This window comes from Marispirochaeta aestuarii (genome assembly GCF_002087085.1).
Taxonomy (GTDB): Bacteria; Spirochaetota; Spirochaetia; order JC444; family Marispirochaetaceae; genus Marispirochaeta; species Marispirochaeta aestuarii.
Map to the genome: position 1 here is coordinate 57,672 of NZ_MWQY01000013.1, position 57,671 is coordinate 115,342.

A 57,671-nucleotide genomic window follows, 5' to 3' on the forward strand; every position below is an offset into this window, starting at 1 on the left:
AGACTGTCCAGGGCTTTACGGTAGGCCCTGGTCACGACGGCGGTGTAATAGATCGACTTCATTCTTCCCTCGATCTTGAAGGAATTGATCCCGGAATCTTTCAGCTCTTTCAGGTGGTCGATCATGCAGAGGTCTTTGGAGGAGAGGATCGTGGTAAATCCTTCACCGGTCTCCACCGGGTAGTACTCCCCGGGTCGCTTCGACTCCTCCAGGACCCGGTAGTCCCAGCGGCAGGAGTGGGAGCAGTTTCCTTCGTTGGCACTTCTGCCCGCCATGTAGGCGCTTAAAAAACAGCGTCCCGAGTAGGCGAGACACATGGCACCGTGAACAAAGGCCTCCAGTTCAATCTCCGGAACGGCCCGGCGGATCTCTTCAATGTCGGCGAGGGAGGTTTCCCGTCCTAGGATTATGCGACGGAAGCCCAGATCCCGGTAGACCTTGACGGCCTCTCCGTTTATACAGTTCGCCTGGGTGGACAGATGCAGAGGGGTGTCGGGAAACCGCCGCTGCAGAAGCCGGGCTGCCCCCAGGTCGGAGACGATAAAGGCATCCAGGGGGTACTCTCCCAGATAGTCCAGGTTTTCCTCCAGGGAGCGGATGTCCGAGGGGTGAAAATAGATATTCAAAGCGGCGTAAAGCTTTCGATCTCCCTTGATTCTGCGGATTATTTCGAACTCTTCGTCGTGGAAATTCTCCGCCCTGGCCCGGAGGGAGAAGGCCTTGATTCCGATATAGGCCGCATCGGCTCCATAGCTGTAGGCATAGCTCAGTTTTTCCAGGTTCCCCGCGGGGGCAAGCAGTTCGCTCTTCACGGCAGACGCCGTTCCTGGAAGAAGCTTCGGTGGGCATCGAGGAAATAGAGGAAATTATGCTGAATCCCTTCAAAAAAGAGCTCAGTCATGCGTGCAGCCGGCCGCCCGATATAGCGGTAATGCCAGCTTTCCCAGGCGTATCCGGTCAAATCCTCGTAGCCTTCAGGGTATGAGAGGGAGAAGCCGAAGCGCCAGGCATTCTTTTTCAGCCAGCGGCCTTCGGGGGTTTCCGCAAAAGCGTCGGTAATGGAGCCGAAGTCAACGGTAGTCCCCAGCTGATGCTGACTGGTTCCCGGCCGGGCGGAGATCCTGTCAGCGGCTTCCTGTCCCATCTGGTTCACGTGCCGCTGGTAAACCTGTTTCTGGTAATCATAGGAGCGGTAGCTTGAGGAGTAGACAAGCTTGAGCCCTTCGTTTCGGGCGGCCTGGTCCATGGCCAGGAGATCCGGCATTATTCGTTCCCGGAGGCTCAGGTCCTTTCTGTTCAGTGTAAGGGGGAACTCCGTCAGGGCGACGAGGTCCTCCGGTGTGTAATCCTCCGGAAGGGTATGCTTCTTGTCGGCAATAAGGAAGAGATCCTCCGGTTCCTTCAGGATCTCCCGCATCAAAAGCAGAAACTCCGCGGGGCGGACCATGATTGCCTCAGCGGTCCCCGGATTCGCGTTATCTGCGGCAAAGCGGGCAAGGTCGTCCCGGGACAGGGAGAAGTCCGGAATAAGCGGAAACGGATTCTCCCCGGCCTTTGCGGCTTTGTCCTCCGCCGGCTCTATTGTCTCCTCTCCGATTCCGGGAGAGCATGAGACCAGCACAAGCAGCAGAGCAAGGTTTATAAGGAGCCTCATGGGGTTCCTTTCTTTTTTCCCGACTTTGTGCCTGCTTTGGTCTCCCCGTCGGTGCCGACTCCGGGAAGCAGCAGATCCAGGACCTCTTCCATCCGTTCCACCGGATAGAAGCTAAGGCCCTTGCGGACCTTTTCCGGAATCTCGTCCAGATCCCTCTCGTTGGGTTTGGGGATAATTATCTTCTTAAGCCTGTTCCGCCTGGCGGCTATTACCTTCTCCTTGAGTCCGCCGATGGGAAGCACGTTTCCCACGAGGGAGAGTTCCCCGGTCATGGCGAAGTCGGCTTTGAGCTTCTTCCCGGTTGCCAGGGACATCAGCGCTGCGGTCATGGTAATCCCGGCAGAGGGGCCGTCCTTGGGGGTCGCCCCGGCGGGAATATGCAGATGTATCTGGTTTTTCTCAAAGAAGGACTTGTCCACTTTGTAGCGGCCGGCTATGTGCCGGGAGTAGGTATAGGCAATCCCCGCCGACTCCTGCATTACACTTCCCATCTGACCGGTAATCCGGAAGCCCTCTTTTCCGGGATTCGACACCGCCTCGATAACCAGGATGTCTCCGCCGAAGTTGGTCCAGGCAAGACCCACAGCGGTTCCCGGTACGGCGGCCTGCTTTTTAACGTCTTCCCGGAATATGGGCTTGCTGAGGTACTCCTCCAGGTCCGCTGCGTCAATCTTGACCGGAGGTTCCAGCTCCTTCAGTACCAGCCTGGTCGCGATTTTACGGTGTATCTTGTCCACCGCCTTCTCGTAGTTGCGCATTCCGGCTTCCCGGGCGTAATTGACCGCAATCCCCGAGAGGGCCGCTTTGGTAAAACGGACCTGGCTCTTTTTGAGTCCGTGCCGGGAGAGGGATTTGGGGATTATGTACTTGCTGGCGATGGCGATCTTCTCCTGCTCGATATAGCCCGAGAGACGGATAACCTCCATCCTGTCCAGAAGGGGCCGGGGAATCGTATCCAGGGTATTGGCGGTTACGATAAAGAGCACCGTGGAAATGTCGAAGGGCAGGTCCAGGTAGTTGTCCCGGAAGGAGACATTCTGCTCCGGGTCCAGCACCTCCAGCAGGGCGGAGGAGGGATCTCCCTGGTAGCTGGCTCCCATTTTGTCGATCTCGTCGATCATAAATACGGGGTTCCGGGATTTTACGATCTTGAGGCCCTGAATGATCTTGCCCGGCATGGCACCGACGTAGGTGCGGCGGTGGCCCTTTATCTCCGCCTCGTCCCGCATTCCCCCCACGGAGAAGCGGAAGAACTGCTTGTTCAGCGCCCTGGCAATGGACTTGCCCACGGAGGTCTTGCCCACCCCCGGGGCACCCACCAGGCAGATAATCGAGCCCTTGGTGTCTTTTTTCAGTTTGCGTACCGCCAGAAACTCGATGATCCTTTCCTTGACCTCGTCCAGACCGTAGTGGTCGGCGTCGAGGATTTTCCTGGCCTTTTCCAGTTCAAAATCCTCCGGCTTCGGCTCCTCCCAGGGAAGGGATACAACGGTATCCAGGTAGTTGCGGGTAACGATAAATTCCGAGGCGTTCGGGTCCATAAGAGAGAACTTTTCGAGTTCCCGTTCCACTGTCTCCCGTACTTCCTCCGGCAGAGGAAGGGTATCGATGAGTTCCCTGAAACGCTGGTATTCCCCGCTTTTGGCATCCACGGGCATGCCGAGCTCTTTCTTTATTGCCTTGAGCTCCTCCTTGAGAAAGTACTCCCGCTGGCTTTTTTCGATTTTCTCGTTGATCTGCTGCTGAATCTTCTTCTGAATACTCAGGAGTTCCTGTTCCTTCTTGATGAAGATCAGCACCTGTTCCATCCGTTGCTGAACGTCCAGGGTTTCCAGGATACGCTGCTGGTCCTCACGCTTGATATTCAGGATGGAGGTAATGAAGTCTGCGATCTTGCCGGGATGGTCTATGTTGATCATGTTGAGGCGCACCTCTTCGGAGAAGATGGGATTGTTCTCCGAAAGCTGCTTCATCTCCGTCAGGAGTGCCCGGGAGAGGGCCTTCACCTCGTCGGACTGGTCATTGATGTCGTCCAGATAGTCAACCGCCGCCGATATCGGCTGCTCCTGGGTAATGAATTTCTTTATTTTAAAGCGTTTGAGGGTGGAAATAAATATGTTCATACCACCGTCGGGAAGATTGATACGCTTTACTATCTTGGCCACCGTTCCCACGGAATGCAGTTCGCTTCCCACGGGGCTTTCCGTTTCCGGATCCTTGAGCAGAGCCAGGCCGATGAGCCCGTTGGACTCCATGGATTTATTGACAACCTCCATGTCCTCCTGGCCGGAAATCATCAGGGGAGTAAATATTCCGGGAAATATGGGGCGTCCGTTCAATGGGATTATGAACAGCTTGTTGGGAAGAATCTGGTCCGCCGGTATTATGTTTTTTTCTGCCATGAGAACCTCGTCTGGTGTTTGTTGTTCGCGGGTCTATAAGGTACAAAGATTTATTGAAATCATCAATAGAAAGATGTATTATGACCGGAAATGAGCCGCGCCAGTGTAACAGAAGCCCTGATCCTGCGGGCATCCCGGGTTGGAGAGTATCACAAGCAGCTTCTGTTGCTGACCCCCGACACGGGGCTGGTAAAGGCCCTGGCTTTCGGTGCCTTCAAGGGAAAAAGCCGCCTGGTCAGTGCAAGCGATCCCTACTCCCATGCCAGGATCCACCTGTACCGGAATCCGGTACGGGATCTTCTCAAGATTACCGATATCGAGGTGATCCATACCTACGAAGGTCTGAGAAACGACCTGGAACGCAGCTACGCCGCAGCTCTACTGGCGGAACTCGTCGCAGCCAGCTACGGAGGCGGAGGTCCGGATTACCGCTACCCCTTCGGTCTGCTGCGCCGCTGTCTGATGGTTCTGGAGACCGGGGACGCCAGGGCGGGCCGCCGGACGGTGTTCCAGTTTCTGCTTCGCTTTCTGCTGCACGCCGGCTTTCTGGGATCCCCCGGGGAGTGCGGTCGCTGCGGAGTCGATTTTTCCCCCTCACAGGAGGTTTTCTTCTACAGCCGGGACGGAGAACTCATGTGCGGATCCTGCGCTGTGGAAGGGTCCCTCCCGGTCTCTCCGGGGGTACGGCGTCATATGGAAGGGGCTTCAAAGTTCCCCCTGTCCAGGGCCCTGGAGATCGGGACAGACACATCTCTGGAGCAGGGGCTGGTCCGCCTGCTGCGGGATCTTCTTCAGATTACCCTGAATCTGCAGTTGAAGTCCTTTGAGATCTATTTCGGGTTACCCGTCGTATGATAAAACTGAGGCTGTTTACCGCCCTGGTGCCGGAATCGGAGCTGATTAAGGGTATCATTGCCCTTCAGAAGACCTGCCGGCGAAGCGGCATGGAGAATCTGCGGTATATAGAGACAGAAAACCTGCATGTAACGGTGAATTTCCTGGGGGATACCAGTCCACAGGATCTCAGTGTTCTGCATGAAATCCTGACGGGGGGAGTTTCCGTGCTGAAATCCCCGGCGTTCCGGCCCCATACCCTGGGACTTTTTCCTTCCCCCCGGCGGGCGAGGAGTATCAACCTGCTGCTGGAAGACCCTGAGGGCAGCATGGATGCCATGTTCCGGCATCTCGACGGGACCTTAAGAGGCGCAGGTTTTCCGGGGGAGAGGCGGAGCTTCCGTCCTCACATCAGTTTCGGCCGTTTCCGGAGCCGCCGGGGTGAGCTGATGGAGGAGGATTCGCTGCCCTCTTTGACCGCGGGTATCAGGAGAATTTTCCGGTGCAGTGAGCTTGTTCTGTTCCGTTCGGAACTGGGACCGGGCGGGGCGCGCTACTATCCCGAAGGACGGTACCGCTTCGGGAACCAGACAAATTTGGGAGATTGATAAGGCATGGTTTGGCAGAAATATCCTATAGAGAGCGATACGGTCAGGAAGATTTCCGAGGAGTTCGGAATCGATCTTCTTCTGGCATCCATTCTGGTACGGCGGAACCTGCATCGCAGGGAGGATATAAAGTTTATCCTCGAGGACGACCTCCTCTTTACCCATAACGCCTTTCTTTTTGTCGAAATGGAGGACGCGGTGGACCGGATCCACCAGGCTCTGGAGGAAGGGGAGAAGATCCTTATCTTCGGAGACCGCGACGTGGACGGAATCACCTCCACAGTTCTTCTTACCCAGACAATCCGGGATCTCGGAGGAGATGTGCGCTGGCAGGTTCCCATGGGAGACGATCCCTACGGTCTCAACATGGAGTCGGTGGAAAGGTTCGCCGCCGATGACGGCAGCCTGATCATTACGGTGGACTGCGGCATCTCCAACAAGCAGGAGATAGAGCGTGCCCTGGAACTTGGAATCGAGACCCTGGTGGTCGATCATCACAATCCTCCCGAGGAACTCCCCCCGGCGGTTGCCATTATCAATCCCAAGGTGGAGGACTGCGGTTATCCCTTCCGTGACCTGGCCGGCTGCGGAGTCGCATCCAAGCTGGTCTGGGCACTTCTTTTTTCCCGCTCCCCTTTTTACAACCAGAGTGTCTGTCTTCTGAACGTAAGGCCCGGAAACGACAGCTACTTTATCGAGGCGGTCAAGCTGGTCAACCTGGTGGAGACGGACCGGGTTGTCGAGACCCTGAATCCGGGGATGGTGGGCCTCGCGGATACCCGGCTCTACCGTTTTCTCGAGGGCGAGGAGATCCTGGTTTACGATGCTGGCCCCCAGGAGAAGATGCTCCGGAAGATCTTCGGTCCTGATACGCTCATAGCCCTGATCGATCTTAAGCCGGAGATCGAACAGGTCTTTCCCGCCCTGCGGGGCAGGGGATCGAGTCTGCTGGCCCTGCGGGAGAAAAGCCGGATCGGCAAATACGAGAATTCCCGGCTGGAAGAGATCGACGTTCTCGCGAATCTTTTCCGCAGTTTTGTTCACCGGAAGGTACCCGCCCTGAACGAGGATTTTCCCCGCTGCCTGGACCTTGTGGCCCTGGGGACACTGGCGGATCTTATGCCCCTGGTGGACGAAAACCGCATCCTGGTGCGCCAGGGGCTCAAGGTCCTGAATTCCACGGGCAGAAAAGGCCTGCGGGAACTCCTCTTCCAGAAAAACCTGCTGGGAAAACGGATCGGGACCACCGACATCGCCTGGCAGCTGAGTCCCTCGATTAACGCAACCGGGCGTCTGGGCAGGCCGGATACGGCGGTGAATCTGCTTCTGAGTGACGACGATGCGCAGCTCAAGGAGCTTGCCGAAGAGGTGGACGCCCTGAACCGGGAACGGAAGAAGCTGGGAGAAACGGTATGGTCCAGGATTCTGCCGAAGACCAGAAAGAACCTGGACGAGATGAGCGGCAATATGGTGTTTATCTCCGATTCATCCATCCACCGCGGTATTACCGGAATCATCGCCTCCCGGTTGTCCAACACCATGAAGGTCCCGGCGGTTGTTGTGGCCCACTTTGACGGCAAAGCCGTGGGATCGGTACGTTGCGACCCTCCCTTTAATGTGCGCAGCTTTCTCTCCAACTTTGAAGACCTCTTCTTTGATTACGGCGGGCACGACTGCGCCGGAGGCTTTTCCATGCCGGAGGAGCATTTTGAGAACTTTACCCACCGGGTACGCACCTTTGCCAAGGGAATCGAACCGGTGGAGACCGTGGAAGAGCGCCTTTCCATCGATGCGGAGCTGCCGCCGGCTTATATGAAGCCGGAACTCATCACAGTCCAGGAGAGCTTCGAACCCTACGGCGAGGCAAACCCTCCCCTGGTCTTTCTCGCCCGGGGCATGAAGATTCTGCAGGCCGACCTGATGGGGAAAAAAGAGGTGGTTCACCTGAAACTTCTTCTGGAAGGGGGTGTCCACAAGTGGCCGGCGGTCTACTGGAACGCCGCACCCCGTCTGGGCCGGGATTTTCAGATCGGGGATACCGTGGATGTGGCCTTCCGGCTGGGGAGGAACTATTTCAACAACACCGAGACCCTGCAGCTGACGGTTCTGGATCTTCACAGGCCGGAGGATGTACACCTCGTGGAAGAGAGACCTGCTGAATGAAGCGTCTCCCCGTGTCCGTTGCGCTGCTGCTGGTTCCGCTTCTTCTGCTCTCCGCCTGGGATGTGGATCTCTCCCTGGCGGCCCCCGGAGGGATTGTCAGCGTCGTCTCCCATGAGGGGGATGAGCTTGCCGGAGGAGCTGAACTCCGATACCAGGGACGGACTCTGAGTGCTTCGGAAGCCATAAGCACGGAGGAAAGTTACATCATCCTGCTTCCCATTCCCTGCGATCTTTCGGGATCCCTGATCGAGCTGTATGTAAGGGATGCCGGAGATGCTCTGACGAGTCTGGAGATTCCGATAGCGGTCAGGGAGTTTATCCATGAGGAGATTCCCCTGAGTATCGCCATGTCAGAGCTGCGGCAGAGTGATGATCCCAGAAAAATCGAGGAGTCCCGCCGGATGTGGGAGCTCCTCGGCCGTTTTGATCCGGCAGCTTCTCTTGCAGAGGAGGTACTCATCCTTCCCGTGGGGGAGGCCAGGAAGAGCAGCAGCTACGGTGACCGGAGACTTTTTATCTATACCGACGGAGAAAAAAGCAGGTCCCTGCATTACGGTATCGATTACGCTGTTCCGGTGGGTACCAGCGTTGCAGCAGCGGCGGGGGGGAGGGTTGTACTGGCTGCGGAGCGGATGCTCACCGGATTCTCCATCGTCCTGGAACACGGACCGGGAATCTTCTCAATTTATTATCATCTCGATGCGCTTGCTGTTGAGGAGGGTGAGTTTGTGGAACAGGGGGATATCCTGGGTACCAGCGGTATGACGGGGCTTGCTACGGGCCCGCATCTGCACTGGGAACTGAGAATAAACCGGATCCCCGTGGATCCTCTGCTCTTTACCGCCCGCCCCTTTGTTTCCTCCGGGACGGCATCATCCCTGAACGTGGATACTGATCCGTGAGCTTGACACTCCAAAGCTAATACTATTTAATAAAACGGACGTATGTATTCTTACTGCGAAAGGGGGTGATTTTCTATCGCTAACATTCGAATAGACGAAGGCGAACCCTTGGAAAAGGCAATCAAACGTTTCAAGCGGATGGTTGAAAAAGAGGGCATTATCCGGGAATGGAAGAAACGGGAATATTATGAAAAGCCTTCCACCATTAAAAACCGCAAGAAAAAGGCCATGGAGCGCAAACAGATGAAGAAGCTCCGCAAGATTCAGGCCTCAAAGAACTACTAAACCTAAAGAAAACGCGTAACAGCGTTAACAGGAGGCCTCCCTTTGTGGGGCCTCTTTCTTTTCCCGCCGGGAGTTCCGCTGCAGTTTCGATTGTTTGCGGGATACCTGAAGGCGATTTTCTTGACTCGGGAGGAATTAGATGATAGATCTGTCGACAAACTACTTGGGTATTAATCTGCGAAATCCGATCATCGTTGCGAGTTCAGGTATGACCTCCTCGGCGGAGAAAATCGCCGAATGCGAGAAGGCCGGTGCCGGTGCGGTGGTTATCAAGAGCCTTTTTGAGGAACAGATTAACCTGGAAACCGCTGAAATGATGAAGAGTATGGACTATACGGCCCATACCGATGCCTTTGATTATTTTACCGGCACAAGTAAACACCAGCATATAGACGAATACGTCGAACTCATTGAATCTGCAAAGTCACGGGTTTCCATTCCTGTAATCGGGAGCGTAAACTGTGTCAGCCCGGGAAGCTGGATTGAGTACGCCGGACGCCTCGAGAAGGCGGGAATTGACGCCCTGGAGGTCAACGTCTTTATCATGCCCGCCGACGCGGAACAGGACAGCAGCAGCATTGAAGACCGCTACATAGCCATCCTCCGGGAGATCAAGCGGCATGTCTCTGTCCCTGTGTCCCTCAAGATCGGTCCCCATTTTTCCGGCCTGGCCAATGTAATCAAGCGGTTTGAAAACAACGGTGCCAACGGGGTGGTCCTCTTTAACCGCTTCTACCGTCCCGATGTCGACATAGAGAACATGAAGATCATTCCCGCCAAGGTATACAGCGTCCAGCAGGAGATCTCCCTCTCTCTGCAGTGGATCGCCCTTCTTTCCGGGGAACTCGACATACACTTCGCCGCCGCAACGGGAATCCATGACGGAAAAGGGGTTATCAAACAGCTCCTGGCGGGTGCCCGGGCTACCCAGCTCTGTTCCACCCTGTACCGGAACGGCATAAGCCACATTCAGCGAATCCTCGTGGAGGTCGAAGAGTGGATGAACCGTCACAATTTCAGGACGATTGACGAGTTCCGGGGAAAACTGAGCCGTGAAAACGTCAGGAATCCGGAAATATTCGAACGATCCCAGTACATCAAGGCCCTTGTAGGTATCAGCTGAGGGGAAGGGTATGGAAGAGGAGGAAATCCTCGATCTCGTGGACGAAAATGACCGGGTAATAGGCCAGGCCCGGCGCAGTCTTTGTCACGGGAACCCGGACTATCTGCATCGGGCGGTCCATCTGATTGTCATGAACCCGGAAAGGGAAATCTATCTCCAGCGCAGGAATCCGGATAAACAGGTCCAGCCGGATAAATGGGATACCTCCGTCGGCGGACACATTCCTTCCGGAGAAGATTATGTGGATGCCGTGTTCCGTGAAGCCGACGAGGAGCTCGGTTTACGGGATTTTGTTCCCTGTTTTATGTATCGCTACATAATGCATAATGATTTTGAGTCGGAATACGTGGGGACCTTCGTATGTGTATGCGACAGTGCATTGCGGCCCAATCCCGACGAAATTTGTGACGGACGGTTCTGGAAGGAGTCTGAGATCAGGAAATCTCTGGGCACCAGGCTATTCACTCCCAACTTTGAAGATGAATATCACCGTTTTATTCTGTGGCGCCGGAATAATCCCCGGCGTTACCGGGCCCTTTTTTCCCCGGACAGGACACACTGCAAGGAGATAGTGTAATGGAGCAGGCAGATGAGTTTAAGGATATCAGGCCCTATCGGGACGACGAAATAAGGGAGGTCCTGTTACGAATAGCCAGGCACCCCTGGATTGCCGAACTGGTACGGCGCTACCGCTTTCCCTATATCAGTAAAAGGGTGTTTCCCCTTGTCCGTCCGCTGGTCAGCTGGGGGCTCTCTTCAAAGGTGAAGCAGGTCAGATCTGTGGACCAGTTCCAGCGTGAGTTTATCGTCAAGCTGGTTCTGGACACTATCCGCAGAAAATCCACCGACGGCATCAGTGCTGACGGTCTCGATGCTCTCAACCGGGACACCTCCTATCTGTTTATCAGCAACCACCGGGACATAACCCTTGATCCCGCCTATATAAACTACTTCCTGGCCCTCCATGATCTGAATATAACCGAGATAGCTTTCGGTGATAATCTGATGATTAACGATCTGGTAGCGGACCTGATCCGAGTCAACCGATCCTTTATCGTACACCGCGGATTGTCTCCCCGGGAGCAGCTGGCTTCATCCATCAGGCTTTCCCGCTATATCGACTCCCGTATACAGGAGGGGCAGTCAATCTGGATAGCCCAGCGGGAGGGCAGGGCCAAAGACGGGGATGACCGTACGAATCCGGCGGTCATCAAGATGCTCTACCTGGCTCACCGGAAGAGTGATGTTGACTATACGGAAATGGTCCGGCGTTATTGCATAGTACCGGTGGCGGTCTCCTACGAATTCGATCCCTGCGACCGGATGAAAGCCTGGGAGATCTACCGCAAGGAGAACAAAGGCACCCACTCCAAGGGAAAATTTGAAGACCTGGCCAGCATGTACGCCGGAATACAGGGCTACAAGGGGCGTATCCATTATCAGTACTGCGAACCTCTGACCGGTGAGTATTCTTCGGAAAAAGAGGTGGCCGAAGCCATCGACAGGGCAATACACAGAGGCTACCGGCTCTGGCCGAATAATTATATCGGGTATGACCTTCTCCACGGCGGATCAAAGTATCTGGACAGGTACAGCCAGGAGGAGCTCGAAACCTTTAATGCCCGTTTCCGGCGCCTTCCCCCCCAGGTGCGGACAAAGGCCTGGGCCGCCTACGCAAAACCGGTTGAAAACCGGGAGGCTCTTGATTAAGAATGATGAGAGACTCTCTTGTTCTCAAATCCCTGGAGCGTACGGGGTCCCGGCACGGCCGGGAGATAGTATTAAGCTTCACTGCTTCGATTCCCGGAGAGATGCCCGGAGAATGGATCCATCTGCCTTCGCTGAACCGGGTACGTCTGAAACCCGTAAAGGGCAGGGATGCCGACGCATCGACGGCCCGGATCAAAGGCCTGGGCAGGGACGCACTGCAGAGGGGAGATCGTTTTATCCCTCTGAATTCCCCCGGGGTCTCTTCTAAGCGATTCTTCGGGTATCTTGACTTCCGGCCCCGTCTGCCCCTATCCGGAGAGTTTGAACGGCAGCGCGAAAAGGTCCGGTTTCGAGTCAGTGCCGCCCCGGAAAAGGGAGCGGGGATTGTCCTCCTTGAGTTTCTGCGTCCCCTGGACCTTGTGGCGGGGGAGTCTGTCAATCTCGGAGAGGGGAGATTTACCCCCCTGACTGTGCACTGTTACCGGAAAATCAGCCGGGATACCATACCCTTCAAGGCTCAGGGCTGGATGCCGAAGAGCGGAGCAGAAGTCCCCGAAGGAACCCTGAAGAGCGCCGAAACCTTTGGGGACTTTCTCTTTTTTTCTCCCTGGCTGGAATGGGTTCGGGGTGAATTGCAGGCAGAGTCCCGAAAGGAGGGGGGACTCGAAACCGGCAGAATCAGTTCTCTCCTGGGCCTTCCCCCTTACATGATTCCCGACTTATTGTCCCTCCTTGCCCGGAAGAACTGGTTTTATCCCCGGAAGGGTATTCTGCTCGATGCAGGATGGGACTATTCATCCTCACTCTCGCCCATGTCCCGGGGGATTCTGGGGCAGCTGAGGAGCGAGGGATTTTTAATGGAAAAGATCGCCGGATCTCCCCGTCACCAGGCACTGCAACTGCTGGTAAGGACCGGTCTTGCGGTGGAAATAGAAGCAGGGCTCTTTATGGAGTCGAAGTATCAGACCGAGGTGTATCAGAAGGTTGCGGAAATCAGGTCACAGGATCCGGATACAGGTCTGTCTGAAATCGCCCGACGCACGGGACTGAAAAAACGTCTGCTTATTTCCCTGTTACAGTACGGAGATGAAAAGGAGTGAAACAACGGCAGCTGTCTGGTCTTGTTGTGTCGGGGCTGCTTGCCCTGATCCTGGGGGCCTGTACTGCCGCCCCGCCGCGTATAGAAGGGGTATCCTGGGAGGTCTTTCGCATCCTTTCCCCCGATTCCGGATCGGTGCGTGAAGAGCTTTCCCTGTTTATCCGGGCGGAGGATGACGACGGAAGGGCGGATCTGGAAGAGCTCTACCTGCTTCATCCGGAGAGCCGCCTCTATTGGCGCCTTTTTCCTGAAACATGGGAGGAACGTACCCGGGGAAACACAACCTGGACAGGTTCATCAGGTTTTTCGGGAGTCGAAGGGGTTCCCCGGGGGGAATATCTGCTTGTCCTTCTTGACCGTGCAGGGGAACGCACAGAGGAGAGGATATTCATCGACCTGCCGCCTTTCAGCGCTTCCGCCGCTGATGAGGAGTATCCGCGACTGGTCCGGCAGGGACCGGTCTTTCTGATTGATTCATCCGAATCCGAACCCTGTTATATTCTCGGTCAGGATACCGAAGGCAGGGTGCTGGTCTCCGCAGAAACAGTGCAGGGAAGCTTCGATCCCCGGGAATACACGCAGAACGAGGCGGGAACCAATCTTGAGTGGTATGTTTTTGTCTCCGATTCCCGCGGCTGGTATAGGGGCAGCGGTCCTTACTGATTTCTCTTCCGGAGCAGGAGGTTCATGATCTTGTTGCTCCAGGAGGTACCGAAGGTTTCGGCATAGTTCCTGGCAGCCTCCTCCATGGAGAAATCCTCACCGTACTTTTCCTTCAACTCATGCCAGTGCTTGATAATCCACATATACAGGTCCGAGGGGGTTCGTCCCGGAAAGCGCTTGTGAAGTTTGTCTCTTTTAATTACCTGAATGATAGGCCTGTAGAGGTTCCGGTACCAGGACCGGCCTGCTTCCACGAAGGGTATCTCTTCTTTCTTGTCAAGATTCATAAAATACTTATGCCCTTGAATGTGGCGAAGCAGTTCGTAAATCCGCCCGGTCTCGGTAAAGGAGAGTTCGTGGGGACTTATTATTCTCCCCAGTTCACTTTTTGAGAAGACGTCCTGCTTTTCATAATCGATAATCGCTTTTTTGAGGTCCTGGATAGTCATCTTCGGATTGAGGCTTATCTCCGTAGTCAGACTGGTAACCTCGGCATCGATGGCATAGACTCCCTGATGCCGGGCAACCGAAACCCGGTGATTGCCGTCTCTGACAAAATAGACTCCTCCTATCTCGTAGAGCTTGATGGGGGGGAGGATTATATCGCTTATGTGGGCCCGGTCAATGCTCTGCCAGCGGTTTCTGACATGTTCATGCCGGGGCAGAAAGGCTTTATTGAAATCCTTGTAGCGCCCTTCGCTCCCTATTATTCTGTCCAGGGGGACCGTTTTCATTCCCTGGTAGGACTCTCCCTTGGGGTGCAGCAGGTCGCGTACGTCCTGCAGCGAGAGCAGTTCCTGTCGCTCCGGGCTAAGATAGTTGAGAATCATACCCAGGGTTGCCTTTCCCCGGGCCTTGTTGAAATCTTCCTCTGCTTTTTGGGCTATATAGTGCTTCACTCCAGTTCCTCGATATCCAGCAGCACGTGGTCATAGGCGTTGATCACGCGGGTTCGCTTATACATGGTCTCCCGTTGGGCATTGAGATCGTAAAGATGAACATGCCCGTGGATAAGAAACCTGGGTTTAAATATATCCATAAAGAGCCGAAAAAACTGGAAACCCCGGTGGCAGGGATCCTCCTTGTCGTGAATATTTCTGGGAGGCGCATGGGTCAGCAGAATATCCAGGAACCTTCCGTAGCGCAGACGGTTCCAGAGAAGTCTTGGCAAAAGGCGGAGAGCGTACAGGAACATGCCGATTTCGGTAAACTGGTTGTCCCCCCGGTTATACCGCATACTCCCCCCCAGTCCGGCGATCAGAATCCCCTTTATCTTTACCATTTTCCCTCCCACGTAGGTGGCCCCGTAGGAATGATAGTGATGAAAAGCCTCGGGATTCAGGCTGTAGACGTTGCGGAATTCGCTGCGATAGTCCTTTATTCTTTCCAGATTATGGTTTCCAAAGACAAAGCAGAGGGGAACATTCAGAGAAGAGACGATAAACCCATAGTATTCAAGATGGAGATCCCCCGCTGCCAGGACCAGGTGAACATCCGAGAAACGATCCTTGATGCTGTTTGAATAGACCAGGGGATCCACATGGTCTGCAACGCAGAGGACCTTCATACAGGGGGCCTCAGCGTTTGACCGCGGCACCGGGCATCTCTATACCCTTGAGGAGCTCCTGAAGCTTGTCCTTGTCCACGAGGTCGATGGGCCGGGACTCAACAAAATCCATTGCGACCCGGGAAAAGTTGGAGCTGGATACCAGTATGCCCCGCTGTACGGAATACTTTTTCATTAATTCATGAAAATTCCTGACCGTGGATTCGGGAATCATTTCCGGAATCCGCAGAAAATGGAGCAGTCGGGGAAGTTTTCTGGTATTTCTCCAGCGGGTATCGTCATCCACGGCGATAATCTGGCAACCGTTGGGGATATCCGAAAGGTCCCGGACACGGAGTCCAAGCTGCCCGCAGGTGGCCTTGCACATCTCCTGGAACTCCTGGGATCCCGCTGTCAGGTAATCCTTGAGCCTGTCATCGGTCCGCAGGTCCTGATACTGGCTCAGTTTTTCAGCGACATCCCGGAACTGGGGTTTTTTCGAGTAGATCTTTTCCCACTGTTCCACGGCCATGTCGATTTCTCTCATCTTCTCGTAACAGAGAGCCAGAAAGTAGCGGCCGTAGATAGTCTCCATGGCCGATTCATCCCTGGACAGCTTTATCCCCCGCTCCAGTTCGGTAACCGCTTTTTCAAAGTTGTTCATGCTCATGTAGCAGCCGCCCCGTTCGATGAGGGCTTTGACCTTCATATCCGGGTCGCGCTGTGCCCTCTCAAAGGCGTGAAGGGCGGAGACATAGTCGTGATTGTCCTTCAGAAGGCGTCCGAGATAAAAATAGGCGGTATAGTTTTCGGGTTTGAATTTGATTGCAGTTTCAAGCTCGACCTTCGCTTCAACGGGCTTTTTGTTGCGATAGAGCAGATAGCCCAGCCGGTAATGGGCATTGGAGTGCCTGGGCGCGACCTCTATGGTTTTTCGGTAGAATCCGATGGCCTTATCGGACTTGTTCCGTTCCTCAAAGAGCAGGGCGGACTGGTAGTAGTAATCGGCCTCCATCGGTTCAAGGCGCATCAGGAGCAGATACTCCTTCAAGGCCTCCTCGATCTGGCCGTAACGGGCGTAGAGCCTGGCAATACTGTTGCGAAAGTCAACCTCCGGACAGGCCCCCCCGAACTTGCCTATCTGGTTGACGGTCTTCAGCTCCATCAGCGCCAGCTCAGGCTTGTTGTCTCCCAGATAACTCAGCCCCAGAAGGTAGTGGGCTTCACTATTTCGGGGCTCTTTTGCTATAATTTGACGCGCCATGCGTATTGCGGCTGCATACTTACCCTGCCGGTGGTATTCCACCAGAGTGGCAACCCGTTTAGGGGCGATGACGGTTTTTATGAGAAAAAAGGTAATAACCCCTATAGCTGTTCCGAAAATGATGATAAGTGCGATTATTGCCGGCATGTAAGGTTACTCCAATAAGGTGAAGAGTAATCGGTTTTTGCCTGCATGTCAAATCGAAGGAGGTGCTGTTATTACCCTTCAAAAGTGGAAAACAGTAATGCTTCTGTTTTTTCTGCTCACCGCGGGTCTCCCCGGGCAGGAGAACAAGGGCCTGCGCACCCGTGCCGATGAGCTTCTACGGGAAAACAGACCGGCGGAGGCCCTGCCTCTCTACATTTCCGCCAAAGAGCAGAATCCCAGGGATCCTGATATATACCGAAACCTGGGCTATGTTTATGAGCTGCTGGGGGATTATGAGAATGCGGTAAAAACCTACCAGCAGGGATCAACGGTGGCAACCCTGGACAAGGACATTTTCTACAATGCCATGGGACGCTGCCTGTTCAGGCTGGAACGCTTTGGTGAGGCGGAGGCCCAGTACGACAAGGCCCTGGATTATAACCCCTCCAATTATGCCGTTTATGTCAACCGGGCCAATGTCAGGGTTGAATTACGGGAGTATCAGAAAGCGATAAACGACTATTCCAGTTATCTCTCTCTTGAGAGAAGCCCGCAGCAGGAGACGGAAATCCGCAGGATGCTGGGGCTGCTGCAGGAGATCCTGGAAGAGGAGAAGGCCCGAATCGCCGCGGAAGATGCGAAGCGCAGGGAAGAGGAAGCCCGGCAGAAGGCACTCCTCGATTCGGTACTGAGCTCCCTGGACGATGTAGGTGAGGAGACCCAGTCCCTGAGCGCCGGTACCGAGGGCATTGAGGAACCGGATGTTATTATCGAACTTGTTGAGTGATCAGGTGTGAGGATTGCATGAACAGAAAGATTCTTGCCGCCGGCGGCGCGGTTGTTTTGTTGTTATTACTGCTGGGAGGACTCTTTGTGTGGGCTCCCTGGAAAGGTTCAGAGGGGAAAGGCGAGGGGACTGCCGTATCCTCCCGGGAGAGCGATATACGCGCCAACACCCTGCGTCTCGCATCCGAATATTTTGAGCAGGGAGAGTACCAGCGGGCCCTGGACCTGGTGGATCAGCTCCTGCTGCAGAACCCTGACGACGATGAAGCCCGGGCCCTGAGGGATTCAGTCCTGAAAGCCCGTCGGGATGCCGAGGAACGCAAAAAAGAGGAGGATCTGGCCTCCCAGCAGGATCTTTCCGAATCCCTTTCCGACCTTTCCGCGTCTCTGCGGGAGGATAAGCTGCGTCCCACGGCCCAGCCCGTACCGCAGATGCAGCCCCGGGACGATGAAGCGGAGCGGGCGGCAGCCAGGAGTGAAGCTGAACGCAAAAAACGTGAAGAGCTTAACCGTCTTATTCAGGAGGGAGTCGCCGCCATGGAACGTTCCTCCTACGGTGAAGCCAGAGACAAGTTCGATCAGGCCCTGGGGATCGATCCTGATGTAGCCTACGCCTATGCCATGAAGGGGGAGTCTTTCTTCCGGGAGGACTCCGAAAGCCAGAGTTCACTGAACCAGGCGGTTGCCAATGCCAACAGGGCCATTCAGAAGGATTCAAGCCTCTGGATTCCCCACAATACCCTGGGGAATATCTATGTAAAAACCCGTCGCTGGGACGACGCGATCCGCCACTTTCAGGAGGCCGCCAGGCTGAATCCCGAGAATGCGGACATACTGTTTGAACTGGGGAAGGTCCAGTACCGGACGGGACGCTTCAGGGATGCCAAACAGTCCTTTGAAGGTGCGATTCACCTGGTTCCGGATTTCGACCGCGCCTACTTCAATCTCGGTCTTACGGAAACCCAGCTTGGAAACACGGACAGGGCTGTTTCCGCTTTTTCCAATACGATTCATTATGATCCTGAACTGACTCCTGCCTATTTTGCCCTGGCCAATGCCTACCGCAGCAGGGGAGATCTTGTAAAGGCCGCCGAGAATTACAAGACCGCCGTCACCCGGGATCCGGAGAATGTGAATTACAACCTCTATTACGGGATCAATCTCTTTGATCAGGAAAAGTACGAGCAGGCGGAGGCGTATTTCAGGAATGCCGCCGAACTGGACGATTCCCGGGCGGATGTCCATTACAACCTGGCCCAGGCGTGCATAAAGCTGAACAGGGGCGGTGCCGCTCTGGAAGCTGCGGCCCAGGCGGTAAAACTGAAAGGAGATTCGCCCCTCTACGTCTATACCCTGGGACAGGCGGCGGAACTGACGGGAAATACCGATTATGCCGTACAGGCTTACGAGAAGGCCATAGCCCTGGATCCGTCCTATATTAAGCCCCGGATCAACCTGGGCATCCTCTACGATAAACGGGGGGAGTACGACCGGGCATTGAACCATCTCCTTGCGGCCTACAAGGTGGATCCCGCATCCATCGAAGTGAACAACAACCTGGGGAATGTATATCTGCATGCGGAACTCTACAGGGACGCCATAAACCATTATAAAAAGGCCGTCGCTGCCCAGCCGAATGCCACCCTGATGCGCTACAACCTGGCTATCGCCTATATCGAAACGGATCAGACAGCCCTGGCAAAGGAGTCCCTTTCAGAGCTGATCAAGATCGATCCCGCCTACTGGGACGCCTACTACCGCCTCGGTATGCTGCTCTACTCCGAAGGGGAGACCGAAGGGGCCCGGGCGATCTTCAAACGGCTCCTGGAGCGTCAGCCCGCTTATCCCCGCAGGGCGGAAATCGAGGAGCTGCTCTAAACGTTCCTGCCGGTCAGGTTCGCCCCACAAGGGCGAAGAGTTCCTGTCTGCTCAGTCTGAACCAGACGGGTCGTCCGTGGGGGCAGCGGGGATCCGGCAGTGAAAGGGCTTCCCTGGCGAGTTCCCGGGCGGATACCTCATCCAGGGATTCACCGTCCTTGATCGCCGCTTTGCAGGCCATGTCGGCATAGAGGGCGGTGAGCAGGTTCCTGATCGAGCCTCCGGCGTCGCTGAGAAAGGCTTCCAGCTCCTTTTCTACCCCCCGGTACGAAGCCGGGATGGCGGTAATGGTCAACTGCTTTTCCTCCAGTGCTCCCCGGAAACCCAGATCCGCCAGTTCGGAAAGGAGTTCGCCGTAGAACTCCCTGGGTTCCTGGTCATCTATTTCGATTTCCAGCGGCACAATAAGTCCCTGGGACTCCTGACCGGGGGCGGAAAAGCGGTTATACAGAATCCTTTCGTGGGCGGCGTGCTGATCGATCAGGTAGAGATCCTCTCCCGCCTGGCAGAGCAGAAACAGGTCAAAGGCCTGGCCCAGATAGCGGAGCTCGGCTTTCTCCCTGCCTGAGCCGGTATCATCCTGTGTATTTGGAGAAAGCCGCGGCGACGGGGATATCCCCTTCCAGGAATCGATGTTGCTCACCCGGGACAGCGGCCCACCGTCCCTCGGGGATGGAATGCTCCGGGGGGATGTCTCCGGGGAAGGGGTAAAACCGCCGGTCCCGGACCTTTCGGCTGCCGAATCCTGAAAATTCCGGGCGTCGAAACCGGAAAGATCCTGATGGCCGCTTTTCAGCGGAGAAGGACCGCCGGGAAAGGGCTCCCTTCGCGTGTATGTCTCAAGGGCCTCCTGGATGCCGCTGCTCACGGCGTGGTGCACCTCCCGTATGTTCCGTATGCGGGCCTCCCTTTTTGCGGGATGAATGTTGAAGTCAACGAGTTCAGGGTCGATCTCCAGAAAAAGCAGGGCCACCGGAAAACTCCCCCCGGGCAGCACGGAGGAGAAACCGTACTCCACCGCCTGCACCAGGGAATACTCCTGAATGCGTCGTTTATTTACATAAACGTGAATATAACGCCGGTCCCTGCGGTAGACCGCCGGGGAGGCGTGAACGAGAGTGAAGGAGAAGCCCTGTTGGCCTGCACCGAAGGATTCCGTGAGCCTGGGAGTAAAAACCGAAGAGTAGGCCGTGGAGACCCTCTCGGTAATACCTGATGCAGGAAGGGTGAGCCTGACCTCCCCGTCATTCAGAAGCTGAAAGGTGATCTCCGGAAAAGCCGCCGCTTTCTCGAGAAACACGGCCCTGCAGAGTCCCCCCTCCGCTTTGGCGCTTTTGAGAAAACGGCGTCTGCCGGGAAGATTATAAAAGATGTCCGCCGCCTCCACGGTGGTCCCCCGGGGACTCCTGTGGGGTTCCAGGGAGAGCATTTCTCCGTTTTCCACCAGCAGGCGGTGCCCCTCTTCACCGGTACTGCTGTTTATGGAGAGCTTTGCACAGGCCCCGATACTCCCCAGGGCTTCGCCCCGGAAACCGAGACTCTTCGTGTGATAGAGGTCATCTACGCTTTCGATCTTGCTTGTCGCGTGGGCATGATAGCAGAGGGCAAGGTCCTCCGCGCTCATACCGCTTCCGTTATCGCTTACCCGGATCGATCCGATTCCGCCGTTTTTGAGATCAACCTTTATGGTGTCCGCTCCGGCATCGACGGCATTATCGATAAGCTCCCGTACAATGGAAAACGGCCGGTCGATTACCTCGCCGGCCGCGATTTTTCTGGCCACATCGTCCCGCAGAAGTCTGATTCTGCGGGGCGAATCCCTGTCACTCATATGCTCGTCCTGTTATCAGAAGCTGACCCTCGTTTCGATTGAAACTGCAAAGTCCGCCTCCTTGTTTCCAGCCTCATCCTCGCTCACGAAGTTGGTCACCACTGCGGCGATCTGCAGGTTCGGGGCGAAGGAGTAGACCAATTCTCCGAAAAGGGCGGTCCGCTCGTCAAAAAGGCTGTTGCTTTCGATTCCGTCCACAAAACCGACGGTGTCCATTCCCAGGGAAGCGCTTACCGGGATAAAGGGTATCCGGGGAACCGTCGCCATAAGGTGGAACAGGTCCGCCGTATCGTCGAATCCCTCATCGTCCCAGGCCCAGCGGTAGCCGGCTTCAAGCATCAGCAGGTTTTCAAGCTCGAATCCCGCCTGGCCATAGATCCCCCGGGTAACCTCCTGCAGTGAGGAGGAGAGGGGTATAAGCTCACCAAGGTCCCGGGCATACTGTTCCCGCTGTCTCTCGTAGGTGGGACCGTAGAAACCATGGGCAAAAAGTCCCTTGTTGTACTGGTACTCCAGGCGGTAGTTCAGTATGGACAGATTACCGAAGATGCCGGAAGCCCAGCCGTAGTTCTGCAGCCGCTCAAGAAGATTGTCCTCGGAATCGTCATAGATAAAATCGGACTGCCATCCCGCGGAAACTGTTCCAAAGCTTCCCGTGTAATCCTCCCGGTAGTAGGGAAGCATGGTGCCGATGTCGGCAAAACCGACCAGGGAGAAGTTGTCCCGTTCCATAAGGGGGAACTCCGTATCCAGGGCGGTATGCAGAAAGAGGGGATCCCCCGCCTTGTCGTCCAGATCAGCTGCCGGGGCGATATCTGTCACCGAGGAGATGCCGAAACCCAGGGGAAGAGTCCGTCCCAGAGGGCGATAGCCGATGCGGCCTCCCATGATCTCCGGTTCTGCCAGATCGTTGAAGACCGATTCGATGGTCCATTTATCGGCGTTGAATCCGGTGTTCAGACCAACCCTGCGAATGGCGGGAAAGTCGGTGTCATTGGCAAAACGGTTTATGATGATGCCGTGGCCGAGGGTCACATTGTTGACGTTTCCGGCCTTCAGGAAGAAGGGGTCCCGGTTGTCGCCGTATTCAATGTAACGGATTTTCAGTACCAGGTCCTTCAGGGCGTCCCGGGCGGCATCGGCACTGTTGTCCTGGTCCGTACCGAAGGACCATTCGTAGTTGTCGTCCGGTTTGTACCAGTCTTCGGGATCGAAAAGGTCGGTATTGTAAATGATAGGCAGGTACAGACCAAGTTTGAAATCCCCGATGTTGAATGCGGGCTGCAGAATGAATTTCGAGAAGGTGAGCCCGTCGATGGTGACCGTACCGATCTCCATTCCGAGATGCTCCGAAAGGTAGCGCATGAAGGCGCTCTCTTCGGCGGGTTCACTGATCTCCGGTTCGGGTTCGGGCTCTGCAGCAGGTTCTGAATCGCTGCCGGTCTCGACGGCGGGGGGCTGATACCCCGGTACTTCCGCCGGCACAAGGGCTTCAAACTGCAGGTCCCGGTAGAGGGCCGCGAAGTTCTCGGTGCTCAAGGCAAGGGCCTCAAAGGAAGGTGCCAGGGCGTCGGCAAACTGCCCGGCTCCCAGTCTGAGGGATTCTCCGCTTGTGAGGCTGGTATAGTCAATCTCTCCTTCAAAGACAAAGGCGCTGTCAGAGGCGGAAGGTATAACCTCGAGGCCGAAGTCGGTACCCCGGATACCCGCGACTGCCGAGGGAGTCTGGATGGAGTAGTTGTTGCGCTTGAAAAGGCCGAATTTCGCAGCGATGGCCCGCAGTTTGCCGCCGAAAAGGGTAAACTCGTTGGCGGACTGTTCATCCTTCTGCAGACTCTCTATTACAAACTCGGTATTGCTTGAGAGGCGAATGATGGAACCATTGGGATCAAGACGGATCTCTGCGGCGGTCCGGCCGGTCTTTATCCGGTCACCGGGCATAAGATCCATGCCGTAGAAGATTTCCTCTATGCGGTTGCCGTCTATGTCAAAGACCTGGATCTCGTACTCATCTCCGAAATATTCCAGTACCGCTGTCGGTTCCTCCGTTTCCTGGGGAAACATGACAAGAGGCAAGAGGAGCATTATTGATGCAGCAAGCAGCAGATTCTTCATACCGTCCTCCTTAGAACGAAAAGTCCACCGAGGTGGTCAGGGTCGCGGTGGTAATCCAGGGATCCTCTCCGGCTGCAGCCGAAAGCGGGTTGTGACGCAGGGTATATCCCAGGGTTATCAGGGCATTTCCCGTCTTGTAGTTCAGGTCCGCTCCAAGCACGGTGTTTTCCGGCCTGGAGAAGTCGTCCAGCCCCTTGATGTAACGTTTATTGTAGCTCAGGTCAAAGTAGATCCCCGGCAGAAGGCCCTCGCCGATGGAGAGGCTGGCATTGACCTGGGGGTACTCGATATCCTGGTCGGGTTCGCCGAAGCCGCCCTCCACACTGGTGAGAAAAACCACTGTATCCTGCAGGAAGGAAAAACCGAGGCTTCCGTACCATCCGGCGTAGGCTGGAATATCGATATCGCCGTTGTACACTGCGTATTTCTCTTCCCGGTAAAGATCGTACTGCCCGTCAAAGTAGACGGGAACAAAGTTCTCTCCCAGAAAACGGAGCTGGGCACCGTACAGGATGTACCGAATGAGCCGGCCGCCGGCCCCGACCATACCCCCGTAGGCCTCGTCCTGGAAAACCAGGTCCCCGAAGGCCGCGAGACTTACTGTCGGTTTGTCCAGGATAGGCTGTCGCAGGTCCACCCCGAACATCTGTACCATGTCCGGCTCTCCGGAGATAAAATCGTATTGGGCATCGGGAATCCTGTCTGCTGCAAAGGTTGTCCCCAGCTGAAGCTCGGGAAGCAGGGGCAGGGAGGTCCCGGCCAGGGGGCGGGCGTAAATCCGGGCGCCGATTACATCCGCCAGGGCAAGGTTCCCGACGAAGGTTTCAAGCCCCACATAGGGAAAACCGAACAGCCCCCCGTCCACATCCAGGCTCAGCCCTATAATCCTGGTGTCGGGCAGAAACTGGGTATTCGCATATCCCCCCATGATAAAGCCGTTCCCCAGAGTCCCGTCCTCGATGGAACCCAGTTTGGCGTAAAAATCGTCCCCCTTCTGTCCGTAGCGGACATAACTGAATATGGGCAGATATTTTTCGAGAACATTTTCATCGTCATCCAGGACCCAGTCTTCCTCCCGGATTTCGCCGCCGCTGTCGGTAAAGCGGAAATGGAGGGGAATCCAGAGCCCAAGGCCCAGCTTGCCGTAGGAGAAATCGGGTTTCAGCACCAGACGCTGATAGGCCACAGACTCGCCGTCTTCCTGAAAACTGACCGCTCCCAGGTCGATCCCGAGGCCGAAATCAAAGGAGGGCTCCGAATCAGGAGATTCCGTTTCCTGGGCTGTCAGGAAAGTAGCGGCTCCAAAAAGTGTTATGATGGCAATTATACGTTTCAGTCTGCTGGAAATTATCATTCATGCCCTCCTTTAATCCGACTATCTTTGTCCGAATACTCCATTGTCTATTATACTTCACTTTTGTAAAAGTACAATTACTCCCGGAACATTCCCGGCCCCACGCAGGGCTCCTGAATCCGGAAATCAGAAGCTGAATTCTCCCACAACACCCGTCTCCAGGGCATAATAGGTCAGGTTGTCGCTGTTGCTTCCGCTGATTGGGGTATGCCTGAACCCGAAGGCCAGGTAGACCTCGATGCTGCCCTGTCCTCCGAAGGTAATGCCCGTGGCGTGTTTGATGCTCATGGTCCTTGACCAGGTTTCCCCTTCCACGGGGCTGAGTTCCCAGTCCAGCGTTTCCCGATGCCGCAGGTGTTTGTCCGCCGGGGGCATGTTGAGGCCTCCCAGGGGAAGGGAAAAATTGAAAGCCATAGCCTGAAACCAGGTTGCCTTGAGGCTTCCGCTCCAGGCCGGGCGATCATCCTCATTGGAAAAACTGAGATTATTGCTGAGGGCATACTCGGTCAGCCCCGGCCCGAAGAGCATTATCTCGTTCCGGTAGCGCCATGAAAAGTCAAGGTCGTCGTCATAGTGGGTGGAAAGCTGGAAGCTGCTGGAAAACTGGTCCGATTCGTACCAGCGGAAAAAAGGGTAGGCCCCGAGGCTGCCGAAAAGATTGATAGCCGTCATGCGGGCTGTAGTATCCGTCCCAAGAGAGCTTGTCACCGAATCATAACTGCGCTCATAGCTGCGGCTGACCTCGAAAGCCAGATAGGAGGGGACCAGCAGATCGATGAGGCGGGAAGAAAACCGCCGTTCCAGGGATATCCCCGTTACGGGTGAGTAGTCGGCGGCATCAAAGCCTGCGGTACCGTCCCGGAAGGCTCCGAGGGCGGAATCCCGGGTGATCTCGACTACCGGAGGAGCGGAGAAAAAATAGTCCTGGTCTCCCGCCGTATCTGCCCATGACGAAGCATCTGTGGAAAACCCCTTCTCTTTTTGGGTATCTCCGGGACTGAATTCACCGCTGAAATCCCGGCGGTAATACAGGGAATAATCGAGGCTGTTGAAATTCTCGGGGAATAGGGCTCCGCTGAAATTCAGTTCCAGCCCCATGCTGTCCAGCTCCTTGCGGGGATCTGTTCCATAACGCGAGTTCTCTGCTGAAGGAAGAATTCTTACCGAATAGTCGTCTCCCCATCGGGTTTCCATGGGAAGAAAAAGGCCGGAGGAGCGGTCCGTGGGCAAAAGCTCTTCCTGGTAGATCAGCAGCCTGGTCCCCTGGATCCATCCGTCGCCGTAGAAGGAGTGGAAATCCACCCCCGGGTCGCCAAGGGTGTTGGTAAGGTTCAGGAGGGGGCTGAAGGAAAAACCTTCGAAGGGGTTGATCTCCGCCTCTGTTTTCCATGTCTGGCTGAGGGTATCGTCATTGTAGGCGGCCCGGGAAGTAAACCCGGCGCTTGCCCCGGTAAGGTTCAGCTTCAGGCTGTTCTGTTTGGTAAAACTGAAGTCCTCCTGTACCGGATCATGGGTGTAGCTGTCTTCCATCTGAAGGGGACCGTCTTCCGGAATGGTGATGGTATGACTTCCTGAGACCTGGGGTCCGGAGTCATCCTCCCTGATGTTGAGACTGAGGCGGGCCCGGGAATAGAGGCTGGAGAAAGCGGCCTCGTTATAGACCCGGTAGACCCGGCCGTCGGCGGGGGTAAATCCGGAAGCGAAGCCCGAAGAGGCAACCCGGGAGTTTCCGGACCAGCTGAAATTACCAAAAAGGGGAAATCCCTTTACCCTCAGAATATCTCCATCCTTTGAATAGCGGGCGGAGCTCAGGACGCCGAGATCACTGGATAGGACGGGATCGCTTATATGGAGCTCGTCGAGGAAAACAACACCGCCGCCAGCGTTCGCGATACTGAAGGTCGCCTGTCTGGCGATGATGTTTGTACTGCCCGAGACAACAGCCGAGGAGATGCTTCCTCCCTCGACGGAGACTTTGCCGCTTTTCATGTTGACACTGACTTCGCTCCAGGAAGAGGACTGTTCAATATCCGCCAGTTCCACCCGGTACTCTCCCTCATCCCCCTTCAGGGTGAGGCTCAGATCGGCTGAAATCGGGCTGTGAAGACGGTAGTAAAAGCGCAGGGTTTCGTAGGAGTCCAGGGGGACCTCCGGGACCGGGCCGACGGCAGCTCCGTCCGTTCCAGTCCATTCCAGGCGCAGTACCTTCTGGTCCTCGTCGCCGTCATTGAAACGGTCTTCCACCAGGTCGTAGGCGGCGTACAGGGGGACAGCGGGAGCCTCAGCGGGGTCGAGGTCGTATTCCGAAACCTCCCCGGTTTCGGATGCTGAGTTGCCTGGGACAAAGGAACTTCCGTGGAAGCGAAGCTCCCCGACAAGCAGTCTGCCGCTGGTAACGGCGACTGCATCAAGAAGAATCTGTACGGCCCGGGTTGCAGCCAGCTGTGCCCGGTCGGTCCCGGAGAGGGGTATGTAGACCTCCCGCCAGGGCCCGGCCGGCAGGAGACTGACGGAGTGTTCGAGAACCTGGGTATCCGTCTCCCGGTTGAGAAGTCCGTTACCGTCGGCGTCCTCGCTCTCCTCCGTCCCGTTGCCGAACTCCCCCCGAGGACCTGCGCCTCCACCGCCAACCGAGAGGGTGTAACCCGTGGGAGCATGGGTGTAGGCAAAGCCGGAATCATAGGGACCGTTCTCTTCATCCAGGTTCCTGTCGCCGTCAAGGTCCTCCGAGACCGATCCGGCCCGGAGAGTCATGTTGACAGCGGTCTCATCTCCGATGAGCCTGTACTTGAAGGAGATGCCCGCCGCCCCCGAAAGATCCAGACTGCCCCCGGGGGCGCTTATCTGGGCTCCCACCCATTCGGTGTTGTCCAGATCGTAATCAATTACGGCGACGATGCCTTCGATGTCGTCGTCTTCCGCCTTGGCAACGGAAGGACCGATGGGATTCCCGTCGGCAAAGGCATAGACCTGTTCTCCCGGGGGAGACCAGTCGTACTCCCGTAAAGTGCTGCCGCCGGTGGAGAGGTACTGGTAGTAGTCGGTATAGGGCATCTCTCCCAGGTCGGCCCGGTCGAAGGCTGTACTCGGTGCCGCGGGAAAGAGGGTGTGGCCGCTGATACCGAAATCCACGGTTCCCCGGTTCATGCCTCCCAGGCGCAGGTAGCCCCGGGTGTCGTGGGTCCCCACGGAAAGGCCGCCGTTTACGCTGATACCCCAGTCCTCTGCCTGGTAGTCCGCCCCTGCGGCAGCAAGGATGCTGCCCGGGGCCTCGGCATACTCTTCACTGTAACCCTGGGAGTCCATGTTCCAGCGGACACCGATGTCTCCCCGGAGGCTCAGCTCGGGAATGTTCTTCCAGGGCTGAAATGTATTGGTGGAGACGAAAAGCAGGTCAGCTCCGGAAGCCCCGTCGTCTGGAAGTTCATAGCTGACCTCCACGGTATCGCTTTCGAACACGGGAAAGGGAAAGTCAAGAGTGCCGTCATCCAGGCGGGTAAAACGAGTCTCGTTTCGCCCGTTGATGGTGACGCGCACCGATCCCTGTATCGCATTCCTGGGAACACTGATGGAGGCGGTACCGATAACCCGTTCGTAGAGCAGTATGTAGGGCACCAGGGGATCGTAGCCGGCGGCTCCCGGGTAAATTTGAGGCAGCAGGCCTTCCAGAGGTTTTTTTTCGCTTGCTCCCTGCCGGAGGGTGATGATACCGGCCCCGTACTCCCCGGTAAAGACCGCCACAGCCTCGAGCTCCCCGGAGGGGCGCAGTTCCACCTTCACAGTTTTACCGGGACGCGCATTGGGGGCGGGGTAGACCGCAAGGAACTCCAGATCCGAGGGGCTTCCGTCCTCGTAGAGGAGCAGGAAGGGAATCCCCCCGACAGTCAGATCTGCAGTATAGGGTGCGGATCCTCCCTGTTCGTAGTATATCAGAACCCGCCCTGCCGGGGCCTCAGAGAGGCTCACGAAGCCCTGCTCCGCAGAGACCGCCGCCTCAAAGTCGGAGGCCCGCGTGTAGCGTCTTCCGTCACCGTCCACGAGCTCACCGTTCCTGTCTTCCAGATAGACAGCGGCGTTTTCAATGTCCTCGTGGTTCAGCAGAAAGTAGCGGCCCCGGATAAAATCCGCCGGATTCAGATACACCTCTTCTGTCTCCGAGGTCCCTGCGTAGGTCCTGGTTACCCTGGAGGTCCGCTGGTAGCGAAGGAGGAGTTCGTGGCGGCTGCGTTCGGTCTCCAGGGTGGCAGAGGCCCCCAGGGCGCCTTCGGGGTGTTCACCCGGATCGATAAGAGGCGTCGAATCGATGGCGGTACCGGTATTTCCCAGGCGGACCCGCCGGACAAGCTCTCCCTCCCGTCCTTCGTAGCCCAGCAGGTAGGTGTTGAAGGAGGAGTCTCCGGTTATGGTGCTTTCAAAGAAATAACGCTCCATGAGCCAGAGGGAGAGGGTCAGGTCCGGCAGCTGGTTGAACATGAAGCCGGAACTGAAGCCCGGTACGGAGGGGGTCTCGGGAGATGGAGTTCCCCAGATGCCTCCGAGGCTGGTGGAGATGTTCCAGCTTCCCGCCAGAAAAAGATCGACGTCGGCATCTCCCAGACTGGTGGAAAAGAGCGCCTCCGGGGCTTCATCCTCCGGCAGCGGGACGGAGTCTTCGCCGACGGCAACCCGGGCGGCGGCAAAGGTGAGGAGAAGTACCAGCATCAGTGTCGTCTTGCTAAGATCTATTCCCTGCATTACTCTATAGATGCAAACAATACCACACACCGACCGTTTTGTAGAGGATTTACGAATAGAATGGTAGTTTCCATGATTCAGGTGGTCTTTGAACTGCCCGAGGCGACGTCTCTGAAGGAGAAACGCCAGACCCTGCGGTCCCTGAAGGACCGCTTAATCAGGAAGTACAAGGTTTCGGTGGCGGAGATCGATCTGCAGGATTCCCTCTCCTTCTGTCATATCGGCGCGGCCTATGTCACCAATTCCCGGGAGATCGGAGAGCGGGTGATGCAGCGGGTCGCCGATTTTGTGGAAGACACCATACCCGGGCGGGTCCATAACATCGCCGTTCACAGCGAACGTTTTTAAATTTCCTGGTCCTCGTTTTCGTTGTGGATGTCCACCGCCTCCTTGACCGCGCCGATGCAGAGGTTGAAGTCCTTCAGGGTCTCCTTGAGGGAGTAGAAATTGAGTCCCGCAAAGTAGATTTTCGAGAAGACTGAAAAGGAGATCTCCTCTTCCTTGCTGATATTGATATAGCATCCGAATTCGTAGCAGATTTTCAGCATCTCCACCAGGCGGCGCTGAAGGAATTCCGAGGTTTCCGGAGGAAAAGCGAAGGTGTAGGCTATCTCGAGGAACTTGTTGTCCATGTCGATGTAGAACTCTCCGGCGGCTCCGTCACCTCCCTCGAATCCGGCGATGTAGGAGGCCTCGTCCCCGGAGTTATCGAAGACTTCGTAGCCCAGTTCCTTGAATAGTACGTTTACCCGTTGAATCCGTTCGCGCATAAGTTTAGAGTATTTCATGGCTGTCTCTCATTGGGGCTACTGTAGTATCTTTTGGTCCCTTCTTCAAGGCGAGTCCCTGATCGCTTGTCATTCTCCGAAGAGGCCGGTCATTATTTTCGGTATATACGGGGCTGCAGTGCGGGCGATGCCGGGGGGCAGAAAGAGCCGGACCTTGCGCAGAGACCTGGTGAATCCTTCAACCACGGAGGTTGAAAAAACCGATCCGCTGGAAGCGAAGGGCAGGAAGCTGTCGTTCCGGTAGATTAACAGATCCACCTCAAAGGATATGGGCTCAGGGATATCGAGAATCACCTCCCAGGCTTCAATCCCCGTATCGTATTCTTCCCGCAGAATCGAAGCTATGCGGTTTTCCAGGTCCATCCGGGCATTCAGGTCCGTAGCCTGTTTGTGCAGCCGGGGATCGAAGGGGCATTCGAAGGCGGTTTTCAGGAGCCGGCGTTCAAAGACCATTCTGGCCAGCTGGTAGTAGCTTCTCTCCCGTATGGCCAGGGTCCGATAGAAACCTGCGTCGTCCAGGCCGTAGAGCGCCTCCTGGTCGAGGTCGTTCTCCGTCAGTCCCAGAAGCACCGCTTTCTTTATCATCGCCGTGGCAATGCGTACGGTGCGGTGCCAGTAGACGCTGCGGTACATCTGATACTTGGCAAAGAGCAGGCTCTCCACGGAACCGAGTCCCCGTTCATCCAGGGCCAGGGCGGAGGCTGTCGGAATGATCTTGTCGATAAAGAAGTCCGTGTCCTGTATGCCGTAGGGAACACCGCAGAAGAAGGCGTCCCGGTTCAGGTAATCCAGCTTGTCCGGGTCCAGCACTCCGGAGAGAATCCTGCGGAAAAAGAGGATCTCTCCGTTGTTGTGATGATCCATCCCCTCATCCACAATGGCGGCTACCACATAGGGTTCCACCCCCACATCCTCCCGCAGCACCCGCTGGAAGGGGGGAGTCATGACCAGCCGTCCGGTGAGGACTTCATGATCCAGCAGGGGAAGGTCCTTGAAGGAATGGGTATAGGGAAAGTGTCCCAGATCGTGGAGCAGGGAGGCGCATAAAAATGCCTTGACCCCTTCGAGACTGACAGGAGGGCTTCGCCGGTCGACGCTGATGTGACGGATTATCCGCTTGGCAAGGTGAAAAACCCCGAGGCTGTGGTTCAGACGGGTATGGGTGGCCCCTGGATACACCAGGTAGGCCGGGCCCAGCTGACGGATGCCCGCCAGTTTCTGGAACTCCCCCAGGGAGATCAGTTTTTTCAGTGCCGGGGTCAGATAGATGTTCTGCCACAGGGGATCCCGGATGGCCTCGGTGTAATCGCTGCTCAGATGTTCAAGGATTTTTTGACGAGTCTGCTGTTCTATTCCCACGTTTATTCCTTTAGAGCTGCCCTTTTTTCTCAAAACAGTCTACTCCGGGGTTTTTCCTTCTGTCCAGTGTGTTTGACAGAACCGGGGCTATGGGGATACCATTTTGAGGATGGACAGACTGTATGGCATGTTCCTTATCGTGATTCTTGCAGGCCTTCTTGGTTCGGGATGCAGCCGCAACCGGAGTGCCGACGAAGGACGGCCCGACACCGCGTCGGTTTCCGCGGCGGAACGGGCTGAGATCGCTGAACTTCAGTCAGAAACGACGCCTCCTCCGCCACCGCAGGAGCCGCGCAGGAGTTCGTCCTCCGAAGAACGAAGCCGGGCAAGGACGGTTTCAGCTGCTTTTTTTGCTGTTGATGATACGGGATTTTCCCTCAGGAGTCCTGAGGTTTTCGACTACGAGATCGGACGCCTTGAGCGACGGATACCTGAAGGTCTTGCTTCCTGCCTTGTACTGCTTGGAAGCGACCTGCCTGGGGAGTACCTGGCTCCGGAATGGCGCGCACATCTGAACCGTCAGTCCGAACAGTTTGAACGGCAGCCTGTAGGCTTTCGCGTCTCTGCGGACGACGGGGAGGGGGCCCTGAATACCCGTTTCAAGGCTCTCTGGAACGACAGCATGGTAATCGGGTTTGTGAGGGCCCGGAACGGGGAGGATGGCAGGTATCTGCTTGAGGATCTCGGGATAGAGAAAAGACTGGAAAAGCCGTACCCGAACATGGAGATTCCGCCTCCCCTGGCGGATACTGTATACTGATACCGGATAAACGAAGTGACAGGAGAAAAATGATGGGAACCCCCGTAGGCCGTGTGGAGCGAGAGTTTGTACTGAATAATGTGGCGGAAAAGAAGATATCCCTCAGGGTTCACGGATACAAGAAAACCCGCCAGGCCATTGTGCTCAGAATCGAAGAGGATGTACTGGTTCTGTACAATGATACGGAGGGATGGAGTGATTTCTCCGCCAAAGAGGAGATCCGCGTATTTTTTTCCTACTTCGGACACGTAATGACTTTTCCCAGCCGCGTAAAGAGTGCCGACGACTATCTGAGTATAGAAATCCCCGGAGAAATGATAAAGAACCTGCAGCGAAAATACGAGCGCATTGCCCTGCCGCCGGGAACAATGGTCAGCTTTGCGGTGGAGAATATCACCTACGAACTTACCTTTCCCAAGACGGAAGAGTACAACCCGGCGGAACAGCCCGCTTACGGGGATGCTTTTCCCCAGGAATCACTGGATAAACTGATGGCGGGGGCTGCTAAAAAGATCAGCGAGTTCAAGGCGAATTACCGGATTCAGATGTTCCGGGACCGGGGGCCGAAGGGCTGGGAAGAGGAGATAATTACCCGCACCGGAAAGTCGCTGTTTGTCTCCCCCATCAAGGCGGGGGTACCGAAAACAGATCCCGATATGTCCGGGAGGATCCTCACCAAGGCCCAGGCTCTGGCTCCGGAATACAATATCAATCTCTCGGAGCTCCTGGGCAGCGAAGCCGAACTGGATGAAAGGTTTTCCCAGCTGTCGGATAAGGACATCGTTGCAGTAATCTACTGCCCCCTGATCTATCACGATTATGTGATCGGCTATATTCATGTCTGGTCGGAGCATGTCACCCTGGGAATAGAGGTTTTTGAATATCTCTACCAGTTTTCAAAGGTGCTCGTATATGCCCTGAAAAATCACGCCTACTTCGATAATATTGAAAGGCAGAAAGGGGAGTATGCAGCCGAGATCCTCGATATCTCCGCCTCTGGACTCCTGTTTACTCATACGTCCCGGGAGCTTCATGAACGGCTTGTCCTCTATACCGACCTTGATCTGTTTTTACGTATGGGACCGAGGAAGATGGTTATCGGTTCCCGCATTATGAGAAAATATCAGGATAACAAGCAGACTTATTACGGATGTCAGTTTCTGGACCTGAAGCCGGAGGATTTTCGCTTTCTTTTTGATTCAATTTACGGGCGGGAGCTGACCCCGGAAGACGAGGAGCTGTGGGAAGGCGGCGCAGAACCGCCGAAACTTACCTTCACCTAGCAGGGACGTATCAAGGACTCGCTGTATTGATCCGAAAATGTAGTTGAAAATGTTTCGCATTATTCTGGAGCTGAATGATTTTTATCTTCTCAGAAAAATGAAGGCCCGTCTGATGGGAGAGGTCTCCGAGGGCTTTTCTTCCCTCTATCCCGGGTTGTCCGCATTCCGTGTCGAGGGGGCGGCCCTGGTCCTGGAGGCCGGGGATATCGCGGCGGATTATCTGGTGGAAGGTCTTTATCGTTTTTACCAGGAGCTTCTGAAAAAGCGTCTGCTTTTGCACGGATTCTTCATCGGGGTTGATTATTCTCCTTCGAAGGAATTCAGCATACATCCCGATGGAAAGTGGAGTGTTCTCTCCCCCGGGCTTGATTCCCTTTCCCTGACGGAAAGCGCCAACGAGGTGCTTATGCCGTTTGTCTGCACCGAGGGCAGCGGACCGCTGCTGAGGGTAACCGGAATCAGCGATGCTTCCGCCGAAAAGGCGCAGCCTTTTCATGGTTTTGCAGAAGGTGAAAACCTCGCTCTGATACATGAGATCTTTCAGTCCTGGAAGGACTCCCGCCGGAAAGGACGGCCCTTTTTTATACATTCCCTCAACCCCGCCGAGCAGTATCGTCTGGCAGTCTCCGTGGCTGATGAGGCGGGAGAGGCGGAGAACCTGCCTCTCATAGATCTGAACTATCCCTGGCGTTCACCCTGCGGGGCCTTTCTAGGGGCCTTCGGCCCTGGTCAGGATCTCTCGCTTGCCTCTGAGGTACCGGAAGAATCACGGGAAGAGTGGAGGGAGCTGGGAGAAGGATTATTCCGGGGAGAGGATCTCTTCTGCGAGCAGGATGCCCTCTCCTGGTTGAGCAGGACTTTTCCCGCCTACGCCGGGGGAGCGAGGAAGCGGGGTGTTGTTCCCGTTGTCCTGCTGACCGGTGCGGAGAGAATGAACCGTGTCGCCCGGCGTATAGTGGAAGGTATTCTGGCCCCTCTGCATGAGCGGGGCATTCTGTTCTGTCTGCTTCTGGGAGCCCGTCCGCCCCGTTATAAGCGATCATCCTGCAATTTTACAGAGTTCCGACGGGCTCCGCACAAGGGAAGGCAGACGGATTTGTATCGGCTCTACTCGGGACTAAAGGATGACGAGAAGAAAAGCATCTCTGCTGCAGCACTTTTTGCCCCTTTTCTGCCGGCTGCCGATCTTCTGAGCTGTCTGTACAGGACCGGTTCCCCCAGGCAGAAGATCGATACACTTTTCGCGAAACTTGTCGCCTCCGGCGGAGCGTTCAGAACGTGGAGGTATTTCTTTCCCCTTCTGAAGCTGCCGTACCGCTTGTCCCGTGAAGATTTTCAGCGGAGGGGAATAAACGAACTTCTCTCGTTTTCCGGTGGAATGAATCCGGCTCCCTTCGGACTCGAATACGCCGCCATTGCGGCCATGCTCTCTCCGGATCACGCCGTTTCCCTGTTCGTTCCTCTTCTGCGGGTGGTTTACGGATTTGGGGGCGATAAGTCGCTTCCGGTACTGTTCAGCGTTTTTGGCCTGCTGAAAGGGCGGCACAGGCGTCTTTTCCGTATCGCCGGGTTCCTTATGGGACGGGAAACTGCGTACGCCGAACCTGAGGATACCGCAGGGGCGGAAGACGAATATGAGAGTGAGATCGACTCCCTGGTGGATATTGTTTCGGTGGGAAATATGCTTTTCCGCGGGGACCACAGTTCCGCCCTGAGTCGGGCCAAGAATGTGCTTTTCCGTGTACAGGAGAAACAGAGTCCCTGCCATGTTGCCCGTGCCCAGCTCTCCGTTGGATCTTCCATGCTCTGCATGGGAAGAGTGGAAGAGGCAAACGACTACTTTTCTCTGGCCTACGAAACCAGCAAATCCTGCTCCAATACGACTGACAGGATGGAATCGTGTATACGACGGGGTATATCCCTCTTTTTGTTCGGAAATTATTCCCGGGCCGATCGGCAGCTGTCCGACGGTATTCGTATCGCAGGGGGATACTGTCGCGGGGATTCCCTGCTGTTCGCCCACTTTCTCAAGGGCCGCATTGCCTTTACCCTTGGACGTTATGCCGCTGCGGAGGAGCTGTTCTGGAAATGCCTCTCCATTGCAACGGTACTTGGAGAACCCCATCAGTTGTTTTATGCCTGGCTGGGGCGTTCCATGATTTACAGCGGCCGCCTGCGGGAGGGGACCGGGATTCTGGCACAGCTTCCTCGAACCGCGGAGGTTCTGTATTACACAGCGGAGGGAAAGCTCTTCGAGGGAGATATCCCCTGTGCCCTGGATCTGGCCCGACGCAGCGAAAGGACTATCCGCATCGAAACCCCGCCGGTCGGCTGTTTCGGCAGATACACCTGGCAGAACGGTTACAGCAACGTCGAGGACTGCGCCTTTCACGGACCCGACGGAAGACGGGTGCTTTTCAACTGTGTAAGCGCTTTTCGCTGGTACCTGGAGAGCCTCGGCGGAAACCCTCAGGCCGGTCGTATGGTACTTGAGCAGATCACCAGGGAAGAAAAACTGGGCGAGCTCGATCCCTATTATCATTTCTATTACCTGGTTCATGCCCTTCTTATTCCCGAGGATACCCACAATGAATCCCTGGAACGGATAACCTATGTAAGCAAGGGCTTGAAGTACCTGCAGCGGATCGGGTCGGTCATCGATGATGTATCTTCCAGGCTGGATTTCATTAATAAAAGTCACTGGAACAGGATGCTGATGGATATAGCAAGGAATGAGAAACTGGCGTGAAACCGGGAAAAACTCTCGGGAGGATGCTTGACACATGCCCTTTGCATTGCTATAGTACCGCTACATTTTTAGAGGTGGCGTAGCTCAGTCGGTAGAGCAAACGGCTCATATCCGTTCGGTCAGGGGTTCAAGTCCCTTCGCCACTAACGGCCGGTAATTCCTTTTTGGACTTGCCGGTTTTTTTTTATCCGTATACCATGGACCCAGTCTGTTTTGAGGAGTCTCCCATGCTCGGGTTCTGCATTAAAAAAACCTTTTTTGATATCTGGGATAATCTTTTTCTACTGCTGTTGATTAACATCGGCTTCATTCTGATGCTGGGCGTCGTCATTTATCTGCCGTCTCTGCTGAGCTTTTCTCCCTTTCTGTCGATTTTCGGCCTTTCCCTGGGAATCCTGCTTTTTTCAGTCTATCTCGGCGGGGCGGTTAAAATGACAAAGGAGATGTCGGATTTTCGTTCCGTATCCATAAGCTCCCTTCCCCGATACATAAGGGATAATCTGATACCCTCACTGGCGATCGGCGGCATCGCTATCCTTCAGGTCGTTCTTTTTTCCGTGATTTTTCCCTTTTACATGAATATCGGAGGAATTATCGGCCTGGGAGTGGCTTCCCTTCTTTTCTGGACAAGTTTTATCTGGTGGCTTGCAAGCCAATATTACTGGCCCCTTTACTGTCGTCTGGAGAGAAATATCGGGAAATCCCTGAAAAAGTCGGTCCTGCTCTTTTTCGACAATACGGGATTTACCCTGTTCCTGGGGCTGGGCAGTCTTTTCCTGCTGGTGATTTCGGGCTTTACCGCCTTTCTGGTTCCCGGTTTTGCCGCGATTCTCCTCTGGCATCAGGTCGCGTTCAAGCTGCGCCTCTACAAGTACGATTATCTTGAAGAGAATCCGGGGGCTGATCGGAAGCGTATCCCCTGGGCCGTACTTGTCCAGGAGGATCGGGAAAAGCTGGGTCCCCGCAGCCTTAAGGGCATGATCTTTCCCTGGAAGGAATAAGCTGCGCGCCTAGTCCGGCCCCGGGGAAATAAGGGCTTCCTCGATCTCAGGAGCTCTGTCCAGCTGGTTCGACTCCCATAGGTACAACACAAGCCGTGCCGCCCGGTGGTATATGGCGGTACGTATGCTTGTCTCGATATGGGCCAGGGCAAAGGGGCTGACAAAGCTGAAGGCCAGAGCCGCAGGATGGTAGCGCGCCTTCAGGGTTTTCTGCAGACGGCGGATCCTGCCGGCAATACCGGCAACCCGTAAGCCGCGGCGGGCGCCGGTAAAGATTCCCCTGATAAGTTCATCCTCCGTCAGTTCGTTGATCCGTACCGCAAATTCCAAGGATATTCGTCCAAGGGTGCTTCTGATACCCGGGGCGGAATAGAGCCGGGACAGCAGCAGGACCGAGCTGAAGTAGCCGCCGGCAATTATCTCCCTGAGTCGCAGCTCTTCAAAGGACGGGACTTTTTGCGGCGCATAGTGTTCTGCCGCGGATTGCCAGAGGGCCTTGATCCCCTCGATGAAACCCGGAGAGCTCCCCGGGGAACTCAGAACCTGCCGCCGGGCCGCCAGAACCGCGGCATTCTTCAGTCTTCTGAGTATGCGTCCCGTTCTGGCGCCCGGTCTGCTCCGGGTTTCCCCGCTTTTAAGGGCATCCTCGATATGGTGGTCCGTCTCGATCCCAAGATCCCGGAGCACCGCATTGACCCGCTGGGCGCCTTCTTCAAAAAGTATGGACTGCTCATCCCAGTTCTCCGGATTAAGGATCTCCTCCAGCCTGCGTCCTGCGTTGATTATCTCCTTTTTTTTCAGGGATTGTATGCGACCGGCGATGAGCGGATTTTCTCCTCCGTAGAGGTAAATGCCGTAATAGCTTATCCGTAAAAGCACAAGGGCATAGAGATAGCGAAAGCTTCCGTCAAAAAGAATGCCCGTTATCATGGAGCGGACGAGATACAGAATCAGCATGGGAAGCCCGACAAGGGGGATCAGGGCGATCCGCAGTAATGGAAAAAGCAGCCGGACTCTTGAAAGCTGACGGATAAGCGGCAGACCCATGATACGGGAATAGGCCCGGCTGATGTTCCCCGCCCGGAGGAGCCATTTCAGGCGGGTTCCGTAGAGTTTTCTCAGGAGGGGTCTGCGATGTATGTCGGCGTAGATATCGGAAAAGGCCAGCATGGCCACCTCCGCAGCATTCCGGACACTGAAGGAAAAGCGCAGCTGGTCACGGGCTTCCCCATCCGGGCCGGTGCGGATCTCCTGCAGGGAGAGGAGTATCTCCCGGATGTCCCGGGCAATCTCGTATTTCGGAGTAAAAAGCGTCGTCAGGCGGGCCCGGACGGTCTTTTCGGCTGCGCTGAAGCTGGCGAGCTCCGCCTCTTTCCATCCTGCTTCCATTTCCCTGAGCCGCCGGGGAAGCAGGTGCCGCCGGGCCAGCAGAAGAACAATCTGCACCACGGCGAAACGCATGCAGAGGGGAACAAGAAGCAGGGGAAGCAGCATCCACAAGTACTCCGGCATGAACCCATTGTATCCGCTGAAAAAGAGGGTAGCAACAGCTTGATTCACGCATCGATGTATACTAAACTAATGTTAAGTATATGAAGCGGGAAACTCCTCTGCCATCACTCCATTGCCGTTCCCATTACAGCCTGCTGGCGGGACCTCTGTCGCCGGAGGATATCTGCCGCAGGGCCGCGGAGGAGGGTGCGGAGAGCGTCGGCATGGTGGACAGGGCAAACCTGTACGGGCTTCCCGCCTTGTATCGGGCCGCCGGGCGCTACAATCTCAAGGCTGTGGCGGGGGTGGAATTCGCCTCTCCCGGTTCATCCCGGGACTCTCTCCCTCTCTTTACCTTTTATCCCCTGAACCGGGAAGGTTTTGCCCGCCTCAACCGCCTGATAAGCCGGTTTGCCGACTCTTCTTCAGACCCCGTGGAGCTCCTTTTGAAGGAGGGCTGGGAGGGAGGCAGGGTGGCGGTATTCCGGCCGGAACTTTTTCCACGGCTGCTGGAAAGGAGCCGTCGCGGTCTTGTCGCTGCCCTGGTCTGGGGCCTGCCCTTCCGCGCGATGCTGACAGAGGCCCGGAGACTGCGTATTCCTCCCCTGGCGCTGAACGCGGCGCTCTACGCAACGGAGGAAGAACGGCGGCTCTACCGTATTCTTCGGGCCATCGACGAGAACCGCAGCATTCAGAGAAACCGGGGAGCAGAACAGGAGGGGCTTCCCCCCGCATGGCGCCGGCGCTGTTCCCCCGCACAGATGGCGGCCTTTTTTTCCTCCCTGCCGGATGCCCTGTATCAGGCCCGTCTGCTGGCCGGGGACGCCGCATCGTCCCTCTTTCCGGACAGCTACGTCTTTCCCTCCTTTCAGGGCATGCGGCCCGAGGAGGAGTATCAGCGCCTCCGGGGCCTGTGCATGCGGGGTGTCCGCCGACGCTACGGATCTCTGACCCCTGCCGTCCGCCGACGCCTGGACTACGAACTGGATATCATCAGGCGCAAGGGCTTTGCCGGATACTTCCTGGTGGTGCAGGACATCGTCGCCCGTTGTCCCCGGACCTGCGGACGGGGAAGTTCCGCCGCCAGCATTGTTTCGTACCTTCTTGAGATAACCCATGTTGACCCTCTGGCCTGTGACCTCTTTTTCGAACGCTTTCTGAATATGGGACGCATGGATCCTCCGGACATAGATGTGGATTTTCCCTGGGACGAAAGGGAAAAGACCCTGGACTACGTCTTCGCTGCGTATGCCGGGCAGGCGGGAATGGTGGCGGACCATGTTACCTTCGGGTCCCGGTCGGCGCTGCGGGAGTCCGCCAGGGCCTTCGGATTGCCTGAACCGGATATAGGGCCCCTCGCCGAAGCTTTCCGCATGGGGGAATCCGGACTGCCTCCCTACCTCGAGGCGACCGCCAAAGGGCTTCTCGGTATCCCCCGGCATCTTGGAACCCACCCCGGGGGGGTGGTAATCAGTCCCGGACCCATAACCGATTATACCCATGTCGGGACTTCTCCCCTGGGCCGGCCGTTGATCGCCTGGGAAAAGGAGGGAACCGAGGATGCGGGGCTGGTCAAGATCGATCTTTTGGGAAACAGGTCCCTGGGGGTGCTCCGGGATGTACTGACCCTGACCGCTCCCCTGCGGGCCGGGGCCGGGGAGCCTCCCCTGGAGTGGAGCAGCTTCAATCCTCTGGAGGATACCCGTACCAGGGAGATGATCGAAGCGGGGGATACCCTGGGGGTCTTCTACGTGGAGTCCCCAGCCACGCGGCAGCTTCTGAAAAAGATGCGGTGCGGCGATTATCCCCATCTCGTTATCGCCAGTTCCATTATCCGCCCCGCCGCCAACCGCTACATCAATGCTTTTCTCCGGCGACTGCGGGGAGCGGTTCATGATTCCCTGCATCCGGCGGTGGATGAGGTTCTGGCGGAGACCCGGGGCATCATGGTTTACCAGGAGGACGTTGCCCGGGTGGCCATTGCGGTCTGCGGTTACAGCCCTGCTGAGGCGGACAGCCTGCGCAAGGTACTGTCAAAGAAGGACCGCTCCCTTCGGCTGCCGGCCTTTCGCGAGGAGTTTATCCGCCGGGGCCGCAGCCGGGGGGTCGCCCCGAAGGTGCTGGAGGAACTCTGGGAAGGGATCCTCTCCTTCGAAGGATATTCCTTCTGCAAAGCCCACAGCGCTTCCTACGCCCTGGTCTCCTACCGCCTGGCCTGGCTCAAGGCGCGGTATCCCCTGGAGTTCTTCTGCGCCGTCATCAACAACGGCGGGGGGTTCTATTCCCGGCAGGTCTATCTCAACGCCCTCTCCAGGGCGGGTTTTCCCCTCCTTCCGCCGGATGTGAACCGGAGCGCAGGGCCCTATACGGTAGAGCGCCGGGAGTACCCGGGGGGTGCTCTGAGAACCGGACTTCTTCAGCTCAAGGGGGTGGAGGATTCCTTTATCAGGAAACTTCTGGATGAACGCCACCGCCGGGGACCCTTTGCCGATTTTCAGGATTTTCTTATGCGCCTCAATCCTCCGCTGCCGGATATCCGCGGACTGATCCGTTCCGGTTCCCTGGACGGAATCGCTGCCGGAGTACACCGGCCGGGACTTTTCTGGTACTATTTTCACGTATCAAAGCATCCCGAGCTCTTTATTGCACCTGCAGCCCCGGCATCCCTGGGGGATTACCCCGGAGAGGTAAAACTGCAGGATGAGCTGGAGACCCTGGGACTGCTGGTAAGCCGGCATCCGGCGGAACTTCTTCGGATTCCGGAGGGGATGTACGATTGTGATGTTATTCTGACGGGTTCGGGCAGCATTCCGGAGTTCCCGGGAAAACGGATCGCCATACCTTCGGTTCTCGTTACCGGCAAGGAGGTGCGGACCAGGACAAAAAAAGAGATGTGTTTCCTGAGTTTCGAGGACCTGGAGGGAATTTATGAGACCGTGCTTTTTCCCGAGGTCTACCGGCGTCTGTATCCCCGTATCTGCAGATTCTGCGCCTTTCTGGTTACCGGTACGGTGGAACAGGAGTTCGGGGTTTTTCAGCTCAGGGTGGAAGAGCTGGAGCCTCTGGACGCTGCTCCCCTTGATTCACCGAAACAGGTGTGTCAATATTGGCCCAGGAGCAGCCTGGAACATGAAAGTTGGAATAATCTGCGTAGCCTCGACGGAAACGGAGGGAGCGACTTTTCTGGAGCTCTTGTCCGATAAGGGAGTCTCTGCGGAACTGCTGCATGTTTACAGCGGCTGGGAAAAGCGGGTCGGCATCTGGATCGATTCCTGCACCCACTTCATGGTCCTGCCGGAGAACCCCGATTTCTCCGCACCCTGGTTCAACTATCTGGCAGGATTCTGCAGCGGCTCCAGCCGCGGTCTGCTGATATTCAGTATGGCCGGTCTTCCTCCCCATTTTTCCGACTTCCCTGCGGTCTCCGATGCCGAGGCCATGATACGTCACTGGTTGCAGGAAAAGCAGTCCTGGGAGAAGTCTGAGGATATCCGCATGGCAAAGGAGGCCCTGGCAGCGGCGGGTCTTTTTTATCATCCCGAAGATCTCGCCCGGATGGCGGCTGCGGGCGAACAGGAGACTGTGGAACTCTTTATGCGCTCCGGAATGTCCGCGGATACCCGAAACCGCCGGGGGGTACCCCTGCTTTCCCTCGCAGTCCGGGGGGGACACCGGCATCTTGTGGAATACCTGCTGTCCCGGGGCTGCGATATAGATGCCGAAAGCGGAGACCGGGGCAATACAGCTTTAATGGATGCCGCTGCTGAGGGAGAACTGGAAATCGCCGAGATCCTGATTCGTACCGGCGCCGGTCTGGATGTTACGAGCCGTAACGGGCAGACAGCCTTGATTCTTGCCGTGGGGCAGGGGAATCTGAAAATCGCCGCGCTGTTGATAAAGGCAGGTTCCGCCCTTGATATCCGTGATTCCCTTGGTATGTCGGCCTACGATTATGCGAAGCTCTTCCGGCACGGGGAACTCCTCAGCCTGATGGATTCCCGCAGCACCCGGGAATCAACGGAACACTGACATGACGAAGGTCCGGGACACGACTGTGAATCTTGACAAGCGGCTGTGCCGGAAGTAACTTGAAGACGTATGGAGAAGCAGAGGCGGGCCTATCTGTTCCATTTTTCACGAAAGGACGGCAGGTCCTTCTTTCTGGATCCTTTTCAGGACCCCAACGAGGTTATGCCTGTTCTTGAAAGCTGCGAGCTTATCGGTCTGTATGGTAACGAACCGAAGGTCGAAGCTGTTACCTGGTTTCGCAACGAGCTCTATCGCAAGGTGGAGTCTGCCGTTAAGGTATGGGTGGCCGAACGGCGTTTTATTCCCCGTTTTCTGGTCAGTTCCGCCCTTTTCCTTCTGGTATACCTGTTCCTGAGTCTTGTTATCCGTGATCCCCTGCCGATGGTGGATGAGCTCCTGGTAGCCCTGGGAGTATCCGCTGCACTCTATGTATTTCTTTCCCGCCGTGATTTGAGCTCCGCCTGGTCGTCAAAAAAGCGGGCGGAACTCCGGGGCAAGGTGGATTCCATCTATTTTGAGGAAGACCAGTTTGTCAGGGAAGTCGAAAAAAACCTCCATCGCCTCGAAACGGGGAGCCCGCAGCAGGTTCTGGAATCAATAATCCTATCCACCGACAGCTTCTATGCCCATCTGAATGCAGAAGCAGCTTCGCAGCTCGCCCGCTATATTGAACAGAAGCTGGGGAGCAGGGAGCTTAAGCGGCAGGAGAAGAAGATCCGCGCCCTCCTCAGGGCCAAACGGGGCAACGATAAGCGGGAGATAGAATCGTTGAGCAGACAGTTTTCTGCAAAGAAGATCGATCTGTCCCTCTTTGCCGTGTATCACGGGATTAAAAGTTCCTCGAACAAAGGCTGATCAGCTGTTCTCGTCGTCCAGCAGGGTATTGATACCCGTGAGTTCTTCCTGGAGTCGAAGGCTGGTAAGGACGGTATCAAGGTTCTCCGACGCCGGGGTAAAATCCGGATCAAGTTCCAGAACAGCCTGCCAGTGGCGGACCGCAAGCCGAAGGTCGCCCCGGGCATAGGCTTCAAGCCCGGCTATGTACTGCTCTTCCACCATCTGCTGACGGGCATACCGTCCCCGGTCGCCCAGATCCATGGACGCTACCACACTAATCCGGTCCAGGGGAGCGGACACCTGGGTATCGAGACCCAGGGTATAGTTGATATTGAAGGCCATATCGCTGGTCAGAAGTTCAGTTCCCAGGGAGAACCTCGGGTTGCCTCCGCGATAATGAAATCCGCTCTGCAGGGAGAAGAAATTGGTTACCGCCAGGTCCATGCCCGTGGCAATGTACCAGTTTTCCGCAGGAACATCAGGCTGCAGACTGAAGGGGTAATTGAAATCCGTCGTCAGAGTCAGGGGTCTGAAGGGTGAATAGGCTATACCCAGGGACGCTTCTGTGGGAAGCGCTTCTCCGTCCGTACTGATTCCCAGATTACGTGCCACAAGACCGACTGCAAAGTTACTCTCCCGGGCAACATAGGGTTTCATAAAATTAAAGCGGGTCAGAAGTCCGATATCGGCCAGTAATCCGAAGGCTGACTGGCCCGGTTCAATTACCTCAGGGATATGACGATAGGCTGTTTTTAAATTTGCCCCCAGGGCGAGACCTTCATAATCGTAGCTGGAAAAGAAGTTATAGGAGATATTCGCCGTAGCCAGGGTCTCGGAGTAGTAGATGCTGGCCTGGGTGTCTCCCCAGTCATTGTATTCGGTAAAGGGTACGTACAGGAACTTTCCACCGAAACCGTAGCCCAGATTCTCGTTGCGCATGGTAAAGACGGCGCTGTCGATGGATGTATCGGCGATCCACGCATTATGGGCCAGGGCTATCTGGGTTCTGTCCAGCAGAGCACTGGCCGCCGGATTGGCTTCGAGGTAGGAAAAATCATTTGCCAGTGCGGTAAAGGCAGTTCCCATGGCTTCGTAGCGTCCGCCTATGGGAATCTGGAGGATGGGAAAGACCGTCAGGCCGGTGTTGGGGTCTGCAAAGGATTCGGAAAAGTCAAAATAACTGTCGAAAAAACCTTCTCCCGAAGCGGAAAAAGGTACAGTCAGAAGGAGGAGAAATATTGTAGCCCTCAGCATGATTGTTCTCTGCATAGCAGCTGCCTTTTGCGAATATACCACCAATTCCGGGAGAATACTATATTTTCGGCACTTTGCAGTCCCGGGTCAAGTCAATCTCCCCTCAAGAACCCAATCGGCCTTCATATTGGGAATCTGGGTATACTGCCCCTCCAAATATGCCGATAATGTGGTACATTCAGTACGAAGAAATGGTTATCGGATCGAGACTTAGACGCGGCCTACTGCATATTCTCCTCGTGGTACTTCTCCTAATGGGCGCGGGACCCCTCCATGCCGCCGGAAAACCGGAACAGGATCCTCTGCTGGAGGCACGGGAAGCCTACGAGGCCCGGGATTACAACCGTGCAATTCTGCTTACTGCAGAGGTAATGAAGGAGTATCCTGACTATTTTGATGAGGCTCAGTCCCTGATCCGGGCCATTCGCGGTGCCAAGATCAGGTACAACAATACCTTTGCCGACCTCATTGATCTGTATCAGGATGCCCTCCGGAACAGGGACGACGCCGGGCTTTCCGAGTCCTATACCATAATCAAGGATCTTGAAGAACTCGATCCCTATCCCAACGAGGAGACTGCGGAGGGACTGGTCCGGGCCCGGGAGGCCACCGGAAACGTGTACAACAGAATCCGGTATACGAACATAATGGATCAGGCTCTGGAACAGATCAGGAGCGGAGAATTCTTTCAGGCCGTTACAACCTATATGGGGGGCTTCAATCTGGCCCTGGACATCTTCCGGGACAAGAACTACGGCGAAGAGCCTGAAGCCGAAGCTGACCGTTTAAGAACCCAGGCTGCTGTTCTTGGAGAAGAGTTCACAACGTATCAGGACGCCCTGGCCGCCGCCGGCAGTTTTATCGACCAGCTGAGTCCGGATAGTACTCTTGATCAGCTTCGGGTCTGGGCGGAGGATTTTTCAGCCGAGTATGAGAACCTTTCTGACCTTCGCTGGCGTATTCAGGGAGTTATGCGGGGTCTTGAAGTTCTCAGGCTCCTTATCCTGAACGAATACGCAGAGGACACCGAAGACGAGATTTACCACCTTGCCTATCTTATCCTTCTGCACCGTGGAAGAAGCGCCGTTGAGGAGGAACTGGGAGTAAACGAAGGTATCCTCGGCGCCGTGGATGGCCGCTGGGACAAGGGCCTTGAGTCTGCATCGGCGGCCTTCCGTGAGATACTGTCTCTCCTCAACGAACAGGCCCATACTTTGTATACACAGCAGCGCTTCAGCGAATCCCTCGGGGTTTTTCAGCGCCTGGCCTCCGTGGCAGGGATTGTAGAAGAGCTTGCACAGCTGTGGCGGGCTCAGATTGCCCCTGCTCCGGAACCGGGAACTCCGGAACCCGATTACCGGCGGCTCCTGGAATCCGGTGAGGCCCCGGACTATTTAAAATACTATTACGATCTGGAAACCTATGCCCGTATTCTCGGGGAGAACGCCGTCGATTCCGTGGAGCTCGCCGGCCTTGGAGCCGTGTTCCGGGAGCAGGCGGAGATCCTGAGTGGAACCGCAGATGTCGATCTGGATACCGTCGCCGAATCCCGGGATTTCTTTGACCAGCGCGCCGGTATCCTTGGCCCCCTGGCTGTGTCGCTGCAGGAGAGAAAGAGCATTCCCCTTCTGGAAGATGAATACCGGGAATTAAACGTGCGGCGGCTCGGGGAACATGAAGAGCGTATAGCGATGTTGGATACTCTTTACCGGAACAGCAGCGAAGAGTTCATGCTGATCTATACCGAGAGGCGGGAAAGGGAGCTGGAAGCACGACTCGCGTCTCTGCGGGAACTCGAAACCGCCGGGGACAGTTCCCTTGCGGGGGAAGAGATTCTCTTCCAGGGAGATTCCTTCCTTGCCCGTTACCCGGACCGGGCCCTGGAGAACTACTCGCTCCTGAATGAAGGGGCGGAAAATCTGCTGGAGGATAATCAGGGTTTTCTGGCTGAGCTGAGGGAGCTTCCCCAGTGGCTTCAGAACCGGGAGAGCATCGCCGCGAGTATTGCCGGTGTCTCGGATCGCGAGGAGACTGTCTCCGGGCTCCTTCTCCGGTCGGAACAAAAATCGGAAGAGGCGGTGGAGCTGATTCGGATTGCCCGGCAGAGCCGCCTGGATGGTGAACGGCGCTATGCCGAAGCCCAGGCCAGGGTCCGCAGCCGTCAGTTCAACGTCAACAATCCCAATGCTGTCGAAAACGCCATCAGTGATTCCCGGGACTTTTTTCTTGCATCCCTGCAGCAGCAGTACGATCAGCTTCTTGATCACCGTACCGATGCGATTCCCGGGAACAGTGATAATTATGATATTCAGAGTCTCCTTTCCGAACTGGCCCAGGCCAAGCGGGATTACTTTTTACCCCAGCGGGATGCGGCCCTTGCGGAAGCACGACAGCTTATCCGGCAGCAGGATTTCGAACAGGCGAGCATCGTGCTGAACCGGGCGGAAGACTACCATCGCCAGCTCGATTCCGAGGATTATCCGGAAATTGTCCGTCTGCAGGAGTTTGTTGACCGGGCCATCAATACCTCCAGTGCCTGGTACATCAGCAAGACCGATCCTCTCTATGCCGAGATGAGCCAGCTGCTGAACCTGGCCCGCCGGGATTATCTGACCGCCCTGGAGCGGGTACGAGGGGGGCAGCGTTCCGGCGTCGAGACGCTCCTTGCGAGTGCGGAGGAAAAGCTCGCGGCGGTGCAGAATACCTTCCCGCAGAATCTGGAGGTCGGTATTCTGCAGCTGCAGATTCAGCTTCTCCGCAGCGGGGACCCGGCGGAACAGAACAGGATCATAGCAGAAAAGTTTGACCAGGCCCGTTCCGCCTTCAATGCCGGGGATTACCAGAGATCCCTGGCCCTGGCCAAGGCTCTTCAGGCCATCCGTCCCGGGTATCCCGGACTGGAATCCCTGATCGTGGAGGGGGAGATCGCCACGGGACAGAGGGTACGGGAGCCCGATCCGGCGGATGTCCGGGCCGCCGAAGCTCTTTACACGGAAGCGAACAGCATCTGGCAGAATCGTATCCAGGACCAGTATCCCGCTGCTCTGGAATCGATACAGGAGGCCATCGCCCGCTATACCCCCTTCAATCCTCCGAACCGGTATCTCGATCTGAAACAGCAGCTTGAAATTCGGGTAGACACGAGTACTGCAGCCATCCTCTCAGCTGCGGACCAGCTCCAGTACCAGTCTGCTCTGAAGGCCTATCAGCAGGGCAATTTTGTCCAGGCGAAACTTATTGTTGACCAGCTTATCCAAAAAGGCCAGAATGCCCGTAATCCCAGGCTGCTGGATCTGAGGAGAAGGATTGAATCGCGCTTGTGATGAATAGAAGATTTCCGTCCATACCTGCAACGATAATCCTCGCTGCTCTCGTACTCCTTCTGCCCCAGGTACAGCTTCTTGCCCAGGAACGGATCTACTGGGATGACTCCCGCGTCCTGGGACTTGAGAGTCCTCGTTTTCCCCAGGCAGGTTCCTCGTATCAGGGCATTGTGGTTATGGCCCACGAGTACGAGTACAGCGGACAGGACCAGGGTAGGGCCTACATCTCCACGGCGTACAGCAGCGACAGTCTCCAGTGGGAGACCCACTCCAGGGTACTGGGACCTTTTTCCTTCAGCGGCGATGAGTCTCCCATAGCCTCCCTTGCGGTCACTGCCGGAGGCGAGGTCTACCTGGCTGTGGCGGAAGATGAATCGACCATCGGAATCTACCAGTCCCGGAATCAGGGCGGAAGTTTTTCGAGAATAAGCAGCATTACCGCACCGGTTTCCGCGATTGTGGCCCCCCGACTCTTTCTCAATTCCCGGGGCGAGTTTGTCCTTTTTGTTTCCCGGGACGTCGGGACCGGTGCAGGCCTGGGCAGCTACCTGGGAATCTTCTATACCAGCTCCGAAAACGGCTCACAATGGGAAGCCTTTCGCCCCCTGACCACGGGAAATACCCTCCGGGAGACCTATCTGCCTTTTCTTGCCGGATACGGAGGGCGGGATTATGTCGTTTTTCAGGCCTTCAAGACCGGCGGTCCCGGGGGAAATCCCCCGTCGAGTTATCAGCTCTATATGGCAAGCAGTTTCGACGGAGGCAGGAGCTGGGGCCAACCTGAACTGATTACCGATTTCCCTGAACCGGAAAACCTGGGAGAGGAAGCGGGGTGGGAATATTATGATAACCAGAGGCCCGCTATCCTTGTCGACGGCGAAAGGACCTTTGTGTCCTGGGAACGCCGTTACGCCCGTTCCCGGACACGAAATATCTACCTCGCCGAGCTGAACGGTTCGGGGAATACTGAAAACGTGGTGAGGATACGAAGCGACCGGGACAGCATATCTCCCAGGATGGTAAAGGCCGGAGACCGCTATTTTGTCAGCTGGTATGAGGGGAGTGAACAGGATATGACCCTGCGCCTGGCGGAGGGGCGCAAGATTCCCAACGTGGGAATTGACTGGTACTATCAGGAAGGGGCGGGAACGGAGTATCTCTTTGCAGATGACCGGCCGGACAGTTCCACCTTCGCGGTTCCCCTGGTTTTCCGCCAGCGTCTGCACCTTGTATGGGAGAACGATACCTATCGGGGAACGGAACTTGCGGATTCCCGTCTGATCTATCGGGGACCGGATATCTACACCGCGTCGCCCAGTGTCCGGGGGGTGAACTTTATCGGCGGCGAGCCTGTTTCCAGAGACAACTTTACCATCGCCTGGAGTGAGCCCCGGGATTCCTCCGGAATTGCAGGATATAACTATATCTTCAGCCGGTCGGAAACAGAACGTCCCGGGCGTCGGCTGTCTCACTTCCGGGATGAAAATCTATCGACTACCCGGTCCCTGGAGGAAGACGGCCGCTGGTATTTTCATATTATCGCCCAGGATTATGCGGGCAACTGGTCGGAACCGTCATCACTGCTGATACAGCGGGATACGACAGCTCCTGATACACCTGTGTTTCTTCCTCCGGAAACCGACAGTTCCGGTTTTCTTCTGTCCAATACCCGGACCATTGAATGGCGTGCTTCTCCCCAGGAGGACACTGCCGGCTACACCTACACATATACCCTGCTCGACCCGGCAGGACGTGCAGTGGATCCGGAGCAGGTGCGCCCGGCGCTGCCGCCGCGACGCATTGTTACCACTTCTCCGGAGGCCTCCTTTTTTAACCGCGACAACGGTACCTGGATGCTTTCCGTTGCGGCGGTGGATCGAGTCGGCAATATCAGCGAGCCCGCGGCTCTTGTATTCCGTCTGAACAAGTACATCCCCATAACCCTTATTAATGAGATTGAAGCTGAGCGGGACGAGGTGGGACGCTCCATCCTGACCATACGAGGCCGGGGTTTTACCGCGGACGGACAGATCGAACGGATCATCCTGGACCGGGACGCCAATCCTCCCTACGATTATATCTACACCCTGGAGGGCGGATCCTATAAGCTCAGCGGGAACCGTCTGATCGAGGATTTCGTCGTTGAGGACATTGATGAGGGGCTTTACGGTATAGGGCTTGATCACTCACGACGGGGTATAAAGTGGTCTGATCAATCCCTCTACTTTGAACCCACCGGGGTGGTCAAGTTCGGCGATTTTACCTATACGCCGCCGTCGAGATTTACTCTGTTTGCCTGGGATTATTTCGGGATGTCCGTTAATGCCCTGGTCACTTTGCTCATTTTGACGGGGCTTGCCGTTGCGCTGGGGCTGACCATTTTCATGCTCCGGGGAGTCCTGGCGGAGAACGCGCGTATTCAGAGGGACATCGAGACAATTGTATCCGGCAGACTCCTGACCGGCCCCGAATACAGGAAGAGGATAGTAGAGATGAAGAGAAAGGGTCTTGGCCTGAGAATAAAATTTGTGCTGCTTATAACGGTACTCATTCTGATCGTTGTGATGATGGTAGCCGTTTCTCTTGGCTATTACATGATAGAAAGCCGTCAGCGGACCCTGGCACAGGGGCTGGAGGAGAGGGCCTCGCTGCTTCTTGAGAGTCTTGCGGTGGGAGCCCGGGAACCGATTGACAGCAATGACCAGGAGAGCATGTTTTCCCTGGTCGGCCAGGTAGAAGCCATGGCCGATGCCACGGGAGTCATCATTACCGGCCGATCCGTCTCCGATCCCGCCGGTCAGATTCATGCTCTCTGGGCGGCGTCCCATCCCGAGGAACTCCTGGAATCCCTGAGCGGTCAGATTCGCATCGACTACCGGGAGAAGGATGCAGCCTCGGAGGCTCCCCGGACCTTTGCGCTCATCGATGCTGACGAGCTTGAATCCTACCGGGACCGTTACGATGTTCTTGTAACCCCTTTTTACGGGCGTTCCGTCTATACCGACAATCTCAGCTCCGAGGAGGAGCGAATCGCCGGGCAGGTGGACCGGGAACTCTCCTCGGAAATTCTGAGTATCGAGGAGGACATCCGGGCAATGCAGCAGGAGCAGCTGGTGCTTGAATCCCTGAACCGTGGTCTTTCCGTCAGTGCCGACCAGCGACGGTTTATTCAGGACCGCTTTCCCTCCTTTGAGGATCCCGAGGCGCGTAATCTGCGTCTTGCCCAGATAAATACCGATGTCGTTCAGTTTAACCGGGCCAGAACGGCGCTTATCCGGGAGACGGGCAATATTCTCAACAGTGTGCCCGCTTTTAATCCCGAAGAGTTCAACACCTCCACCGGAGAGTATACCTTCTACCGGCCCATAGTCGGGCCCCGGCAGGTTCCGGACCAGGGCATAGGTGCAGAGCAGGACAGCGGTTACTTCTATCGCGGAATGGTCCGGCTGACTGTATCCACCGAGAATATTGTACGGCAGATAGTTGATTCCCAGAGCACCCTTATAACGATAACCGGCGTCGTCGCCCTGGTTTCTGCTTTGATCGGTGTTATAGGAGCTCTCATTCTGGCTACGATTATCATTACACCCATCAACCGTCTGGTTCAGGGGGTTGAGATTATACGGGATACTGTGGACAAGGAGCAGCTGGAGAATCACGTGGTGGACACCAGAACTCGGGATGAACTGTCGGGGCTCGCCCAGACCATCAACGAGATGACCCGGGGACTCGTGGAAGCCGCGAAAGCGAACAAGGAACTCACTCTGGGAAAGGAGATCCAGAAGATGTTTCTTCCCCTGGTTACCGATCAGAACGGTCGCAAATTGACCACCGCCTCCTTTGAAGATGATTTTATCCAGGTCTACGGATACTACGAGGGGGCTGACGCCCTTTCCGGTGACTATTTTGACCATATCGACCTGAAAAACGGGTATCACGCCTTCATAAAATGCGACGTCGCCGGTCACGGAGCCTCGGCATCGCTGATTATGGTCGAGGTGGCCACGATCTTTACCAGTTACTTCAAACGCTATGTGGGACAGAAACCGCAGCTTCAGATATCCGAACTGGTGAGCTCCATTAACGAACTGCTGGAGGAACGTCAGTTCCGGGGGAAATTTGCCGCCCTTATTGTGGGTCTCCTTGAAGCATCAAGCGGAAAAATCCATCTGTGTCACGCGGGAGACAACCTGGTACACATCTACGAAGAAAAGAAACACGGACTCTCTCTGCTCAAGCTGCCGGAAACCCCGGCGGCGGGGGTATTCGGCAGAGACCTTATAGATATGCGCGGGGGATACCCCAAGGTGGTTCATCAGCTCAACAAGGGTGATACGGTTCTCTTTTTTACTGACGGCATCGAAGAGAGTCATCACCGACTCCGCGGAGAGAACCTCGAGGTGAGGAGTTACCAGGATTTTCCAGAAAAGATGCGGGCGGAGGATGCACGGCTGGTGGATCAGGGCTTCAAGGAAATCAAACCGGAAGAGCCCTACGAGGAGTTTGATCTGAAACGCGTAAACATGGTAATAGAGGCGGCCATGAACCGGGAAAGCTTCGAACTGAAACGTCGCATGGATGCGGTGATCAAGGAGCCCCTCGTCTTCGATTTCTCCAGTCTGGAGGGGTCCACCGAAGAGATGGTAACCGCCCTGATAGCGGTAGAGAAGGTCTATCGGCTGGTACCGGATCCGGCAGCCACTGAACGCGACCGGGTCCGGGTTGACCGGAAGATCGACACCTTTCTGCAAAAACACTTTTCCGCCTACTATCGCTATTTTCGTAATCCCCTGGAGGATAGTTCCTTTCCGGAATATGTCTGGTTCTCTCACCTGAAGGAAGATGAGCAGGACGATGACCTCACGATAATTGCGGTGAAGCGCAAGTGAGGTGCACGTGAAGAGCAGGGAGGAGCTGTTCGTCTCCCTCTGCCTCTCTCCCTGGTCTCTGGGTTTGAAACAGGCTCTTCGGGGAGAGGGGACCCTGGGCGGAATGCTGTCCCGGGCTGAGAGAACGATGGAGCTGTACCCTTTCCCTGCAGCCCCTGCCGAGCAGCTCCCTGCCTGGAGCTACTGGCTTCTTGACGGGTGCTGCGGATACGGCAGGGAGCCTGAAATCGGGAAAGATGCAAAAGCCCTTATCCTTGACTGCTCCCTGGCCCGGGTTCGTCTGTTTAAACCTTTCAGGAGTTCCGGTACCGGTTCCGATTCCGGGAATCAGACAGGGGCAGGGGAAGGGATTATCCGGGGTGACGGGGAGGAGCTTGTACGGCTGTTGGTTGCCCCCGGGTCTGACGGCAGCCTCGTAATCAGGCGGCGGGATGCGCATGTACCCTGGATCTTTCCCGAGGGGGACGGACTCCATTATTACAACAGTAAAAATAAATCGGTGATCCTGCCGTCCGGCCTTATTGACGAAGCCTTGAATTTTGCCGATGCTGTTGTAAAAGTTAGCTTGGAGTATGGAATGCAATGAAAACCGCCCGATTCTACTGTGAAAACTGCGGCCGGGCTGTTCCCTTTGATGCCCGAATGTGCCCCCACTGCGGTAAGAACTTCGATGCTGTCAAATGCCCGGTGTGTAACTACACTGGTATGCCCGGCGAGTTTCTGCAGGGCTGTCCGGAGTGCGGATATCTGACTCCGGAACAGAAGGAAGAGCGGGATGCGGCACTGTCTCGGGGCGGACGGATAAAAGGCGCTGCGGATCCAATCCCTGCCCGCCGGGACCGGGGCAGAAACAGGGAAATCGGGCTGAAGATGGAACGGAAAGAGAGGGATGAGGTTCTTTTTTCAGAAACAAAAGCGCCAAAGAAGCGGATTATCCATTCCCTGGTCTATTTTCTCATTCTTGTGCTGCTTTCCGGGACCCTCGTATCAATGCTCGTCGTTCTCTTTCTCTAAAGCCAGACTGTGTCGATAATGGAGCAGCAGGGGAAGAAGGCTCTTTTCTCCCTCTGCGTCGAGCCGGTACAGATGGCTCGGACATCGGCAGTCTGAGCATCCGAATCCCGTTATACTGCTCTCCGCAATCTGCGCTACATCCCGGGCAAGCCGGCATTCCAGGTCTGTCCTTGTGCTGCGCACCGGAAAAACCTCCAGATAATCTGCCTCTTTGACCAGATAATCTATATGCCAGTGAAGTCTTTTCCGGCGCCTCAGATGACGTGCCGTACGCTTTTCCAGGTTCTTTAAGGCGGAACCCGCATATACATAGGTGCCTTTCTCAAACTTCAGTTTTCCCAGCGCACCGATCTCCAGTGTGCGGGGGTAATCAAGTCTGAGGGATAGCAGATAAACCCCGGAGTCTTCCTTTGCGGCCGTGCATGGACCTGTGTCCACCGGAATCTCCGGCTTCGCCAGGACCGCCTCTCCCCGGACAGAACAGTCTATCGACGCTGCACGGAATTCGACAACTCCACGGGATTCGAGTACCGCAATGGAAAAAGCGGGATCGGTATGTATCCCCGGAACCAGCTTTCGGGCAGAGGGGTTTGCGATAACGAAGAGTACCAGTGCAGCATATGTTCCTGCCGCTGCAATAGAGGCGAGTTCCCGGACATGACGCGTCCCGCGGATTGTAGGGGCGTCGGGAAACATTGCAATTCCCTCCTCCACAAGACTGCAGGATTTGACCTCCACCAGGGTCTCGCATCCGGGAGATCTGATGAGAAAATCGAAACGGCTTTGTCCAAAGGTGAATTCAGGCCGTATCTCGTAAGCCTCTGGAAAGAGTCCCGGCATGATCAGTTCCCTGGCGATTCTGTTTGCACCGGCAGAAAAGAGGGGAACGATCGTACCGTTGTAGTTTACCGCTGCCAGGGAGTAGGCGGTTTTTCTGTTCTTTCCTGCATGATGTTCAAAAAAGCATTCCCGACCGGGTACCAGGAGTTCCCGCATCCTTCCCGGATTCGGACAGTGGGCGCGTATTTCGCCGCTTTCTGTTCGGGCAATGATGGTAAAGCGGTTGGGTCGGTGCAGGAACTCGCCCCTCAGGGAGGGGCGGAAGAGTTGTATTTTATTCAAACAGTTCCTGGATTTCCCGGCGGTACAGATCGTCCACCACGTTTCTGCGGATCTTCATTGTCTGGGTCAGCTCCCGGCCGACTTCGAAGGGATGAGAAAGCAGCTTGAAACGGAAAATCCGCTCAAAGTGCTTGAATCCCTGATTACTGTTTACCAGGGACTGAATTTCGTCATGCATTATTTCGGAAATTTCCGGATCATCCAGAAGTTCGTCGGCATCGACATAGGCTATGCCCCTTTTCCTGGCCTGCTGCTCCAGGGCTTCCCTGTTCGGGACAATAAGGGCACCCAGGAATTTCTGGTCCTGGCCGACAACCATGGCCTGATCAATCAGTTCCGAACGGGTCAGCTGGTCTTCGATGGGAACGGGTTCTATATTTTCTCCCCCCAGAAGGACGATGGTCTCCTTGGCCCGGCCGATAATCTTGAGCTCGTGTTTGTGGGTCATGACTGCGATATCACCGGTGTTGAGCCAGCCGTCCCTGAGTACCTCTGCGCTTGCCTCCGGGCGCTTGTAGTAGCCCTGCATTATCTGCTCGCTTTTGACATAGAGCACGCCCTTTTTTCCAGGCTGGACCAGGGCCCCGTCGTTGTCGATGAGCCGGTATTCGATATCCGGCAGCAGCGGGCCGATAGTTCCGGGAACCGGTTTCGAGAACATGCGAACCGACAGAACAGGTGCAGTCTCGGTGAGTCCGTAGCCTTCCAGGATCTTTATGCCCGCGGCCTGAAAAAACCGGTCCACGTGAGGAGGCAGGGCCCCGCCGCCGGATACCCCGGCCCGGAAGTTGCTTCCCAGTTTCTGCTTGATCTTTTTGAAAACCAGCAGGTCCCCCAGCAGTTTGACCGGGGTCAGAAGCAGGAAGGGCAGTATCGCCAGGGAAAAATCCACCCATCGGGATCTCTTTACAAACTGCGGTATCAATCCGCGAACCATGGTCAGCAGGGTAAAGTGAGTCTGACCAACGGTCAGGAAAAAGTAGAAGAGACTCTTCTTGATATTGCTTCCCTTGTTGACATTGCGCAGGACCGCCGCCCGGATGGCTTCCCAGATTCTCGGAACCGATGTCATCCAGTGGGGGTTCGTTGCCGCCATGTCCGCAAGCATGATGGCTCCAACGGGTTTGGAATAGATGATCGAGCAGGCTCGGTTTATAACCATATATTCGATGGCCCGTTCGTAGGAGTGCCACGAGGGGAGAACACTGAAAAAGCGTTCCCCCGGACGCAGGGGAATGAATTCATAGATCCGGTCGAGCTGAAAAATGTAGGAGCGGTTGGTCAGGACCACGCCCTTTGGTTCTCCCGTGGTACCGGAGGTATAGATTATGGTGACGACATCATCGATTTCCCCTCTTTCCATGGAGGACTCGAACAGAGCGTCCCCATCCTCCCGCCGGGAACCCCTCTCCAGGATGTCCTGGAAGGAGTATACCTGCACTCCCGGAATCGAGAGATCCTCCGGGGGGTCATAGCTGATCAGGATCTCCAGCTTGGGGAGCTTCTCTTTTTTTGAAGCAACCTTCTCTCCCTGGGCGGCATTCTCCACAAAGACTATGCGACAGTCGGCATGGGCCAGGATGTACGCGAACTCTTCGGCGGTGGAATCGGAGCCCCGGGGTACATCGATCGCCCCCAGAGTAATAATTGCAAGGTCGCTGATAAGCCATTCTTTGCGATTATCCGAGAGAATCCCGACGTGATCTCCCCGCCGGATACTGAGTTCTTCAAGCCCCGCCGTGAGGTCCCTGACCAGGTGGTAGAGCTGCTGATAGCTGATGGAAGAAAACTCGGTACCACCGTTTTTACTGAACAAGGCGGGGTTGTCTCCGTAACGGTCGACCACCGTCTTGAAGCGACGAATGAGGGTATCCTGATTGTCCATTCACACTCCTTCTGAAAGATTAAACGGTATCATGCAGCACAGAGGGTGTCAACGAAATGCAATTTCAAAGCAGCCTGACCGCCTACCAGGCGAGGTAGTTTTTCAGGGTATTGATCATGATGGCGGGAGTCAGAATCTCCGGCAACAGTACCGGTTCTTCCCGTCCGGGCGGATAGAGGGCGTAGACCGGTACCCCGGCTTTATTGAAATCTTTAATCCATTTATCAATCTCTTCATTCCTGTTGGTGTAATCGCCGTAGAAACGGACAACCCCGAGTTCTTCGAAGCTGGCGTTTACATCATCCCGGGAAAAAACCGTCAATTGATTCGTCTTGCAGGTCAGGCACCAGTCCGCGGTAAACTGGATGAATACCGGCTTGCCTTCCGCCCGGGCAGTCCCCACAGCCTCGGAGGAGAAGCTGTTCCATCCTTCGGGTACATCCGCGGCAGTTACGGCAGGATTCTCTCCGGTGGTGCCGGATACCGGCAGTACGGCCAGACTTGCCGCTATCCCGGCAGCCAGGGCAAGGCTCGTTAGGGTCCGAAACCAGGAGCGCCTGGAGGGACGACCGAAACGACCCCACAGCCAGACAAGGCTGGTAATTCCCAGCAGCAGGAAGAGCAGCAGGCTCGTATGCTCGCTGCCGAGCTGCTTTACGAGAATTCCGAAGAGCCACGCGGCGGTTGCAAGGAGGAGAAGCCCCATGGCCTCCTTGAAACCGTTCATCCAGGGACCCGGTTTGGGCAGGCGGCGGATAAGGGAAGGGAAGAACCCGATCAGAGTGAAGG

At 55.9% G+C, this 57,671-nt stretch carries 41 protein-coding genes and 1 tRNA gene (2 of these 42 cut by a window edge); 25 read left to right on the forward strand and 17 right to left on the reverse strand.

Annotated features, from left to right (window positions below; all coding sequences use genetic code 11):
• The 3 genes in view from B4O97_RS12545 to lon are tightly spaced (each overlapping or abutting the next) and all read right to left on the reverse strand, a layout consistent with a single transcriptional unit that may run on beyond the window.
• Window positions 1-812 carry the 5' portion of a U32 family peptidase C-terminal domain-containing protein gene (locus B4O97_RS12545; RefSeq protein ID WP_083051293.1) on the reverse strand. 394 nt of this gene lie to the left of the window's left edge, so only the first 812 of its 1,206 coding nucleotides appear in the window; it begins with the start codon at window positions 810-812; its stop codon lies off the left edge, out of view.
• The gene (locus B4O97_RS12550; protein ID WP_083051295.1) at window positions 809-1,654 is read right to left on the reverse strand and encodes a M15 family metallopeptidase; all 846 of its coding nucleotides are present in this window, start codon (window positions 1,652-1,654) and stop codon (window positions 809-811) included. The genes B4O97_RS12545 and B4O97_RS12550 overlap by 4 nt, the downstream gene beginning before the upstream one ends.
• On the reverse strand, window positions 1,651-4,056 hold the full coding sequence (gene lon, locus B4O97_RS12555; RefSeq protein ID WP_083051296.1) for an endopeptidase La: 2,406 nt from the start codon (window positions 4,054-4,056) through the stop codon (window positions 1,651-1,653). The genes B4O97_RS12550 and lon overlap by 4 nt, the downstream gene beginning before the upstream one ends.
• Before the next feature lie 90 nt (window positions 4,057-4,146).
• Here lon and recO point away from each other — a divergent pair, with 90 nt between their 5' ends.
• The 10 genes from recO (at window position 4,147) to B4O97_RS12605 (ending at window position 13,443) form a co-directional block, all read left to right on the forward strand.
• A complete protein-coding gene (recO, locus tag B4O97_RS12560; protein ID WP_083051298.1) occupies window positions 4,147-4,911 on the forward strand; it encodes a DNA repair protein RecO in 765 nt (254 codons plus the stop codon).
• On the forward strand, window positions 4,908-5,498 hold the full coding sequence (gene thpR / locus B4O97_RS12565) for an RNA 2',3'-cyclic phosphodiesterase (RefSeq protein WP_083051300.1): 591 nt from the start codon (window positions 4,908-4,910) through the stop codon (window positions 5,496-5,498). The genes recO and thpR overlap by 4 nt, the downstream gene beginning before the upstream one ends.
• A gap of 6 nt (window positions 5,499-5,504) precedes the next feature.
• The gene (gene recJ / locus B4O97_RS12570) at window positions 5,505-7,661 is read left to right on the forward strand and encodes a single-stranded-DNA-specific exonuclease RecJ (protein ID WP_083051301.1); all 2,157 of its coding nucleotides are present in this window, start codon (window positions 5,505-5,507) and stop codon (window positions 7,659-7,661) included.
• Entirely contained in the window at window positions 7,658-8,563 is a 906-nt protein-coding gene (locus B4O97_RS12575) for a M23 family metallopeptidase (RefSeq protein ID WP_083051303.1), read from the forward strand. Before recJ ends, B4O97_RS12575 begins: the two co-directional genes overlap by 4 nt.
• Before the next feature lie 75 nt (window positions 8,564-8,638).
• Window positions 8,639-8,848: a 30S ribosomal protein S21 gene (rpsU, locus tag B4O97_RS12580; RefSeq protein ID WP_083051304.1), complete on the forward strand. Its 210-nt coding sequence runs from the start codon at window positions 8,639-8,641 to the stop codon at window positions 8,846-8,848.
• A gap of 139 nt (window positions 8,849-8,987) precedes the next feature.
• Window positions 8,988-9,971 (forward strand): dihydroorotate dehydrogenase-like protein, encoded by a 984-nt coding sequence (locus B4O97_RS12585; RefSeq protein ID WP_083051306.1) that lies wholly within the window; start codon window positions 8,988-8,990, stop codon window positions 9,969-9,971.
• Window positions 9,972-9,981: 10 nt separating this feature from the next.
• Window positions 9,982-10,548, forward strand: a complete 567-nt coding sequence (locus B4O97_RS12590) for an NUDIX hydrolase (protein WP_083051307.1) — start codon at window positions 9,982-9,984, stop codon at window positions 10,546-10,548.
• Window positions 10,548-11,681, forward strand: a complete 1,134-nt coding sequence (locus B4O97_RS12595; RefSeq protein ID WP_083051309.1) for a 1-acyl-sn-glycerol-3-phosphate acyltransferase — start codon at window positions 10,548-10,550, stop codon at window positions 11,679-11,681. Before B4O97_RS12590 ends, B4O97_RS12595 begins: the two co-directional genes overlap by 1 nt.
• A gap of 2 nt (window positions 11,682-11,683) precedes the next feature.
• Window positions 11,684-12,781 carry a hypothetical protein gene (locus B4O97_RS12600; RefSeq protein WP_083051311.1) on the forward strand — a complete coding sequence of 366 codons (1,098 nt, stop codon included), beginning with the start codon at window positions 11,684-11,686 and terminating at the stop codon, window positions 12,779-12,781.
• Window positions 12,778-13,443: a hypothetical protein gene (locus B4O97_RS12605; protein ID WP_143305682.1), complete on the forward strand. Its 666-nt coding sequence runs from the start codon at window positions 12,778-12,780 to the stop codon at window positions 13,441-13,443. Before B4O97_RS12600 ends, B4O97_RS12605 begins: the two co-directional genes overlap by 4 nt.
• On the opposite strand, the gene B4O97_RS12610 is transcribed toward B4O97_RS12605, so the two are convergent.
• Genes B4O97_RS12610 through B4O97_RS12620 form a run of 3 tightly spaced genes read right to left on the reverse strand, consistent with a single transcriptional unit; the run spans window position 13,437 to window position 16,400 of the window.
• A complete protein-coding gene (locus B4O97_RS12610) occupies window positions 13,437-14,342 on the reverse strand; it encodes a DUF4032 domain-containing protein (RefSeq protein ID WP_083051314.1) in 906 nt (301 codons plus the stop codon). The genes B4O97_RS12605 and B4O97_RS12610 overlap by 7 nt on opposite strands.
• Entirely contained in the window at window positions 14,339-15,010 is a 672-nt protein-coding gene (locus B4O97_RS12615; RefSeq protein WP_198947078.1) for a metallophosphoesterase, read from the reverse strand. Before B4O97_RS12615 ends, B4O97_RS12610 begins: the two co-directional genes overlap by 4 nt.
• A 10-nt stretch (window positions 15,011-15,020) precedes the next feature.
• Complete coding sequence (locus B4O97_RS12620) at window positions 15,021-16,400, reverse strand: tetratricopeptide repeat protein (protein ID WP_083051318.1); 1,380 nt, start codon at window positions 16,398-16,400, stop codon at window positions 15,021-15,023.
• 97 nt (window positions 16,401-16,497) lie between these two features.
• Between B4O97_RS12620 and B4O97_RS12625 the strand changes: the two genes are divergently transcribed.
• Together B4O97_RS12625 and B4O97_RS12630 are read left to right on the forward strand one after the other, a co-directional pair.
• Entirely contained in the window at window positions 16,498-17,187 is a 690-nt protein-coding gene (locus tag B4O97_RS12625; protein WP_083051319.1) for a tetratricopeptide repeat protein, read from the forward strand.
• A 17-nt stretch (window positions 17,188-17,204) separates the two neighbouring features.
• Complete coding sequence (locus tag B4O97_RS12630) at window positions 17,205-19,064, forward strand: tetratricopeptide repeat protein (protein WP_083051321.1); 1,860 nt, start codon at window positions 17,205-17,207, stop codon at window positions 19,062-19,064.
• 13 nt (window positions 19,065-19,077) lie between these two features.
• Here the strand turns inward: B4O97_RS12630 and mutL are convergent, their stop codons facing one another.
• From mutL to B4O97_RS12650, 4 genes are all read right to left on the reverse strand, one after another.
• A complete protein-coding gene (gene mutL / locus B4O97_RS12635) occupies window positions 19,078-20,895 on the reverse strand; it encodes a DNA mismatch repair endonuclease MutL (RefSeq protein ID WP_083051322.1) in 1,818 nt (605 codons plus the stop codon).
• 15 nt (window positions 20,896-20,910) lie between these two features.
• Complete coding sequence (locus tag B4O97_RS12640) at window positions 20,911-23,010, reverse strand: FecR family protein (RefSeq protein WP_083051324.1); 2,100 nt, start codon at window positions 23,008-23,010, stop codon at window positions 20,911-20,913.
• A gap of 10 nt (window positions 23,011-23,020) precedes the next feature.
• Window positions 23,021-24,364, reverse strand: coding sequence for a hypothetical protein (locus B4O97_RS12645; RefSeq protein WP_083051326.1), 1,344 nt, complete (start codon window positions 24,362-24,364; stop codon window positions 23,021-23,023).
• A gap of 126 nt (window positions 24,365-24,490) precedes the next feature.
• On the reverse strand, window positions 24,491-29,065 hold the full coding sequence (locus B4O97_RS12650) for a hypothetical protein (protein ID WP_083051328.1): 4,575 nt from the start codon (window positions 29,063-29,065) through the stop codon (window positions 24,491-24,493).
• A gap of 93 nt (window positions 29,066-29,158) precedes the next feature.
• Here B4O97_RS12650 and B4O97_RS12655 point away from each other — a divergent pair, with 93 nt between their 5' ends.
• Window positions 29,159-29,446, forward strand: a complete 288-nt coding sequence (locus tag B4O97_RS12655) for a DUF503 domain-containing protein (RefSeq protein ID WP_083051329.1) — start codon at window positions 29,159-29,161, stop codon at window positions 29,444-29,446.
• Here B4O97_RS12655 and B4O97_RS12660 read toward each other — a convergent pair.
• Window positions 29,443-29,886 carry a hypothetical protein gene (locus tag B4O97_RS12660; RefSeq protein WP_083051331.1) on the reverse strand — a complete coding sequence of 148 codons (444 nt, stop codon included), beginning with the start codon at window positions 29,884-29,886 and terminating at the stop codon, window positions 29,443-29,445. The two genes, B4O97_RS12655 and B4O97_RS12660, sit on opposite strands and share 4 nt — an antisense overlap.
• 69 nt (window positions 29,887-29,955) lie before the next feature.
• Window positions 29,956-31,278, reverse strand: coding sequence for an HD domain-containing protein (locus B4O97_RS12665; RefSeq protein ID WP_083051333.1), 1,323 nt, complete (start codon window positions 31,276-31,278; stop codon window positions 29,956-29,958).
• A 76-nt stretch (window positions 31,279-31,354) separates the two neighbouring features.
• Between B4O97_RS12665 and B4O97_RS12670 the strand changes: the two genes are divergently transcribed.
• From B4O97_RS12670 to B4O97_RS12690, 5 genes are all read left to right on the forward strand, one after another.
• Entirely contained in the window at window positions 31,355-32,005 is a 651-nt protein-coding gene (locus B4O97_RS12670) for a hypothetical protein (protein ID WP_143305684.1), read from the forward strand.
• Between the two features lie 32 nt (window positions 32,006-32,037).
• Entirely contained in the window at window positions 32,038-33,288 is a 1,251-nt protein-coding gene (locus B4O97_RS12675) for a PilZ domain-containing protein (protein WP_158084283.1), read from the forward strand.
• A gap of 49 nt (window positions 33,289-33,337) precedes the next feature.
• Window positions 33,338-36,037, forward strand: coding sequence for a hypothetical protein (locus B4O97_RS12680; RefSeq protein WP_083051337.1), 2,700 nt, complete (start codon window positions 33,338-33,340; stop codon window positions 36,035-36,037).
• 73 nt (window positions 36,038-36,110) lie between these two features.
• Window positions 36,111-36,183 (forward strand) — tRNA-Met (locus tag B4O97_RS12685).
• Window positions 36,184-36,264: 81 nt separating this feature from the next.
• Window positions 36,265-37,038, forward strand: coding sequence for a hypothetical protein (locus B4O97_RS12690; RefSeq protein ID WP_083051339.1), 774 nt, complete (start codon window positions 36,265-36,267; stop codon window positions 37,036-37,038).
• 9 nt (window positions 37,039-37,047) lie between these two features.
• Here the strand turns inward: B4O97_RS12690 and B4O97_RS12695 are convergent, their stop codons facing one another.
• Complete coding sequence (locus B4O97_RS12695; protein ID WP_143305686.1) at window positions 37,048-38,598, reverse strand: hypothetical protein; 1,551 nt, start codon at window positions 38,596-38,598, stop codon at window positions 37,048-37,050.
• Window positions 38,599-38,630: 32 nt separating this feature from the next.
• Between B4O97_RS12695 and B4O97_RS12700 the strand changes: the two genes are divergently transcribed.
• From B4O97_RS12700 to B4O97_RS12710, 3 genes are all read left to right on the forward strand, one after another.
• Window positions 38,631-41,732: a helix-hairpin-helix domain-containing protein gene (locus tag B4O97_RS12700; RefSeq protein ID WP_083051342.1), complete on the forward strand. Its 3,102-nt coding sequence runs from the start codon at window positions 38,631-38,633 to the stop codon at window positions 41,730-41,732.
• Complete coding sequence (locus B4O97_RS12705; RefSeq protein WP_158084284.1) at window positions 41,659-42,558, forward strand: ankyrin repeat domain-containing protein; 900 nt, start codon at window positions 41,659-41,661, stop codon at window positions 42,556-42,558. Before B4O97_RS12700 ends, B4O97_RS12705 begins: the two co-directional genes overlap by 74 nt.
• A 69-nt stretch (window positions 42,559-42,627) precedes the next feature.
• Window positions 42,628-43,413 carry a hypothetical protein gene (locus B4O97_RS12710; protein ID WP_083051346.1) on the forward strand — a complete coding sequence of 262 codons (786 nt, stop codon included), beginning with the start codon at window positions 42,628-42,630 and terminating at the stop codon, window positions 43,411-43,413.
• Here the strand turns inward: B4O97_RS12710 and B4O97_RS12715 are convergent, their stop codons facing one another.
• Window positions 43,414-44,664 (reverse strand): UPF0164 family protein, encoded by a 1,251-nt coding sequence (locus B4O97_RS12715; protein ID WP_096348890.1) that lies wholly within the window; start codon window positions 44,662-44,664, stop codon window positions 43,414-43,416. It abuts the gene before it with no gap.
• 224 nt (window positions 44,665-44,888) lie between these two features.
• Between B4O97_RS12715 and B4O97_RS12720 the strand changes: the two genes are divergently transcribed.
• The 4 genes from B4O97_RS12720 to B4O97_RS12735 are packed head-to-tail and all read left to right on the forward strand — an operon-like array spanning window position 44,889 to window position 53,875.
• Window positions 44,889-47,972 carry a hypothetical protein gene (locus B4O97_RS12720; RefSeq protein ID WP_143305688.1) on the forward strand — a complete coding sequence of 1,028 codons (3,084 nt, stop codon included), beginning with the start codon at window positions 44,889-44,891 and terminating at the stop codon, window positions 47,970-47,972.
• Window positions 47,972-52,861, forward strand: coding sequence for a PP2C family serine/threonine-protein phosphatase (locus B4O97_RS12725; RefSeq protein WP_083051349.1), 4,890 nt, complete (start codon window positions 47,972-47,974; stop codon window positions 52,859-52,861). The genes B4O97_RS12720 and B4O97_RS12725 overlap by 1 nt, the downstream gene beginning before the upstream one ends.
• Window positions 52,862-52,868: 7 nt before the next feature.
• Window positions 52,869-53,447 carry a hypothetical protein gene (locus B4O97_RS12730; RefSeq protein WP_083051350.1) on the forward strand — a complete coding sequence of 193 codons (579 nt, stop codon included), beginning with the start codon at window positions 52,869-52,871 and terminating at the stop codon, window positions 53,445-53,447.
• The gene (locus B4O97_RS12735) at window positions 53,444-53,875 is read left to right on the forward strand and encodes a zinc ribbon domain-containing protein (protein ID WP_083051352.1); all 432 of its coding nucleotides are present in this window, start codon (window positions 53,444-53,446) and stop codon (window positions 53,873-53,875) included. Before B4O97_RS12730 ends, B4O97_RS12735 begins: the two co-directional genes overlap by 4 nt.
• On the opposite strand, the gene sfsA is transcribed toward B4O97_RS12735, so the two are convergent.
• From sfsA to B4O97_RS12750, 3 genes are all read right to left on the reverse strand, one after another.
• Window positions 53,849-54,997, reverse strand: a complete 1,149-nt coding sequence (gene sfsA / locus B4O97_RS12740) for a DNA/RNA nuclease SfsA (protein ID WP_083051353.1) — start codon at window positions 54,995-54,997, stop codon at window positions 53,849-53,851. The genes B4O97_RS12735 and sfsA overlap by 27 nt on opposite strands.
• Entirely contained in the window at window positions 54,990-56,882 is a 1,893-nt protein-coding gene (locus B4O97_RS12745; RefSeq protein WP_083051355.1) for an AMP-dependent synthetase/ligase, read from the reverse strand. The genes sfsA and B4O97_RS12745 overlap by 8 nt, the downstream gene beginning before the upstream one ends.
• An 82-nt stretch (window positions 56,883-56,964) precedes the next feature.
• Window positions 56,965-57,671 carry the 3' portion of a protein-disulfide reductase DsbD family protein gene (locus B4O97_RS12750; protein ID WP_083051356.1) on the reverse strand. The gene runs 1,000 nt beyond the window's last position, so only the last 707 of its 1,707 coding nucleotides appear in the window; its start codon lies beyond the right edge, outside the window; it ends in the stop codon at window positions 56,965-56,967.

Bases quoted from the DNA above. Each gene is read 5' to 3' on its own strand.
- B4O97_RS12715 (WP_096348890.1), bottom strand. From the start codon at position 44,664: ATGCAGAGAACAATCATGCTGAGGGCTACAATATTTCTCCTCCTTCTG.
- B4O97_RS12595 (WP_083051309.1), top strand. From the start codon at position 10,548: ATGGAGCAGGCAGATGAGTTTAAGGATATCAGGCCCTATCGGGACGAC.
- B4O97_RS12710 (WP_083051346.1), top strand. From the start codon at position 42,628: ATGGAGAAGCAGAGGCGGGCCTATCTGTTCCATTTTTCACGAAAGGAC.
- B4O97_RS12675 (WP_158084283.1), top strand. From the start codon at position 32,038: ATGGGAACCCCCGTAGGCCGTGTGGAGCGAGAGTTTGTACTGAATAAT.
- B4O97_RS12690 (WP_083051339.1), top strand. From the start codon at position 36,265: ATGCTCGGGTTCTGCATTAAAAAAACCTTTTTTGATATCTGGGATAAT.
- recJ (WP_083051301.1), top strand. From the start codon at position 5,505: ATGGTTTGGCAGAAATATCCTATAGAGAGCGATACGGTCAGGAAGATT.
- B4O97_RS12645 (WP_083051326.1), bottom strand. From the start codon at position 24,364: ATGATAATTTCCAGCAGACTGAAACGTATAATTGCCATCATAACACTT.
- B4O97_RS12640 (WP_083051324.1), bottom strand. From the start codon at position 23,010: ATGAAGAATCTGCTGCTTGCTGCATCAATAATGCTCCTCTTGCCTCTT.
- B4O97_RS12590 (WP_083051307.1), top strand. From the start codon at position 9,982: ATGGAAGAGGAGGAAATCCTCGATCTCGTGGACGAAAATGACCGGGTA.
- B4O97_RS12630 (WP_083051321.1), top strand. From the start codon at position 17,205: ATGAACAGAAAGATTCTTGCCGCCGGCGGCGCGGTTGTTTTGTTGTTA.
- B4O97_RS12650 (WP_083051328.1), bottom strand. From the start codon at position 29,065: ATGCTGGTACTTCTCCTCACCTTTGCCGCCGCCCGGGTTGCCGTCGGC.
- B4O97_RS12600 (WP_083051311.1), top strand. From the start codon at position 11,684: ATGATGAGAGACTCTCTTGTTCTCAAATCCCTGGAGCGTACGGGGTCC.
- lon (WP_083051296.1), bottom strand. From the start codon at position 4,056: ATGGCAGAAAAAAACATAATACCGGCGGACCAGATTCTTCCCAACAAG.
- B4O97_RS12680 (WP_083051337.1), top strand. From the start codon at position 33,338: ATGTTTCGCATTATTCTGGAGCTGAATGATTTTTATCTTCTCAGAAAA.
- B4O97_RS12745 (WP_083051355.1), bottom strand. From the start codon at position 56,882: ATGGACAATCAGGATACCCTCATTCGTCGCTTCAAGACGGTGGTCGAC.
- B4O97_RS12655 (WP_083051329.1), top strand. From the start codon at position 29,159: ATGGTAGTTTCCATGATTCAGGTGGTCTTTGAACTGCCCGAGGCGACG.
- B4O97_RS12585 (WP_083051306.1), top strand. From the start codon at position 8,988: ATGATAGATCTGTCGACAAACTACTTGGGTATTAATCTGCGAAATCCG.
- mutL (WP_083051322.1), bottom strand. From the start codon at position 20,895: ATGAGTGACAGGGATTCGCCCCGCAGAATCAGACTTCTGCGGGACGAT.
- B4O97_RS12620 (WP_083051318.1), bottom strand. From the start codon at position 16,400: ATGCCGGCAATAATCGCACTTATCATCATTTTCGGAACAGCTATAGGG.
- B4O97_RS12735 (WP_083051352.1), top strand. From the start codon at position 53,444: ATGAAAACCGCCCGATTCTACTGTGAAAACTGCGGCCGGGCTGTTCCC.
- B4O97_RS12550 (WP_083051295.1), bottom strand. From the start codon at position 1,654: ATGAGGCTCCTTATAAACCTTGCTCTGCTGCTTGTGCTGGTCTCATGC.
- B4O97_RS12575 (WP_083051303.1), top strand. From the start codon at position 7,658: ATGAAGCGTCTCCCCGTGTCCGTTGCGCTGCTGCTGGTTCCGCTTCTT.
- B4O97_RS12700 (WP_083051342.1), top strand. From the start codon at position 38,631: ATGAAGCGGGAAACTCCTCTGCCATCACTCCATTGCCGTTCCCATTAC.
- recO (WP_083051298.1), top strand. From the start codon at position 4,147: ATGAGCCGCGCCAGTGTAACAGAAGCCCTGATCCTGCGGGCATCCCGG.
- B4O97_RS12705 (WP_158084284.1), top strand. From the start codon at position 41,659: ATGAAAGTTGGAATAATCTGCGTAGCCTCGACGGAAACGGAGGGAGCG.
- B4O97_RS12625 (WP_083051319.1), top strand. From the start codon at position 16,498: ATGCTTCTGTTTTTTCTGCTCACCGCGGGTCTCCCCGGGCAGGAGAAC.
- B4O97_RS12660 (WP_083051331.1), bottom strand. From the start codon at position 29,886: ATGAAATACTCTAAACTTATGCGCGAACGGATTCAACGGGTAAACGTA.
- B4O97_RS12670 (WP_143305684.1), top strand. From the start codon at position 31,355: ATGGACAGACTGTATGGCATGTTCCTTATCGTGATTCTTGCAGGCCTT.
- B4O97_RS12725 (WP_083051349.1), top strand. From the start codon at position 47,972: ATGAATAGAAGATTTCCGTCCATACCTGCAACGATAATCCTCGCTGCT.
- thpR (WP_083051300.1), top strand. From the start codon at position 4,908: ATGATAAAACTGAGGCTGTTTACCGCCCTGGTGCCGGAATCGGAGCTG.
- B4O97_RS12615 (WP_198947078.1), bottom strand. From the start codon at position 15,010: ATGAAGGTCCTCTGCGTTGCAGACCATGTGGATCCCCTGGTCTATTCA.